This is a genomic window from Pseudomonas sp. H1_G08, assembly GCF_054681355.1.
On record NZ_CP162822.1, the window covers coordinates 1,826,742 to 1,882,976 of the forward strand.

Below are 56,235 nucleotides of genomic sequence, written 5' to 3' on the forward strand. Positions count from 1 at the left end.
AGGCTGATGTCGTTACAGCGCCAAACACTGAAGACGGCGTGGTCCTGGCGATCGAGAAATACATCCTCACGCACTGACCCAACACCAAAACCAATGTGGGAGCGAGCCTGCTCGCGAAGGCGGTGTGTCATTCAACAGATTCGTTGCCTGACACGACCTCTTCGCGAGCAGGCTCGCTCCCACAGGTTTTCGCGGCGCGTGCAAACCCCGGTAACCCACAGGTTTATTCAGTGTTGCTTAGAGCCAATAGCTCACCGCATACCAGCCCAGCAGTCCCATCACCACGGTATACGGCACCGCCATCCACACCATGCGCCCGTATGACAACCGCACCAGCGGTGCAATCGCCGAGGTCAGCAGGAACAGAAACGCTGCCTGACCATTCGGTGTCGCCACACTCGGCAGGTTGGTGCCGGTGTTGATCGCAATCGCCAACGTTTCGAAGTGCTCGCGAGTCATGTGCCCGGCGAGAAAAGCCTGTTTCACCTCAGTGATGTAAATGGTCGCGACAAACACGTTGTCGCTGATCGCCGAGAGCAAGCCGTTGGCGATGAACAACATGCCCGGCTGTTGATCCATCGGCAGCGCCAAGACCCACTCGATCAGTGGGACGAACAGATGCTGATCGTGAATGACCGCCACCACGGCAAAAAACACCACCAGCAGTGCAGTAAACGGCATGGCGTCCTTGAACGCGCTGCCCAGGCGATGCTCGTCGGTGATCCCGGTAAACGCGGTGATCAACACGATTACCATCAATCCGATCAGGCCGACTTCAGCCAAGTGAAACGCCAGGCAACCAATCAGAATCAGTGCCGCCGCACCTTGCACCAGCAGCGCCGCCGTCTGACGAGGCGTGCGTTTGGCGTTGTCCTCGGCAGCGTAGTTGGCCAACACAGCGCGGACGTTGTCCGGCAGCAGCGTGCCGTATCCGAACCAGCGCAGCTTCTCCAGCAGCACGCAAGTAACCAGACCCGCCACCAGTACCGGCAGCGACACCGGGGCAACTTTCTGGAAGAACTCGCCGAAATGCCAGCCCATCTCATGGCCGATCAACAGGTTCTGCGGCTCACCGACCAAAGTGCAAACCCCGCCGAGCGCTGTTCCCACTGCGCCATGCATCAACAGGCTGCGCAGGAATGCGCGGAATTGATTCAAGTCGTCATGGTGTTGCGACGGTAAATGCTGATCGTCAGCGAATTCACTGTCCTTGCGCGGATCATTGCCCGACGCGACGCGGTGATACACCGAGTAAAAGCCGACAGCCGCACTGATGATCACCGCCGTCACGGTCAGCGCATCCAGAAACGCAGAGAGGAACGCTGACAAGAAGCAGAACATCAGCGCCAGAATGGCTTTCGAGCGCACGCCCAGCAGCAGGCGCGAGAAGAGAAACAGCAGCAGATCTTTCATGAAGTAGATGCCGGCGACCATGAACATCAGCAGCAGGATCACCGGAAAGTTGTGCAGCAACTCATCGTAAAGCGCTTGCGGCGTGGTCATCTTCAACAGCAACGCTTCAATCAACAGCAGGCCGCCAGGCATCAACGGATAACACTTGAGGGCCATGGCCAGGGTGAAGATGAATTCGATCACCAGCAACCAGCCTGCGGCGACCGGCCCGACGGTGAACAGCACCACGGCGTTGAGAATGAGAAAACCGACGATGGTCGCCTTGTACCAGCGTGGCGATTGCCCGAGGAAGTTGTGCGCGAACGCCTGGGCGATTGAACCGGACATCGGCTGCTCCTTTTATTTAGAAGCGCGAAAGTTGCCGGATGTTTCAAGGAAGATCAAGTCGCCGATAACCTCGATCCTGTTGAATGCTCTATGGATTCAGATAACGCGCAACCATTGCCCGGTAGTTGCCATCCAGCGAATAGCCACCTACCACAATCGCCCCGTCAGTATGTACGGTCAGTGAATTGGCGGTATCGAGACTTCGCCCCAGTCGCGTGCGCAACCAGCCATGGCCCTCACCGAACGCTGGATCAAGGCTGCCATCGAGTTGATAGCGCGCCACCATGAAGTCAGCTTCGACTCCGCCGATGGTCGCGCCCACGGCGACGATGCGGCCGTCGCTCATTTGCTGGGCGGCGTTCCATTGGCATCCGCTGGGGCCGATGTCCAACACCTGTGGCTGGCCATGATGACAGTGCAGGTCCGGTCGACCGTTGGCGTGCAGGACAAACGTCAAACAGCGGATTGGATCGCGGCTGCTGCCGAAGCAATAAAGCCTGTCGTCGGACTCAATAATCTGGCTGACCTGAGCGCTGTTGCCGTGAGCCTTGAAGGCCATGAAGCCATCGACGGCGAAGCGCTCGTCCAGGCTGCCATCGGGCCGATACACCGCCAACAGGCCTTGCTGAGGAAAGTCGATGGAACCTGCGACGACGATGCGCCCATCTTCCTTCAACAACAGCGTGCTCAGCCAGGTATTGAGCAGCAGGTGGCGGACCACGACGAATCCGCGTCCGTTGAATGATTCGTCGAGGCTTCCATCAGGGCAGAGGCGAATCAGCATCCCGGCGTGGTCGGCAAGGCTGAAATGATGGTTGGCGATCAGCAGAATACGGCCGTCTTCCTCCACCACAAAGTCACAGGCTTCGACGCCAGGCACGCCCGGCGGCAACCAGTTGTCGCGGGTGCCCATGGACAGCTCGCCGGGCAGTCGCACCACCTGGAAACCGTCATCGCCGAAGAATCGGTCTGGCTGGCCGTTGGCATCGAACAGGGCGAGGGCGGGCAGGGTGCGTTGGGTGTCTTCATAATGCAGGCCGGCCAGCAGAATCTTGCCGTCGGCTAACACCTGAACCTTGCCGGCCTTGGCTTCGAAACCCTCGACGAAACTGCCGATCACGCTGCCCTGAAAGCCGAACGACAAATCCGCCGAACCATCGGCCAGCAGCCGCGCGAGGCCAAAACGACTCCCCTTGGATGTACCGACCTTGGCGGCGACCAGAATCCGACCCTGTGCATCGAGCGTGACATGTTGGGTCTGGCTGGACAAACTGCCGGCAAAGTACACCTGCGCAACACCGCCAATGGCGAATGTCGGGTCGAGCGAACCGGGGGCGGTCCATGCAGTAGGCAGCGCGTAAGGGCTCAGGGTGGACATGCACGCGTCTCCTTGTGCCTGAGCCGATACCCAGTGGTTGGGAGGCTGACTGCACGAGCGAAACATTCAATCCCTGAACCGCGAGAAGTACAACTGGACGAATAAACAGACGACGGTCGCACTGTGCCAGAACAGTGTCTTGTTGAACCAGTCGCAAGCGAGCCAAGTACTTTGGATGAAACTGCGCTGCAAGTACGTTGCTTATTTGACTACGCATACAACAAGGGCGGATGACTTTAACGTCATCCGCCCTTGTTCGGTTATCAATGTGGCATCGACCACGATTGCAACTTGTGGCCGTCTTCGCTCAGCTCGGCGCGGGCCTGCTGCAGCAGTTGTTCGAGTTGCGCCGGGTCAGAGTAGGCGCTGCTCGGGATCTGTTTGCGACCGATGTGGGAGTTGGTGCGGTCGACGACGGTCAGGCTCAGTTCGCCATTGCCGTCTTGCGGCGCCCAGGCCACGCATTGAAAAGGCTTGAACGCGTGGTTGGCAATCAAAAGAGCTTCGTTGATACGCAGCGGGGCAGTCATGGGGTCTTCTCTCTATTGGCGCCCAATCAAATGATGTGCCGTCGGTTGGGCTTACCGTGCGGCGGGTTACTTGTACTGATGCACGCAACCGGGGGGCGGGTCACACGTGAAACAAAGAAATTTCAGATTCTTTACATAACGTAAGTTCGTTTCGTTAAACCTGCACATGTCCGAACACTGCGCTGAATTCACCCCTCACCCCAGCCCTCTCCTCGAGGAGAGGGCGCCGAGTTGTGGGCTTTTCAAACTCGAGTTCGGCTCGGTCTTTCAGATCGGCTGACCTCGCGTAAACACCTCGGTCAGTTCCCTCTCCCTCGGGAGAGGGCTAGGGTGAGGGGCCGCTCTTGGATTCACCGCAAATAGTCGATAGCTAACTAACAACCAACTTTCTTATAACTCTTTTAATACCCAGCCTATAAGCAATCGGTACAAGCCCCCGTCAAAATCTTGCTAGTGTTACAACCGGGTCTGCCAAATGACTGTTTTTACGATCATTTATCAAATTTGGCGCCAAGGAACAGTCATGAGCGAAGCGCCTTCATCGAGACGTTTACTGGTGGTCGATCCCTGCGACGACTGTTATCGCCTGTTGCCCGGATTGCGCGCTGTGGGTTGGGATGTCGACAGTTGTAATCTGGAAAACGCCGCATCCCGGGCCTGCGATGTCGGCCTGCTGCGTTTGCAGCCGTTTCACCTGGAACGACCCGAAGCCGTCAAAGAACTGATCAGCCGCAGCGGCACCGAATGGATCGCTGTGCTCAATCAGGAAGTCCTGCGCTTGCAGAACGTCGGCGATTTCGTTTGTGAATGGTTTTTCGATTTCCACACCTTGCCCTTCGACGTTTCCCGCGTACAGGTCACCCTCGGCCGCGCCTTCGGCATGGCACGCCTGCGCGGGCAGGGTACGATTCATGTCGATCAGCCGGAGCACGAACTGCTCGGCGACAGCAAGCCGATCCGCGAACTGCGCAAACTGCTGAGCAAACTGGCCCCGACCGAATCGCCCGTGCTGATTCGCGGCGAAAGCGGCACCGGCAAGGAACTCGTCGCGCGCACCTTGCACCGCCAATCCCAGCGCCACAACAAACCGTTTGTAGCTATCAACTGCGGGGCGATACCAGAGCATTTGATTCAGTCCGAATTGTTTGGCCACGAAAAAGGCGCGTTCACCGGCGCACACCAGCGCAAGGTCGGACGCATCGAAGCGGCCAATGGCGGCACATTGTTCCTGGACGAAATCGGCGACCTGCCGCTGGAATTGCAGGCCAATCTCCTGCGCTTTCTGCAGGAAAAGCATATTGAACGGGTAGGGGGCAGTCAGCCGATACCGGTGGATGTGCGCGTGTTGGCCGCAACCCACGTTGACCTGGAAGCGGCGATTGAGAAGAAGCGCTTTCGTGAAGACCTTTATTACCGGCTGAACGTCCTGCAAGTGGTGACCGCGCCATTGCGCGAGCGCCACGGCGATCTATCGATGCTGGCCAACCACTTTTCGCACTTCTACAGCCATGAAACCGGGCGTCGACCAAGAAGCTTCAGCGAAGACGCGCTGATTGCCATGGGCAAGCACGACTGGCCGGGCAATGTGCGCGAGCTGGCTAACCGGGTCAGGCGTGGGTTGGTGTTGGCGGAGGGGAGGCAAATCGAGGCGCGGGATTTGGGATTGATCAGTCAGCATTCCATCGCCACGCCGATGGGCACGCTGGAAGACTACAAGACCCGGGCGGAACGGCAGGCGTTGTGTGATGTGTTGAACCGGCACAGTGATAATTTAAGTGTGGCCGCGAAAGTTTTAGGGGTTTCGCGGCCTACTTTTTATCGGTTGTTGCATAAGCATCAGATTAGGTGAGTGCAAGAATCAGAATATAAATGCAATTGTTTTTGTTAGGGTGTCACACAAAACATCCAATATAGTGCGTTTGATCTTGCTTCATAATAGGATTGGATTTTAAAATTTCCGCAACCTTATATTTTTGATACGTGTTTGCGCCACAACTCCCCCCACATAAAGGTATAACATTAATGTTTTTGGCGTCTCGTATTTTGCGGCATTAAAACGAAAGTTTTGAGACTGCCAAAGCATAGAGCTGGGTACGTTGAGCTGCGTTTTTTCATTATTCTGCTTGAATATTACAACGCACAGTTCTGTGTTTTTATAATCAAAACTCAACTCATATTGGTCGCCCTCTTCAACTTCTTGGAAACTCTTGACGATCTGAATGGCACTGCGCACCTGTGGGCCAGGTACTGATTCAAGAAAATACTCATTTTCAATAAAGGAAATTCTTGGATGGGAGCCCTCTCCATATTGGACTGCCCAATGGTTCCAATGATAGTTATCAAACGTAGTCAAATCATCCAACCCAGCCTTGACCCCATAACTCCTCACCCGACACGCCACGGCCTCACCCTCAACCGCCCCCGCATGCAATCCCACCTTAAATACAACAGCCAACTTCGAATCAGCCTTACACCCGCGCAACCACTCCACCTCAGCCAAATAATCAAGCCCCCCTCCCTGATCATGCGCCGCCCCGACAAACTGCTCCTTGACGCGCTCTCCACCACTCGTGAACGTCTCCACATACCTTAACCAGATCGGTAATCCCGCCCGCTGAAACGGCCAGGCACTACACAAAACCTTCGTATCATCCTTGAGCATTCCAACATCCAGCACCTCACCATCAAAACCCTCAAGTTTCGGCATCGGCATGCTCGATTGCAGCAACTCGCCAATCACCAACGTCACGCTCTGCACAGGCGTCGGCTGGCCATTGACGATCAAGTTGTATTTCAATTCCACACTGCGCTGCAGATTTGCCCCGGTGATAGAAGAATCGATATCGAATTGCACTTTCGACTGTCCCGCCACCGGCTTGTGCTGGGGAGGCACTGAGCCGGCGCCGGGTCTGCCGGCGATTTCCAGTTGCACTTCGTGATTGGCGCCAAACGTCGAAGTGTCAAACACCACGGTAAATCCGCTTTGATGCAGATTCGGGTTCAGCCTGTAATCGGGCGCCTGCACAACCGTTGGCGGTTTCAACTGACTGACTTCGCCGGTGACCGCAATCACAATGTCACTGGACGGGCGCGCAGGTGCGCCGGCGCGCAGCAGCTGAAAGCCGACCTTGGCCGAACCGTTGACGATCGCTGTGATCTTGTCGTTCGGGATCGGGAAGTCGTGATGGCCGGGCACGCTGTCGACAGTTTTTTCCAGCGGGCCGACGATCACGGGCTGTCCTCCAGACGTCGTACCGGCCCAGGTCAGGACGACCTTGTCACCAGCCTGGTAGTCGGCGCCTGTGAAGTAAACCCGGGCGGCGGCGTCGCTCGTGCCCAGTACCTTCAGGTCGATGGTGGTGACGTTCTGGCCGTTGACCCAGATCGTCGGCGCCGGCAAGCGATTGTTCAGATCCACCGAGACGTAAGTGATTTTCGCCCACCGCGCCTTCGGATCCGGCAGATTACCCACCCGGTCGACGACCTGATAGCTCACTTCGATATTGTTGCCGTTGCCTTGCGCCCTGATGACGTCCTCGGTGAAGGTGGCGAAGATCGGATGGTTGACCGGATCGTCGATCTGCTCTCTGGTGACCGGGTAGTACGTCACCACCTGATCACCCCAACGGCACCGAATGGTGTCGAAGATGGCGATGTTCTCATAGGGTACGATGTTCATGCGGATTCCCCGCCGGGCCAAATCCTCATTCACGCCATTGGACGGATCCGGGCTAAGCGTATAGATCAGGCCGGAGTTGCCTTCTTCGCTGTCGCTATCGGTGCCACCTGGTTGTGTGAGTTGGACCCACACACGCCGTACCGGCTCGGAGCTGACCGGGTCCTGACCCAAGCGCTGTACGGTGTAAACGATCAGTGCTTCGCCATTGGTGACTTGACCCTTGGGGACTTTGAATTCGAGCCGCTTATTCAAGTTGCTTCCATCGACCGGAATTGTCCCAACCTCGACGCCATCAAAATACATTTTGCAGTTGTCATACATCGCCATCCCTACCCACGGATCTACGATGATCAGCAAATCGTTTTCGACGGTCTCGAGCGAAATGCCACCGTCGTAGCCCCCATCCTTCAAAACGGCCTGTTTCAAAACAAAGGGTGGATTCAGGGCGAGAATGCGGTTTTCATCCGGCGTCTGGTTCATGTCGATGCTCCATTACGGCCTGTTGCAAGGTGCCAGGCGCTGGAGTCATGTAAGCGGATTCAGCGGTAGGGCGCACCTGTCAGATCTGACAGGTGCGGACGTATTTCCGATAAGTGGTCGCGAGTTGCACCAGCAGCGAAAAGCCGACAGATCAATCGATCGCAGCCTTCGGCAGCGCCTACACGAACTGTAGGAGCTGCCGAAGGCTGCGATCTTTTGCTTTTAGAAGTAATACGGGAATTTCAGGCTGAACGAAAAGTCCGGCGCATCATCGGTCATGCCGATCGACAAGTTCGGCACGATCGTCAGGTTGTCGGTGGCTGCGATGGTCATGCCGACGTTGAAGTAACCGGCGTTGGCATCACTGGACACCACCGATTCCCAGTCGCCGCCGTCCTGTTTCAGCTTGCTCTTGCGTTGCACCAGGTCGGAGACCGAGAACGACATACTCATCTTCTCGTTGAGCGCGAAGGCGATACCGGCACCGATCTGGAAGCTGTCGCCGATGCGCACTTTGCCCGGGTTTTTCTGATTGACCGTAGAGCTGATGTCGTCGAACGACTCCTCGAGGTTGTGGGTGTAGGAAAGGCTGCCGAACAGCACCGCCGGGTCAAACGTCTTGACCAGCGAGATACCCGGCGTGATCGACCAGACGCCGTTGCCGGTGGGCAGGGTGTCGGGGACGAACAGGTTGGAGTTGGCGTCGGTCTGGCGCAGTTTGATGCCGAACGGGTCTTTGCCGGTCGGCGCCTTGACGCGCAAGGTGACGACGGCGTCCGGGGTGTTGACCGATTCGTCGAGGAACTTGTAGGCGATACCGAAGTTGACGTCGCCAATGGTTGGATCCTTGGTGACGGTTTCTTCTGTTGTTACGCCAGCCGCGCCCTCGTTGCCGCCGCCGGATTGATACGTCGACTCGCGATAGATCACCGGCACGTTCAGGTCGAACTGCCAGCGGTTATCGAAGTTGTAGCGGCCGGTGAGGTCCAGGGTCCAGGTGTCGGCCTTGATCCGGTCGAGGTTGATGTTGCCCAAAAAGATCGAATCCAGCGCAAGGAACCCGTTCAGGATCAACTGGCGGGTGTCGTAGCGCGAATAGGTCAGGCCGGTTTCCACGCTGAACTTGCCGCCGCCAAAGAAACCGCTGGCTTCGTCATACAGGTTGGAAACGCTCTGCGCCGGTTGTGAATCATCGGCCAGCGATTGACCGTAGGAAGCGCCGCTGCCCCCGGCGGCGCCTCCCGATGCAGCGGCCGCACCCGTGCCTGTGGCGGCTCCGGCGGCGACGCGATTGCCTTTCATGTCGGACGGCGATTTCGCCAGCCGTTTTGGCGGTGGGGCAGAGGGTGTCTCTTCTACCTGGCGGACCCGTTGTTCAAGTACCGCCAGCGCTTGTTGTTGTTGTTCGTATCGTTGTCTCAGTTCCAGAAGTTCCCGTTTCAGGGCTTCTACATCGGCGTCGGGTGCTGCTTGCAGCATTGCCGCCGGGAGAAGGGTACTCAAACACACTGCGGCACGCAGTGATACTGATCGATACATGAATAAGCCGTCCCTTTAAGCCCAATGATCGAGACTCAGCGTAGTTCAATATCCGATATTGCGTAGGGCCCCGAGTTGGGTCAGGTTGCAATCCAGTGCACCGGCGCTTCTGCCGTTATTGTTCAGTACGACGTTGAGTTGCGTAAGGTTGTTGACCACGTTGGCGCTGCCCAGCAATCGGGTGTTCTGCAGCAGCCCGCCCTGGGCGACTTGTTGCAGTGCCGTGCCTTGATTGCCGCTGGCCTGAATGGCCATTTGCACGCCACCACCATTGGCCGAAACCGCGACACTGCCGGCGCCGTTGCTGCCAGTAATGGTTTGTCCGGCGATAAGGGCCTGGCCTTGCGATGGCACCAGTGCCGGCGCCTGACTGGCTTCGCTGACGTTGATCGCGACGTTGTTGTTGGCGGTGTTGCCATCGCCGGCGGCGCGTACGCTTTGCGTCACACCCTGGCTGCTGTTGAGGCCGGCGCCACCGATTACGCTGCCGGTGCCTGCGGTGAGGGCGCTGCCGTTGCCCGACTCCTTGATGGTCGAGACGTAGAATTCCGGTTTGACGGTTGCGGCCTGGATCTGCATCGAGGTCGCGGCCCCGATCAAGTCGCCGCTGGCGTTGCGCCAGGTGCTGCTCATGACAATGCCGAAGCTGATGATCCGCCCCGGCATGACGTAACGACCGCGCAGCTCGGCGAGCTCCTGGTCCTTGATTTCGATGGGTTTGAATCCGGCATGGGCTAAACCTGACGCACTCGCTGCCAGGCAGGCGGCGGCCAGCCAGTATGAGCTTTTCATCTGCTGCTCCCGGGACATCCAGTCCCATTCTCTAACTCGGCGATTAAAAGAAGTCGCTCTGAATGAACCCGAAATCCATCAATTCCGCATCTTTGACCGGGTTGAAACTGTCCAGCGAGTTCTTCGCCGTCAGCGGCACGGGAGGGCTGCGCAAGGCGTTGGCCTTGTCGTAACCAGGGCCGACGATGGCAAAGACAATGCCGTTCCAACCTTTGACAAAGTCGTCTTGTTTGTAGCGCTTGTGGCCGAGAACCGGGTCACCGATGTAGACCCAATCCTTGTCCGAGCGCTGCAGGACGACGAAATGCTTGTAGCCACGAATGTCCATCAGAACCACCACCGGAATGGTCACCGCTTCGAGTTTCTCGGGCGGGATCCGGTAGCCACGGGCACGCATGCCGATGCTTTCTACGTAGCGCTTCATGTCGAGCATGGAGAAACCCTGGGTTCGCACCAGGTCCTGGTCAGCGTTGACCAGCATGCCTTTGATGATGTGCTCCTCATCGACGTCGAGCCAATAGGCCTGGCGCAGGACCGTCGCCAGTGCAGCAGCGCCGCAGCTGAAGTCGGTTTTCTGTTCGACGATGTCGGCAAACTTGCGCTCACGAATGCTTTGCACATCCTTGTAGACCAGCACGCCACCCGGCAGGGCAGCGACGGGCATCTGGGCCGCCTGAGTCAGGCCGCACAGACAAAGCAGAGCGAGGAGGGCAGGAGTCCGCATGATCGAATACGCCTTGTGGAACCGAGGAAAAGCCCCGTTGCCGGGGCTTTCGTTTCGATCGCGATTACATGCAGGCTTTGCAACCTGCGGCGATGGACAGCGAGTTGCTTTGTTGGTTGCCCACACCCGCCGAGACGTTGGCTCCGCCGTTGCCGGAGAAGTTGTTCATCGAGTTGGTCATGTTGGCGTTGTTGACGACAGGAGTTTTCCAGCCATCTTTGGTCAACACTTGTTGGGTGGTGACGCCAGCGAGGCCAAAAGTACCCACGGCTTCGAACTTGGCTTTCTGATCATCGTTGCCGCCATGGCCGCCGCCACGGTTACCCCAACCACCATGGTCGTTGTCGTCTTCGATGGTCGCAGTGCCTTTGGCTTTGAACACGCCAGCGGCTGCATAAGTACCGGTAAGGGTGTCGGTTTTGTAAGCCTGCACGCCTTTGTTTTCCACGACCAGGCCAGTCGAGGACTGGTTGGCAGAGGCGGCAGCCTGCGCTACACGACCACCGGAAACGGCGATGGCGAGGTTGTTTTTCTGTTGGTTGAAGTTGCCGGCGGTCACGTTGATGCCGATGTTGCCGGAACCGTTGTTGCCAGTATTGGTGAGGTTGGCGTTGTTGAAGGTGGAAGAGTTTTTCACGTAGTTGTTGTTGTTCACCTGAGTCGCGCTCGAGGCGGCAACAGCATTGCCGAAGATGAAGCTTTCGTCAGCGGTAGCCAGCGCAGCAGCGTTGTCCTGCTGGTTGCCGTCGCCGCCCGCCACGTTGGCACCCATGTTGCCGTTGGAGCCGTTGAGCGAGTCGCTGGCATTGGCGTTGTTCAGGGTGCCCTGGTTTTTCACCACGTTGCCGTCGCTGTTTTGTGCGTCAAGTACAGCGGCGCCGGCGCCTGCGGTGATCTGCAGCAGTTGTTCAAGATTCGGACCTTGTGGCTGGCCGTGACCATTGCCGTGCCCGTTACCATGACCGTCGTTGTCACCACGGCCGCCAGCCTGTGCTGCCATTGCCATCACTGCTGCGAGTGCGAAAACCAGTGGTTTGAGAGCCATTGTAGGTTTCATGGTTGTTTCTCCGTCGTGCTTATTAGTTGGTTAAGTGTTGGGACTTTTCTAATTGCACTGCTTTTTGTTTGGGTCAGTCTGCGACCCGGATGCTCAGGGTGTTAGCCATGCGGTTCCCCACCCCGGCACTCTGGTTCACCTGGATTACCCCGCGGCTGCCGGTGAAGGCCTGATCACTGGTCGTGACCTGGCGACTGCCGATTGAGGTACCAGTTGCTCCTGAGCTCGGTATAAACGCCACGTTCTGTTGTGAAAGGGCGCTGTCGTCAACGCTCTGCGGGCCGGCACTGATGCTGACGCGCGTAACGTTGGCCATTTGGTTGTTGGCACCGGCGCCCTGGTTAACACCGAGGATGCCGTTGCCATTGCTGAAAGAGTTGCCGCCGATGTTGGCGCTCGCGTCGATGGCGCGGCTGGCGGGCGTGTCGATGGTTTGCCTGACGCTGGTGGTGGCATGGGCTTCGGTGCCGATGGCAATCGCCTTGGTGTTGGCTTGTTGCATCTGGTCACCGGCAGCCTGGTTGACATTGAAGTTGCCGCGATACTGAGCGCCGGAATCCTGAATGTTTGCCTTGTTGACTGAAGCCGAATCGGCCATGGCGCTGGTGCAGCCGAGCAGGGCAAGAAGCAGCAGGGTGCGATTCATGTCATTGGCCTCCGGCCATGCGAGTCAGAGGCGCCAGCCCGGTACTCATCGCCCGGTTGACCGTGTTGGAGATCGAGGCGCCAGAACCACCGCCGCTGCCAGTACGCATGCCGGGCAGGCCGTTCTGATTGGTCAGGGTGTTCATGCCGGGCAGGTTGGAACTGGGCGTGGTCATGTTGCCGCGAATCGATGAGCCGCTGGCGACACTGGCGAAATCACCGTCAGTGAGTTCGGTACTGCTGAGGGTCTGGTTGATCCGCGCCGAAGGGTTGGCGTTGACCGTGGTCGGATAGGGGTCTTTGCCGCCATTGCGCCCGATCGCGATGGGTTGAACGTCGCGGTTGAGGACGATCACGCCGTTGCCTTCAGCCTGGGCGCTGACGCTGATCAAAGCGCTGGCGGCTGATCCGATCAGCAGGAGGCAGGTCAGGCCTTTATTGAAATTCCCCACGGCTGCAATTCCTTCTTCAGTGGGCTGGGTTATTCAGCGTTGTGAAGAAGAGAGCGAAAGCTGTGCCGGTTTTGAATTATCTTTTTATTTCAACGGCTTACATGCTTTGGGAAATTCCCTGTTGCGGGCACTGTTTCAGCGCTGAGACACAGGGCGGATCGCTTGCGGGGCAATGGGCGCCGGAAAGCTCTGGAACAGGGGTTTGCGCCGAGGTGTTTCATCGGCGTAACAGATCACGTGACGCAATGATGAATGACGCTTGGGCGGGGCCTTTGCGCGGTCGGGAGTGTTTCAAAAACGGACAGTTTTGCGTTAAAAGCCGCCGGGCGGCTTATCTGGACAGCAAACGCTCGACCGCCGAAAAGGCTTGTGTCTGGCGCTCGGCCCAATTTCCTTCGATCACTTGCAACGGCTGTTGGTGCTGGATCAGCCAAACGCGGGTGGCTTCGTAGAACGCCAAGCGATCCGCAAGATCCGGTTGGCAGCGCTGGCCGTCTTCGGTCCAGTCGATCTGTTGCGGGGACAACAGCAGGTGCAGGTCGTAATGGCGCGCCAGTAACTCGGTTTCCAGCCAGGCCGGGCAGTCGCCAAACAGAGTCTGGCTCCAAAGGATATTACTCAGCAGGTGGGTGTCGAGAATCAGCAGTGGGGGCTGTTTCGCGCGCGCCTGATCTTCCCATTGCAACTGGCCCCGGGCGATATCAGGGATATCCGCAAGGCAAGTGTCGCGTGGGTTGTCTTCGATGAACCGACGAACATATTCATCAACACGCACGCCGCCGAAACGCTGCTCCAACCCTGCCGCCAGCCAACTCTTGCCGGTGGATTCCGGGCCGGTCAGAACGACGACTTTCATGCGCGCAACGCCGGATCGGCACGCCATTCCCGCCAGCCTTGCACCGCGAGCAAGGTAAACAGCGCGTAGAGCGCGGCGGTCAGGTACAGGCCTTTGTAGATGAAAAAGCCGACAAAGATCACATCGAGGACGAACCACAGCGGCCAGCATTGCAGACGTTTTTGCGCCATCCACAGTTGCGCGACCAGACTGAAACCGGTGAGCGCGGCATCGAGCCACGGCTGTGCGGCGTCGGTCCAGTGCGCCATCGCCGCGCCCAGCGACAGGCTGCCGATCGCCCCAACGCCGAGGCCGAGCACCATTGAGCGTGGGTCGAGGCGGGTAACCTGGCGACCGTCATGCATCGTCCCGGCGCGGGTCCATTGCCACCAGCCGTAGATCTGCAGCGCGGCGTAGATCACTTGCAGCAACATGTCCGAATACAGCTTCACCTCAAAGAAGATCCAGCTGTAGAGCAACACCATGACCAGCCCGATCGGCCAGCACCACGGATTCTGCTTGACCGTCAGCCACACGGCGATGACACCGAGGGCAGCGGCAAACAGTTCAAGCCCGGACATGAGTGATCCTTGGGGGAGTTGAGAAGGGGGCGGATTGTACTGCATTAGTCAGGTCAAAAGCCCCTCACCCTAACCCTCTCCCGGAGGGAGAGGGAACTGATCGCGTTGTTTGGTCGAGGTACGCCGACCTGGAATAACGCGTCGAACGCAGATCATGAAAAGCCCAGTGATCTGCGATCAAAAGCCCCTCACCCTAACCCTCTCCCGGAGGGAGAGGGAACTGACCGCGTTGTTTGGTCGAGGTACGCTGACCTGGAATAACGCGTCGAACGCAGATCATGAAAAGCCCAGTGATCTGCGATCAAAAGCCCCTCACTCTGACCCTCTCCCGGAGGGAGAGGGAACTGACCGCGTTGTTTGGTCGAGGTACGCTGACCTGGAATAACGCGTCGAACGCAGAACATTAAACGCCCAGTGATCTGCGATCAAAAGCCCGACCCTAACCCTCTCCCGGAGGGAGAGGGAACTGATCGCGTTGTTTGGTCGAGGTACGCCGACCTGGAATAACGCGTCGAACGCAGATCATGAAACGCCCAGTGATCTGCGATCAAAAGCCCCTCACCCTAACCCTCTCCCGGAGGGAGAGGGAACTGACCGCGTTGTTTGGTCGAAGTACGCTGACCTGGAATATCGCGTCGAACGCAGATCATGAAACGCCCAGTGATCTGCGATCAAAAGCCCCTCACCCTAACCCTCTCCCGGAGGGGAGAGGGAACTGATCGCGTTGTTTGGTCGAGGTACGCCGACCTGGAATAACGCGTCGAACGCAGATCATGAAAAGCCCAGTGATCTGCTCCCTCTCCTCGGGGAGAGGGCTGGGGTGAGGGGTGGGCTCACCTCGGTGACCGGTCAGACCCGGAACTGGCGCAGCAACCCGTTGAGCTGTTCGCTCAGTTGCCCAAGCCGCAGGCTGGCTGCACTGGACTGCTCAGCCGCCAACGCGGTGCTATGGGAAAGCCCGGCCGCCTGGGTGACGTTCTGGTTGATGTCCTCAACCACCTGCGCCTGTTGCAGCGTAGCGCTGGCAATCGACGCATTGAGACCGTTGAGATTACGTAACGCCTGGCCAATCGCATTAAGGCTCGCTCCGGCCAGTCCCGCCTGTTCAATGGTCAGTTGCGAGGCCTTGCTGCTGTCGCCGATCACCTTCACCGCAGCCTCCGAATGATTCTGCAAACGCTCGATCATCGACTGAATCTCCGCCGTCGATTTCTGCGTACGCTGGGCCAGCAAGCGCACCTCATCGGCGACTACGGCGAACCCGCGACCCTGTTCTCCCGCGCGCGCCGCTTCAATCGCCGCGTTCAAGGCCAGCAGGTTGGTCTGTTCGGCAATCGAACGAATCACCTCCAGCACGCTGCCAATCTGCGTACTCTCCGCCGCCAGGGTGCGGATCACTTCCACCGCCTGATCGATCGTGCCCGAGAGCTTGTCGATCTGTTGCAGGCTGCCGTCAATATTGATCTGCCCCTGTTGCGCCTGCGCTTCGGCATCGCGCATTTCTGCGGCGGCGTGTTCGGCGTTTTTCGCCACGTCCTGCACGCCGTAGGTGACTTCGTTGATCGCTGTGGCCACCAGTTCCATCTGCTGCGACTGCTGCTGGCTGCGCTGCTGCGCCTGCGAGGCATCGTTACCCAGCTCGCTGGAAGACTGGCCCAAAGCGCTGGCCGAGACCTGCAGATCACCAATCACTCGGCGCAGCTTGGCCGTGAACGCATTGAAATGATGGGCCAGTTCGGTGACTTCATCCTTGCCATGGGTATCGAGGCTGCGGGTCAGGTCGCTTTCGCCGCTGGCGATGTTGGCCATCGCATTCACGGTTTCCTGCAACGGACGGACGATGCTGCGTGCGATCAGAATCACCAGCAGCGCCATGATCAGCGCAATCGCCAGGCCGATGGCCGACGCCTTGATCATCTGCCCCTGGAATTCGGCTTGCACATCGTCGACATACACGCCGGAGCCGATCACCCAGCCCCACGGCTCAAACAGCTTCACATAAGAGGTCTTGGCAACGGGATCAGTCGCTCCCGGCTTCGGCCAGCGATAATTGACCATGCCCGCGCCTTTGGCCTTGGCGATGGCGACCATTTCGTTGAACACCGCAAAGCCGTCCGGGTCGCGGATCGCCGAAAGGTTCTGGCCTTCGAGTTTGGGGTTGGTCGGGTGCATGACCATCACGGGCGTGAGGTCGTTGATCCAGAAGTAGTCGCTCTGGTCGTAGCGCAGGCCACGGATCGCGGTCAGTGCCTGCTTTTGCGCGGCATCCCTGGTCAGGGTGCCAGCGGTCTCAAGACCTTGGTAATAGGTGAGCAGGCCACTGGCGGTCTGCACCACGTGCTGGGTTTTCTGCGCCTTGGCGTGGTAGAGGTCGTCATGGATCTGCTTGAGCATCAGCACGCCCAAGGTCAGCAACATGACCACCGCCACGATCAAGATGAGCCACAAGCGTCGGCTGATCGACACACTGCGCAAGCTGTTCATAACGCTGTCACTCCGGATTCTTGTTCTTGTAATAAACGATCGCCAGCATCCAGCCACCGCTGTGGGCTCGCGATTGCGCGACTTGAGCCGCCTAACGCGGGGAGCGCTATTAAGGCTTGTCTGTTAGGATTTCGGCCCCGCGCGCGAAAACCTGAATCCGGTTTTGATATTTCACGGAATTTTTACCGTTTCGTGTGGATCCTGTGCGCGCGCAATCGCTACAGCTTTTACCGGCTACGCTGGACGCAGTGAACGAAAAAATACTATCGGGGCATGCCCGCGCGCATCGCTCTCTGGGGGATTGATGGATCTTTGGACCGCCTTGCAGGCACTGATTCTAGGAGTTGTAGAAGGGCTGACGGAGTTTTTGCCCATTTCGAGTACCGGACACCAGATCATCGTCGCCGACTTGCTGAACTTCGGCGGCGAGCGGGCCATGGCGTTCAACATCATCATCCAGCTCGGCGCGATTCTCGCCGTGGTCTGGGAATTTCGCCGCAAGATCCTCGACGTGGTGATCGGCCTGCCGACCCAGCCGAGCGCCAGGCGTTTCGCCGCCAACCTGCTGATCGCCTTTCTCCCGGCGGTGGTACTGGGGGTGATCTTTGCCGATCTGATTCACGAATACCTGTTCAACCCGATCACCGTGGCGGCGGCGCTGGTCATCGGCGGGATCATCATGTTGTGGGCCGAACAGCGCCAGCATGAGGTGCATGCCGAAACCGTCGACGAGATCCGCTGGACCGACGCGTTGAAAATCGGCTTCGCGCAATGCCTGGCGATGATTCCCGGCACCTCGCGTTCTGGCTCGACGATTATTGGCGGCTTGCTGTTCGGTCTGTCGCGTAAGACGGCCACCGAGTTTTCTTTCTTCCTCGCCATGCCAACCATGGTCGGTGCGGCGGTGTATTCGGGTTACAAATACCGCGACCTGTTCGTGCCGGCGGATTTCCCGGTATTCGCCATTGGTTTTGTCACGGCGTTCATCTTCGCCATGATTGCTGTGCGCGGCCTGCTCAAGTTCATTGGCAGCCACAGCTACGCAGCCTTTGCCTGGTACCGGATTGCCTTCGGCCTGTTCATTCTGGCGACCTGGCAGTTCGGCTGGGTGGACTGGTCGGCGGCCAAGGCATGAACGATTCCCGCACGCGCCGCCCTGAGGGGCGACCTTCAGGCGGGCGCGTTCAGCATCTGAAATTGAAGCTTGTTGTGTTGCTGATCGTCTGCGCGCTGCCGCTGTTCGGCTCGCTGTCGATGTGGCTCAGCGGCATCTCGCGGGTGCCGTTGGCGGCGTACGGGATTGTGAGTGTGCTGGCGTTCTTTCTGTACTGGGCCGACAAACGCAAAGCCCGCGCCGACGCCTGGCGCACGCCGGAAAACATCCTGCATGCGGTTGAACTGGCGGGTGGCTGGCCGGGAGCGTTGATTGCGCAACAGGTGTTTCGGCACAAGACGCGCAAGGTGTCGTTTCAGATTCTGTTCTGGGCGATCGTGTTGTTGCATCAGGTGTTCTGGATTGACCAGATTTTTCTCGGTTCCAACCTGTTGTCTTTGATCTAAAGAACACACTTACCCCTGGAGCTGCCGAAGGCTGCGATCTTTTGGGACGCAGAGCGTCCCCGGCTGCATTCCTTTGCTGCGCGTGGGAACGATCAAAGCACAATCAAAAGATCGCAGCCTTCGGCAGCTCCTACACGGGCCGGGTTTACAGCAACAGGCCGATTTGAGTCTTCTTGGGCAACTTGCTCACTACCAGTTGATGGGATCGCTGCAACAAAGCCCGCAATTCCTCGGCACCCAGCGGGTAGGGCGGGTGCATGATGATCCACTGCGCCCGCGCCAGGTACGGCGCCGGATGAATGCCGGGGCGGTCGCAATGGCCGAGAAACAGGTCCTTGTCGACCTTGAACGCCAGCGAATCCCCACGTAATCCCTGCAAGGCAAACATCTTGTTGCCGGCAATCGAGAACACCCGCACGCCGCCCCATTTGTAATCTTCCCGCGCGCCGGGCAGGGCAAGACAAAACTCGGCAACCTCGGCTTCGCTCATTCTTCCTTGTTTCATAGAAATCTATCCCCGCAGGCATTGAACGATTCGACCAAGTGATCGATCCATGCGCGCACCGCCGGCATTACCCCGCGCCGGTGCGGATACACCGCTTGCAACCAGCCGCCGGGCAATGACCATTGCGGCAGCACTTGCACCAGTGTGCCGTTACGCAATTCAGTTTCGCAGAACATCATCGGCAGCACGGTAAAACCCTGACCGGCCAGGACGCAGGCCTTGCGCACCACGAAATCATCAATGCCCAGCCGCGCTTCCATACTCAGATCGACGCTCTTGCCTTGTTGATCGAGCAGACGCACATGAACCATGCGATCGGCTTCCAGCGCGCCCAGTACCGGCAGGGTTTTCAGGTCCTGCGGATGATTGATGGTCTTGCCTTGCATGAACGCCGGGCTGGCGATCACCACCGCTTGGGCCTGACGCAAGCGCCGCGTGACCAGCAACGGGTCTTCATCGCCGTGATCGCGCACGCGCAAAGCGACATCGATGCCTTCGGTGACCAGATCGACCCGGCGGTTGAGCAGTACGACCTCCAGCTGCACCTGCGGAAACTTGCCGAGAAAGTCACTGATCACCGTCGGCAGCATTTCATGGGCAAGGCCGGTAGGGCACGACACCCGCAAGCGTCCACGCGGTTCGCTGGACATGCTCGCCACCGCTTCGTCAGCCATCTCCGCTTCCAGCAACATCGCCTGACAGTGGCGCAAATAGCGTTCACCGACGGCAGTGAGATTGAGTTGGCGGGTGGTGCGTTGCAGCAGACGTGCGCCGAGTCGTTCCTCCAGTTCGGCGATCCTTCTTGAGAGCCGTGACTTGGGAATGCCGAGCAGGCGCCCGGCGGCGGCGAATCCGCCGGCTTCGACCACTTTGGCGAAATAGTAGAGATCGTTAAGGTCCTGCATGCGCGCTTCCAGTCGTTCTATCAATGGGACGAACTATCGCATTGTCGGCGACTAATCAGCTATTGGTTTGTTGCGTAGGATTGTCTCCATTCCGTCGCCGCCGGCGATTCTTTCAGGAGAACCCACATGAAACTGTTGCACATCGATTCGAGCATTCTCGGCGACAACTCGGCTTCCCGTCAGTTGAGCCGTCAAGTCGTCGACGCCTGGCAAGCTGCCGAGCCGAGCGCCGTAGTCACCTACCGCGACCTGGCGGCCGACGCGATCAGCCACTTCTCGTCGACCACGCTGGTTGCCGCCGGCACCACCGCCGAACTGCGCGACGCTGCGCAACAGCACGAAGCCGAGCTGAGCGCTTCGACCCTGGCCGAATTCATCGCTGCCGACGCCGTGGTGATTGCCGCGCCGATGTACAACTTCACCGTTCCAACCCAACTGAAAGCGTGGATCGACCGCGTTGCCGTCGCCGGCCAGACGTTCCGCTACACCGAAGCCGGCCCTGAAGGCCTGTGCGGTGGCAAGAAAGTGGTGATCGTGTCGACTTCCGGTGGCATTCATGCCGGTCAGGCCAGCGGCATCGCTCATGAAGAATATCTGAAGCTGGTACTGGGCTTCCTCGGAATCACCGATATCGAAATCGTCCGCGCTGAAGGTCTGGCCTATGGCGAAGAAGTGCGCAACAACGCCATGAGCGCTGCGCAAGCGAAGATCAGCGAGCAACTGTTCGCCGCGGCGTAAGGCTTGCGTAAAGAACAGCTGATGTTCAGGTAATCCCCCAAAAACTCTGTATTCTGGTTCCGCAAGGGCCGAATACGGAGTTTTTTGTTTCTGGCTGTTACATAATCTGGCCCGGGTTATGCAGTTTCAGCACATCCGACGATGTGGTCCGACAGGGTAGGGCATTCATGAGGCATCTTTGTGCACTGTTGCTGATTTGCCTGCTGGCCAGCCTGAATTCAGTGCAGGCCGCACCGGGGCGCCACCCTGTCTGGAGCGTCGGTTATCACGAGATGACCTTTCTCGACCCGCTCGATCTGCAACCGATGCGCGCCATCGCTTTTTACCCGTCCAGTGACCGCGAGCACATGAGTTTGCTTGAGGGTTACTCGGTCGAGGCAGGAGAAGACACCAAAGTCGCCATCGGCCGCTTTCCCATGTTGATGCTGTCCCACGGCAATACCGGCACGCCGCTGGCCCTGCATGATCTGGCCACTTCACTGGCGCGCAAAGGCTTTGTCGTGGTGGCGGTGATTCATCCCGGCGACAACTGGCGCGACCACAGCCGACTCGGCACGTTGAGCAATCTCTACGGCCGGCCAATCCAGATTTCCCAAGCGATCACCGCGACCCTCGGCGACAGCATGCTGGCGCCGTACGTCAACGCTGAACAGGTCGGTGTGATCGGTTATTCGGCCGGTGGCGAGACCGCATTGATTCTTTCCGGGGCGCAACCGGATCTGGATCGTCTGCGCCGCTATTGCCAGGAACGCCCGGACGATCACGATGCCTGTAACACCCAGGGTGAACTGATTGTTGATCGCGATGACTTGCAGCCAGTGGCCGATCCACGGGTTCACGCGTTATTGCTGATGGCACCGCTGAGCCTGAAGTTCGGCCGCCACACCCTTGCCGATGTGCACGTACCGGTGCTGCTCTACAGCGGCGACGGCGACAAACTGGTGGCCTTCGATAAAAACGCCGCCGCCCTGGCGCGCAAACTGCCCACCGCGCCGGACTTCAAACTGCTCGCCGGAGCAGGGCACTTCGTGTTCATGGCGCCGTGCACCGAAGAGCAGATCCGCGCCATGCCGGCGTTGTGTACCGATGCCGACGGGGTGGATCGCGAGGATATACACCGCAACCTGATCTCCGAGGCCGGACGGTTTTTTGCCCAGGCACTGGGTAAATCGAGCAGGGCGGGGATGCAGACGGCGGATCAATAACTCAAACACCGCATTCCCCTGTGGGAGCGAGCCTGCTCGCGAAAGCGGTGAGTCAGCCAGCGCATCTTTCTCTGACACGACGCCTTCGCGAGCAGGCTCGCTCCCACGGAGATTGAATTGTCTGTTTTCAGGGAAGTGCACGACGCTTGAGCAACAAGGTCAGGCCCAGCCCGGTCACCGACAACAACGCCGCGCTGAAGAAAATCCACGAATAGCCCAGATTCAACGCCACCGCGCCCATCAACGGTCCCGCGATCGCCAGTGCCAGATCGAAGAACACTGCATAAGCCCCCAACCCTGAACCACGGCTGGAACTCGGCACCTGTTTGATCGCTTCCACCCCGAGCGCCGGGTACACCAACGACAGCCCAAATCCCGCCAGTCCTGCGCCAATCAACGCATACGCAGTGGAGGGCGCCAGCCACAACATCACCAGCCCGACAGTTTCAACCGACATGCAAACGATGGCTGAGGCAAACCCGCCAAAGCGGGCGATGGCCGAGATAAACAGCAACCGCGAGAGAATGAAGCACACGCCAAACACGGTCAGGCAGTACGCCGCGCCGGTCCAGCCTCGGTTGAGGTAATAAAGAGTGATGAAGGTGGTCAGGGTGCCGTAGCCGATCGAGGCCAGCGTCAGGCTGGTGCCGTACGGCGCAATCTTGCCGAACACGGCCCAGAACGAAAGGCGCTCGCCACGAATCACCGGCACCGAAGGTTTGTTGCGGATCAACCACAGCGCACCTGCCGCCAACGCCGATAGCGCGAGGCCAAGGCTGACAAAACCATATTCGGCAACCATAACCACGCCCAGAGGCGCACCAATGGCGATCGCGCCGTAAGAGGCGATGCCGTTCCAGCCGATGGATTTTGCCGTGTGCTCGACACCGACCTGGCCCATGCACCAACTGATGGTGCCGACACCGATCAGGCCTTGGGCAATGCCAAGCAGCAGGCGCCCGGCGATCAGGATCAACAGGCTGGTCAGCGGAAAACTTTGCAGCAAGGTCGACAGCAACGTCAGCGCGCCACTGAGAACAATCCCCCACAAGCCATAAATGATCGCCCGCTTGGTGCCGAGGGTGTCCGACATGCGCCCGGCCATTGGCCGGCTGAGCAGGGTGGCCAGATACTGCGAACCGATCACCAGGCCGGCAATGATCGCGCTGAAACCCAGTTGCTCATGGACGTAACCTGGCAATACCGCAATCGGCAGCCCGATACAGAGAAAGGCAATGAAGGTATAGAAAACGATGGAGACGATCTGCAGGGTGATCGCCAGGGAGCTTTGCGGTGGCAGTGGCTGCGCAGACATGAGCACTCGTTCGCGGGCGGCGGTGGGAGAGTTGCCGACATCATGGCGCGGGGCTGGGATAAAAGAAAGCAGGCTAACTACTTTCCCTTGGGATTGATGGGGCTGCTGACGGCCCCTTCGCGAGCAGGCTCGCTCCCACATTTGAAATGCATTCCCCTGTGGGAGCGAGCCTGCTCGCGGATATCTGCGCACCCACAATTCCCAAACGCCGAATGCAAAAAGCCCCGTCACACGGACAGGGCTTTTAACTTGCAGCTTGAAACTAAAAGCTGCTCTTAAAAAACGACACCCTGGCTACGCAGGTAGTCGTCATAGGTGCCGCTGAAGTCGGTCACGCCGTTCGGGCTCAGCTCGATGATGCGCGTGGCCAGGGAGGATACAAACTCACGGTCGTGGCTGACGAAGATCAGCGTGCCCGGGTAGTTTTCCAGCGCCAGGTTCAGTGCTTCGATCGATTCCATGTCCAAGTGGTTGGTCGGTTCGTCCATGATCAGCACGTTGGGCTTTTGCAGGATCAGCTTGCCGAACAGCATGCGACCTTGCTCACCACCGGAGATGACCTTGACCGACTTGAGGATCTCGTCGTTGGAGAACAGCATCCGGCCCAAAGTACCGCGAATCATCTGCTCGCCCTGGGTCCACTGACCCATCCAGTCGAACAGGGTGACGTCGTCTTCGAAGTCGTGAGCGTGGTCCTGAGCGTAGTAGCCCAGTTCAGCGGCGTCAGTCCATTTCACGCTACCGGCATCCGGGGTCAGTTCGTTGACCAGGGTGCGCAGCAGGGTGGTCTTGCCGATACCGTTCGGGCCGATGATCGCAACGCGCTCGCCGGCTTCAACCTGGAAGCTGAAGTCCTTGAACAATGGCTTGCCATCGAAACCCTTGGCCATTTTCTCGACCATGACCGCCTGACGGTGCAGCTTCTTGTTCTGCTCGAAACGAATGAACGGGCTGACGCGGCTGGAAGGCTTGACCTCGGCCAGCTGGATCTTGTCGATCGCCTTGGCGCGGGAGGTGGCCTGCTTGGCTTTCGAGGCGTTGGCCGAGAAGCGGCTGACGAACGATTGCAGCTCGGAGATCTGCGCTTTCTTCTTGGCGTTGTCCGACAGCAGTTGCTCGCGGGACTGGGTCGCCACGGTCATGTATTCGTCGTAGTTGCCCGGGAACAGGCGCAGCTCGCCGTAATCCAGGTCAGCCATGTGCGTGCACACGCTGTTCAGGAAGTGACGGTCGTGGGAGATGATGATCATCAGGCTGTTGCGCTGGGTGAGGATGTTTTCCAGCCAGCGAATGGTGTTGATGTCCAGATGGTTGGTCGGTTCGTCGAGCAACAGCACTTCCGGATCGGAGAACAGTGCCTGCGCCAGCAACACGCGCAGTTTCCAGCCTGGCGAGACTTCGCTCATCGGGCCGAAATGCTGTTCCAGCGGAATGCCCAGACCCAGCAACAATTCGCCGGCACGGGATTCGGCGGTGTAGCCGTCCATCTCGGCGAACTCGGTTTCCAGCTCGGCAACGGCCATGCCGTCTTCTTCGGACATTTCAGCCAGCGAGTAGATGCGATCGCGCTCGGCCTTGACCTTCCACAGCTCTTCGTGACCCATGATCACGGTGTCGATCACGGTGAATTCTTCGTAGGCGAACTGATCCTGGCGCAGCTTACCCAGACGCACGTTCGGCTCGAGCATGACCTGGCCACCGGACGGATCGAGATCGCCGCCGAGGATTTTCATGAAGGTCGACTTGCCGCAACCGTTGGCACCGATCAGACCGTAGCGATTGCCTGCGCCGAATTTGACCGAAACGTTTTCGAACAGCGGCTTGGCGCCAAACTGCATCGTGATGTTAGCTGTGGAGATCAATTACCTTACCTATCAATGGGTTAGAGCTGGTCTGTGGTGCCTGGTACAAACCTGAGTACCAATCTGGAGCTTTTCCAGCTCCCCCCAGTCTGTGCTTGAGTTGAGCCAACGCGCATAAGCCGTCCGCAACTGGGGCCGTTGAAGGCAAGCTGCTGAGCGACGAGTACGGGGTTCTTGTTGGACATTGGCGCGCATTGTCGCATAACTCAGACGGCAGTTATATGGCAGGCAAACGGGCGTACGCATCGGCTCGTCCGAGAAGTCCCCGATATCCGCTGATCAAAATCTCGAAAACCCGAATGAACTCACTCGGCCATTTTCACTTCGGAAAGTGGAGCAGCAGCCATTTTCGTTCAAACGAGTGAGGACCAAGCCATGCGAGCAATGACCTATCACGGCGCCCATGACGTGCGCGTCGAAACCGTACCGGACCCGAAACTTGAAGCCGCCGACGACATCATCCTGCGCGTCACCGCTACCGCCATCTGCGGGTCGGACCTGCACCTGTACCGAGGCAAGATACCCACCGTCGAGCACGGCGATATCTTCGGTCATGAGTTCATGGGGATCGTCGAAGAAAGCGGGCCAGCCGTCACGGCCGTGCAGCGCGGCGACCGCGTGGTGATTCCGTTCGTGATCGCCTGTGGCGATTGCTTCTTCTGCCAGCAAGAGCTTTACGCCGCTTGCGAGACCACCAACGAAGGCCCCGGCGCGGCGCTGAACAAGAAAATGATTCCGCCGCCAGCAGCGCTGTTCGGCTACAGCCGTATGTATGGCGGAATTCCCGGTGGCCAGGCGGAACTGGTGCGCGTGCCGAAAGCCAATACCGGCCCGTTCAAGGTACCGGGCACGCTGTCGGACGAGAAAGTGCTGTTTCTCTCTGACATCCTGCCGACTGCCTGGCAAGCGGTGATCAACGCCGGCGTTAAACAGGGTTCGAGTCTGGCGATCTACGGCGCCGGGCCGGTCGGTTTGCTCACCGCAGCCTGCGCGAGAATGCTCGGTGCTGAGCTGATTTTCATGGTCGACCATCACCAGTACCGCCTCGATTATGCCCAGCGCACCTACGGCGTGATTCCGATCAACTTCGATGAAGACGATGACCCGGCCGACACTATTACCAGCCAGACTCCCGGCCATCGCGGCGTCGATGCCGTGATCGATGCCGTCGGCCTTGAAGCCAAGGGCAGCACCACCGAAACGGTCATGGCTACACTCAAGCTTGAAGGCAGCAGCGGCAAGGCTTTGCGCCAGTGCATCGCCGCCGTCCGCCGTGGCGGTGTGGTCAGCGTTCCGGGGGTGTATGCCGGGTTTATCCATGGCTTCATGTTCGGCGATGCTTTTGACAAGGGCCTGACCTTCAAAATGGGCCAGACTCACGTACAGCGTTTTCTCCCGGAGCTGCTTGGCTATATCGAAACCGGCAAGTTGCAGCCTGAAGCGATCATCACTCACAGGCTGTCGCTGGAGCAGGCGGCCGAGGGTTACAAGATCTTCAATAAAAAGCAGGAAGAATGCCGCAAGGTGATTCTGACCCCGGGTGGCAGCGATGTTCCGCTGGCGCAGCTGGATGAAACCACGCCGTTCGTACCGGCCACCTGAAACCGAGGACTTTTCATGGCGCTACCGTCATCTTCGTTCGCCGCCCCCGTGCGCGCATGGTTCGTCAGCCTGACGCGTACGGGCTGGGGAGGGCGGATTTTCTGGCTGACCCTGGTCGGTGTAACCGTGTTGCTGTTGATCAGTGGCTACACCGGTTTGGTCAGTACGGGCCGCGACACCTTGCGCCTCGCCACACTTGGCGGACTGTCGGGTTTTGCCGCTACGGCAGTCGGTGCGTTATTGGCCCTGGCGCTGCGGGCGATTACTTCGCGAACTCAAGACACCATGCTCGGGTTTGCGGCAGGGATGATGTTGGCTGCCAGTTCCTTTTCACTGATCCTGCCGGGGATTGCGGCGGCGAAGGAAGCGGTGAGCAGTCCCATGCTCGCCGCTGCCGTCGTAGTTGCCGGCATGGCTTTGGGCGTAGCGTTGATGGTCGGCCTCGACCGCTTCGTCCCCCACGAACACGAAAAGAGCGGCCGGCGCGGCCCCGAAGCCAAGCGCTTCAATCGAGTCTGGCTGTTCGTGCTGGCGATCACCCTGCACAACCTGCCGGAAGGCATGGCGATCGGCGTCAGCTTCGCCACCGGCGACATGAAAATCGGCTTGCCGCTAACCACCGCCATTGCCATTCAGGACATCCCCGAAGGTCTGGCTGTGGCGTTGGCGCTGCGGGTGACCGGCATTTCCGCAGGACGTGCAGCGTTGATTGCCGCCGCTTCAGGATTGATGGAACCGTTGGGCGCGATCATCGGGTTGGGCATCACCAATAGTTTTGCGTTGGGTTTTCCGGTGGCGATGGGCCTGGCGGCGGGCGCGATGATCTTTGTGGTGTCGCATGAAGTGATTCCGGAAACTCACCGCAACGGCCACGAGACGCCTGCCACGCTCGGGCTGATGCTTGGGTTCGGCGTGATGATGTTTCTCGATACCGCTTTGGGTTAAAAAACCGACGTGCACCACTGAGCGTATCGTCTCGCACAAAAAGGGAATTTTTTTCAGCGCCAATCACTCTTTCGTTTATAGGCAATGCCAATAATGCAGGGGAATGAGTCATGTCGCTGATCGAAATCCCGACCAGGAAGTCTTCGGGTAAAACATCCACGCCGGCGGATACCGAGCGCCGGCTCTATGACCGATTGCTGGCGGAAGACTCCACGGTTGATCGTGCGGCACTGGACTTCCTGCGCCGGCAGCTGAGCAAGGCGGCTGCGCTGTCTGACGATTTGCCGGCCAGCGCCGAAGAGCTGCTGCAATGGTCGGAAACCCGCTGCGCCAGCGTGGCGGCCGAGTACGCCGATTACCTCGAACAACGTCAGCAGGGCGCGCCGCGCCGCTATTTCCGCAACAAATCCCACGCGTTGTATTTCATCTTGCATGTGGCACCGACCAAAGAGGTCGATGGCGCTTGGCTGGCTGGGCTGTTGCCGCAGTGGCAGGACCCGCGTTTCGACGATTTGCTCGATACCTATCTGGAAGAGCTGGGCGAGGGCGTGCCACGGCAGAATCATGTGGTGATCTATCGCAAGCTGCTCGCTGAGCATGACTGCTCCGATCTGAGCGGTCTTGCCGACGAGTATTTTCTGCAAGGCGCGGTGCAGTTGGCACTGGGACGTTTCGGCGGGCAGTTTTTGCCTGAAGTTATCGGTTTCAATCTCGGCTACGAACAACTACCTCTGCATCTGCTGATCAGTGCTTATGAATTGGCAGAGCTGGGCATCGATCCGCACTATTTCCGCCTGCATGTGACCATCGACAACGCCAGTACCGGGCACGCGCGCAAGGCTGTGCAATCGATGCTCGAACTGATGCCGCTGGGTGAAGAGCGCGATGAGTTCTACCGGCGCATGGCTGTTGGTTATCGCCTCAATGATGTCGGCAAGGGCACAACCGCGGTGATCACAGAGTTCGATCTGGACCACGAAGTCATCGCCATGCTTGAGCGCAAGGCGGTCTTTGGCCGGCACATGCATTCCGACTACTGCCGTATCGAAAACCGCACCATCAATCAGTGGCTGGCCACGCCGGGACAGATGGGCGAGTTTCTTTCGGCGCTGGAGCGCAAAAGCTGGATCAAACGCGGTGAGGCGGTGGAAGAAAGTCGTTTCTGGCGTTTGATCGACGGCAGCGATGCGGCGATGTTCGGGGTGTTCAATGGCTATGAGAAACAGCTGTTGCGCGACTGGATCACTCAGGATTGCCCGGCCTCCCGGCCTCGGCCTTACGTACGCCGCGAAGCTGCCGTCGAAGAAACCTTTGACGATGACGCCGATCTGCTCAACCTGGAAGCGGCACTGGCCGACAAGCCTGCCGCCGAACAGATGTCATTGTTGATGCCATGGCTGCAACCTCAGCGGCACTGGCGTCCGGCCGGACTTTTCGCGACGCGTCGCTTCATGCAACTGCGCGCCCGCTTGCGTTGAAACAAGGAGGCTTCATGTCGGCACAAGAAACATCCGATAGAGCCCTGTTCGAGCTGGGCAAGCGCCTGCTCGACAGTGGTTATCACTTCATTACTCCAACGCCATTGACCCACGAACGTTATCTCCAACGCTTTGCCACGCCGCTGGCCAAGGATCTGCGCGATGTGTTTGGTTGGTCGATGCCGTTTCCTTCAGAGCTATTTCGCGCAGAGGAACTGGCCACGCTGGAGCAAGCCGGCGCAGTCGAACGCGATGGCGCGGTTTGGCGCAGCCATGTGCGCTGGTCGACGCTGAATGACCGGCTGTTCGCCCACTCGGCGTTTCCGACGACGGCGAGCGATGCGGTGTTCTTCGGCCCCGACACTTATCGCTTTGCCCAAGCCATCGAAGCGCAATTGCAGCAACGCTTTTCGCCGATCAGACGCGCGGTGGACATCGGCTGCGGAAGCGGCGCCGGCGCGGTCGTCATGGCCAAGGCACGTCCCGATGCCGACGTGCTGGCGGTCGACATCAATCCGCGGGCGCTGCGCATGAGTGCGGTCAACGCCGAGCTGGCGGGCGCAAACAATGTGTCGGTGTATCACAGCGATCTGCTCGCCAGTGTCGAAGGGCAGTTCGATTTGATCATCGCCAATCCGCCGTACATGAACGACGAACAACAGCGCGCCTATCGCCACGGCGGCGGGGCGCTGGGTGAGGGTTTGTCGGTGCGTATCGTGCGTGAGGCGTTGCCACGACTGGAGGTAGGCGGCACGTTGCTGGTGTACACCGGCGTGGCGATCGTCGCCGGGCAGGATCCGTTCCGCGAGGCCGTGGCGCCTTTGCTCAAGGGCGAGCGTTTTGGCTGGACTTATCGTGAGCTTGATCCGGACGTTTTCAGCGAGGAACTGCTCAAGCCTGAATACGAGCGCGCCGAGCGCATCGCCGTGGTCGCACTGACGGTAACCCGCGAGCAGTGACCGATAGTTGGGCCACTGCTCGCGCGGTGGCCTTCAGCGATTTCTGATGCGCGAGATCGTCAGCAGGCAAACCCCTACCAACATCGCAGCCCCGGCTACCAATAGCGGCGAAGGGCGTATCGGCTGCCGCGAAATACGCTCGATGCGCCCGGCGACGGAAGCGCGCACTGGCGCAGCTGGTTCCGCCAGATAAGGCGCTTCTTCGATCTCCAGGCGTAAGCCGTCCGGCATTACCAGCGTCAGCCCTTCGATCGTGCCGGCAATTCTGCCCGGATACACCGGCTCACCGGTCGGGTCGAGCTGGTCGTAGAAGAATATTTGCCCTTCAAGCCAGCCGATGGCCGTCTGCAACTCAGGTCCCAGGTAATACTTCCCATCGAGAAAAAAGCCAGAGAATTGCGGCGCGCGCTCGACGCTTTCAATTCGATAGCGCTGACCTGGTTTCATACCGGTTTCTGGGACGATCATGGGGGTTCCTCCGTTATTGGTAAGCGATAGAGGAGCGCGTGCCAAGCGTGGTTCCATCGAAATGAGCAACGGGCATTTGTATGGATTCAAGTGGGCTAGAGCTTTACACGCAAACGCGCAAGACAGTTTTTCACAGTTGAGGGTTCACTATCGGTTACAAACTGTGGCTAAAATGCCACCCTTTCACCGAGCGCCCGGAAACGGCGCGGGCCATGGACGCGCCCTGTGCATCAAGACCGCTGCATAAGACGCTGGGCCTCAGGTCGCCACGCGCGCAGTTTGTTCACTTTTGACGTGTGACCCTTTTCCGTGAAACTCATCATTGCCGCTGTTTATGTCATCTCCATTGCTTACGTTCACTTGCGTGGACGCGTGCGCCACAAGCTGGGGCGGCAATTGAGTGACCACTCGACGTTCCTCGCGCCGATCAACTGCTTCCTCTATCTGTTTTCCAGGATGCCGAACAAGCCGTATCTGAACCCGGCAGACTTTCCCGATCTGAGCCCGTTGCAGGTGCACTGGGAAGAGATTCGCGAGGAAGGCCAGAATCTGCTGCGTGCCGGCGAGATCAAGCGCTCGAATCAGTATGACGATGTCGGCTTCAATTCTTTCTTCAAGACCGGCTGGAAGCGCTTCTACCTCAAGTGGTACGGCGACAGCCATCCATCGGCGATGAAGCTGTGCCCACGCACCACCGAACTGGTGCAGAGCATCGGCTCGATCAAAGCGGCGATGTTTGCCGAGCTGCCACCGGGCTCGAAACTGGTGCGCCATCGCGATCCGTACGCGGGTTCCTACCGTTATCACCTGGGCCTGGATACGCCGAACGATCCTGGCTGCTACATCAACGTCGACGGCGAGAACTATCACTGGCGCGATGGCGAAGCGGTGATGTTCGACGAGACGTTTATTCACTACGCCGAAAACACCACGGATCAGAATCGCATCATTCTGTTCTGTGATATTGAGCGGCCGTTGAAGTACCGCTGGGCGGCGGCGTTCAACCGCTGGTTCAGCCGCACGGTGATGTCAGCGGCGGGCGCGCCGAATGATGCGGGGGACAAGACCGGTGGTATCAACCGCTTGTTTACCAAGATCTACAAGATCCGTTTGCGCGGCAAAGAGTTGAAGAAACGCAACCGTACGCGGTATTACTTGGAGAAGTGGGCGATTTTTGCGGCGTTGTTGGCGATCTTTATTCTGATCTGAGACTTGCGGTGTCAGTACCGGCCTCTTCGCGAGCAGGCTCGCTCCCACATTTTGAAATGCGTTTCCCTGTGGGAGCGAGCCTGCTCGCGAAGGCGGCTTCACTTCAAACATACCTCTAGCTGGCCCAACGCTTACTCCCCGGACGCCTTCCGGGTCTTCTTCGCCGGCGCCGCCTTACTGGTTGATTTCGCCTTGGGCTTGGCCGGTGCCTTGCCGCCGAGGCTGCGTTTAAGCAGCTCGGTCAAATCGATAACGTCGGCAGTCTTGCGCTCTTCCTCGCCAGTGGCGGTCTCGACGTCCTCGATCTTGCCTTCGTGGGCTTTCTTCTCGACCAGCGCCATGATCTTGTCTTCAAACTCGTCCTTGTATTCCTCAGGCGACCACTCCGAGGTCATGTCCTCAACCAGACGTTTGGCCATGTCCAGCTCGCCCTTGGCCAGTTGCGGCTTGGTCACTTCGCTGCCCAGCGCCAGCTCATCGAGGCTGCGCACTTCCTGGGGCCAGCGCAGTTTCACCAGAACCAGCGCCGACTCCAGCGGCATCAACGCGGCCAGGTATTGACGGGTATGCAGGACAACGCGGGCGAGGGCGACCTTGTTGGTTTTGCTCAGGGTTTCGCGCAGCAACGCGTAGACCTTGCCGCCGCGCTTGTCTGGCGCCAGGTAATAGGGCGTGTCGATGTTCTGCAGCGGAATCTGCTCGGCGTCGACGAACGAGAAAATGTCGATGGTCTGTGTCGAGACGGGGTGCGCCGAGCGGATTTCTTCCTCGCTGAGCACCACGTAGCGGCCCTTTTCGTAGGCCACGCCTTTGACGATGTTCTCTTTGGTGACTTCCTTGCCGGTGACCTTGTTGATGCGTTTGTAGCCCACCGGGTCCATGCTGCGGCTGTCGAGCCAATCGAAGTCCACGCCTTGGGACGACGTCGCTGAAACCAGCGCCACGGGGATGTGTACCAGTCCAAAACTGATTGCGCCTTTCCAGATTGCCCGAGCCATGACTTGTCCTCCGAGTGATGATCAGGTGACCCGTGGCGCGGCGAGAAAGTTTCCAGTGATTGCGCGGCTTCCAGCGGTACGGTCAAGCCGTGTTACATGTTGTTTAAGGCACGAGGGTTAACAAATCCGAACCCACGGCGTAGCGTGGGCTCCAAGGCTCTAGTCCACGCACATCGAGAGGTATTCCCATGAACCGGTTTCTGATTGGCATCGCCGTCCTCGTCTTAAGTGGTGGCCTGGTTCATGCCGATGTCGTGCTCGCACAAAGCCCCACCGGGAACAGCAACAATCCCTACAACAGCCCGATCCGCCGGGCCAATCCCAACAGCATGCAGGGCACCCAGCCCAGCGCTCCGCCGCTTCGCGGGCCGAACACCGTTCCCGTGCCACGTCAGCCGACCGTTGAAAATCGCGGCATCGGCAATGGTCAACCGATTCGTTCGGTGCCGAGCAATCCGCCAACCTTCATTCCCAACCCGCCCTCACGGGGCACCGGCAGCAACCGTTGAACGGCAGGACTGATGTTCTGTCAGCCTTTCACACGAACAAAAGGAATCGTGCATGTTGCGTAAAACCCTCCTAGCCACCTGCTGCGCCGCCGCGCTGATCAGTGCCCCGGCGTTCGCCGCCGCGCCCAAAGAGCTGAAAAGCGAACAGGGCATTCTTGAAGTCACCACCATTGCCCAAGGCCTGGAACATCCCTGGGCACTGGCGTTTCTGCCTGATCAGAAGGGCATGCTGGTGACCGAACGTCCGGGTCATCTGCGCGTTGTGAGCAAGGACGGCAAACTGTCGGAGCCGATCAGTGGCGTGCCGCAAGTCTGGGCCAAAGGGCAGGGCGGTTTGCTTGATGTGGCGCTGTCGCCAGACTTCAAGCAGGACCGCATGGTCTATCTGTCGTATGCCGAAGGCGGTGGTGAGGGCGGCAAGGCTGGTACGGCGGTAGGGCGCGGACGGCTTTCCGATGACCTGAAGACGCTGAAGGACTTCAATGTGATCTTCCGTCAGGAACCGAAGCTGTCGGTGAGCAACCACTTCGGTTCACGGCTGGTGTTCGATCGCGACGGGTATCTGTTCATCACCCTCGGCGAAAACAACGATCGGCCGACTGCGCAGGACCTCGACAAGTTGCAAGGCAAAGTCGTACGCATCTTCCCGGATGGCAAGGTGCCGGACGATAACCCTTTTGTTGGCCAATCCGGTGTCCGGCCTGAAATCTGGTCCTATGGCCTGCGCAACCCGCAAGGCGCGGCGCTCAATCCGTGGACCGGCACGCTGTGGGAGAACGAGCACGGGCCACGTGGCGGCGATGAAGTGAACATCATCGAACGTGGCAAGAATTATGGCTGGCCGTTGGCGACCCATGGCATCAACTATTCGATGCAACCGATTCCTGAGGCGAAGGGCAAAACCGCTGAAGGCACCGTGGCGCCGCATCATGTCTGGGAAAAATCCCCCGGGGTTACCGGCATGGCCTTCTATGACGCGGATCGCTTCACGCCGTGGCAGCACAACGCGTTTATCGGCGCACTGGTGTCCCAGGAACTCATTCGCCTGCAATTCGATGGTGACAAGGTAGTCCATGAGGAGCGTTTGCTGGGTGAGTTGAATCAGCGTATCCGTGACGTGCGTCAAGGGCCGGATGGCTATCTGTATGTGCTGACAGATGAAGAGAATGGCTCGCTTTACAGGCTGGGGCTGAAATAAGCCAATCGATCGTTCCCACGCTCTGCGTGGGAATGCAGCCCGGGACGCTCTGCGTCCCAAAAGATCGCAGCCTTCGGCTGCTCCCCAAATGAGCCGCGCCAGTCAGTCCCGCATTTGGCCGAACCGCCGCCCCGTTGCCTTGTTATAGTTCGGGGCTTATTTCCCAGCCCGGTAAAGGATCACTGCCATGACTCAATACTCCGCCTTCAGCGTCGAACTGGCCGACAACATCGCCCATGTGAAGATAAATCGCCCGGAAAAGATCAACGCAATGAACGCGGCGTTCTGGAGCGAAATCGTCGAAATCTTTCAATGGGTTGACGATACCGACGAAGTCCGCGTGGTGGTGCTAAGCGGTAACGGCAAGCATTTTTCATCGGGCATCGACCTGATGATGCTCGCCGGTGTCGCCAATGAACTGGGCAAGGACGTGGGCCGCAATGCGCGCCTGCTGCGGCGCAAGATCCTCAATCTGCAAGCCTCGTTCAACGCCGTCGACAATTGCCGCAAACCGGTGCTTGCTGCCATTCAGGGCTATTGCCTGGGCGGGGCAATCGATCTGATCTCGGCTTGTGACATGCGTTATGCCGCCGAGGACGCGCAATTTTCCATCAAGGAAATTGACATCGGCATGGCCGCTGACGTCGGTACGCTGCAACGGTTGCCGCGAATCATCGGAGACGGCATGCTGCGTGAACTGGCTTACACCGGTCGCACCTTTGGCGCCGAGGAAGCACGCAGCATGGGCCTGGTCAATCGCGTCTACGGCGATAAGGACACGCTGCTCGAAGGCGTGTTCGACATTGCCCGTGACATCGCTGCGAAGTCGCCGATCGCCGTGACCGGTACCAAGGAAATGATCAGCTACATGCGCGACCATCGCATCGACGATGGTCTTGAATACGTTGCCACCTGGAACGCCGCCATGTTGCAATCCACCGATCTGCGCGTGGCCATGGCCGCCCACATGAGCAAACAGAAACCCGAATTTCTGGATTGAGTTAACCATGATCTCTCGCTGGACCACTGCAGTACTCGACACCGATCAACCCGGCGGCTGGGCCGTAGCGCGCAGCCCCGAAGGCTTCCTGTTCGATGGCAACGGCGCACTGTTCCCGCGCGAGTGGCTCAAGCGCCAGGACCTTTCAGTCCTCGCTGAGCACGGGATTGGTCATCTCGACGGCGAACCGGTCTATCTGCTTGAGTTGCACAGCGCCAGCGATGTGCCCGGTTGCGGCTGGAAGGGGCTGCGAGCGTTCATGCTCGAAGGCGATCACACGCTGTACAAAGTGCTCGGTTATGCCGCTCAGATCGGCACTTGGGCACGAGAGCATCGCTTCTGCGGCAACTGCGGCCAGCCAATGACGCAAGTCCCGCGCGAACGAGCGATGTATTGCCAGCCGTGCGATCTGCGCAGTTATCCGCGCATTTCACCAAGCATGATCGTGCTGATCACCCGTGGCGACGAAATCCTCCTGGCGCGCTCGCCGCGTTTCGTCACCGGGGTTTACAGCACACTGGCCGGTTTCGCCGAGCCGGGGGAATCGGCCGAGGATTGCCTGATTCGCGAAGTGCGTGAAGAAGTGCAGATCGAAGTGAAGAACATCCAGTACATCGGCAGCCAGTGCTGGCCGTTCCCGCACTCGATGATGCTCGGCTTCCATGCCGAATATGCCGGTGGCGAAATTGTCTGTCAGGAAGACGAGATCGAGGACGCCCAGTGGTTCAACGTGCATGACTTGCCGCCGTTGCCGGCGTCGCGTTCAATTGCCCGTTACCTGATCGACGTCTACGTCGCGCGGCGCTTAGGCCACGCTGAACCAGTGCTGCCAGGCTAGGCGCACAGTCAGGCCAAGCACTACGGTGATGAACACTGGACGAATGAATTTGGCCCCGCCGCTGATTGCGGTGCGCGCGCCAAAGAAAGCCCCGACCATCACCGACAGGCCCATGCATAGGCCAATGATCCAGTCGACCTGTCCGGAGAAGATGAACACCGACAGCGCCGCGATGTTGCTGACAAAGTTCATGCTGCGCGCCACGCCGCTGGCCTTGACCAGGTCGATCGGGTACAGCAGCAGACTGCTCACGGTCCAGAATGCGCCCGTGCCGGGACCGGCCACGCCATCGTAGAAGCCGAGGCTGAAGCCTTGGGTCGATTGCCATTTCTTTTTGATCGGCGCGTCGCTGTCCAGCGGCGCTTTCGGCGTGCCGCCAAACAGCAAATACAGGCCACAGGCGAAAACGATCACCGGCAGCATCTTGTTCAGCCACTCGGCCGGCAGGTAATGCGCAACCACCGCGCCAGTGAGCGCGCCGACCAGGGTGCCGACAATCGCGTGGGTCCACTGGCGTGGATGAAACAGTTTGCGTTTGTAGAAGGTGAAGCTGGCGGTCGCCGAACCGAAGGTCGAGCTCAGCTTGTTGGTGCCCAGCACCAGATGCGGCGGCAGGCCCGCCGTCAGCAGCGCCGGCGTGGTCAACAGACCGCCACCGCCAGCGATGGCATCGATGAAACCGGCAAGGAAAGCAACAGCAGCCAGAATGGCCAGGGTGGTGAGGTCAACGCTGAGTTCGAAAGGCATGGAGTCGGCTTATTCGGCAAGGCGCAGAACGTGGGCTGCGGGGAGGGCGGTTATGTTACCTGTATCGAACTGTTGCGGCGAGCCAGAGCATGCCGTCGTCAATTACAGTCTGGAATACATTCCTGTGTAGGAGCTGCCGAAGGCTGCGATCTTCTCGGGCGCGGAGCGCCCCGGCTGCTGCGCGTGGGAACGATCAAATCAAGATCAAAAGATCGCAGCCTTCGGCAGCTCCTACACATGGGTGGGTTGGCTTTAGAGACCGAGTTCACTCAGCCCCGGATGATCATCCGGCCGGCGGCCCAGCGGCCAATGGAATTTGCGCTCGCTTTCCTTGATCGGCATGTCGTTGATGCAGGCATAGCGCTGGAACATCAGGCCGTTGTCATCGAACTCCCAGTTCTCGTTGCCGTACGAGCGGAACCAGTTGCCGGAATCGTCGTGCCATTCATAGGCATAACGTACCGCGATACGCGTATCGGAGTAGGCCCAGAGTTCTTTGATCAAGCGATAATCCAGTTCCTTCGCCCATTTGCGCGTCAGAAACGCCTTGGCCTCTTCGCGGTTGTTGGCAAACTCGGCGCGATTGCGCCATTTGGTGTCGAGGGTGTAAGCGAGCGAAACCTTTTCCGGATCGCGGCTGTTCCAGCCATCCTCGGCCAGACGCACCTTCTCGATGGCTGACGCATGGTTGAACGGGGGCAATGGCGGACGTACCTGGGCTGCAGTCGACATGTTCAATCTCCTGTTTCATTTAATGTATGAACAACAAGTCCGGCTTATTAAGAGTTACAGGCCCAATAACTTTCGCGCCATGCATTGCGCATTATCGGCGGCACTGTGATCACCCATCACAAGCGCTATGGTAATGGCGCCTTCAATCAGGATCAGCAACTGTCTGGCCAATAGTTGCGGATCCTCGGCACCATATTCGGTACATAGCTCGCACACGTAGTCGAGCAGCTTCTGTTTGTGTTCTTTGGCCACCAGCCGCACTGGATCCTGTGGATCGCCGGTTTCGCCGCTAGTGTTGATAAAGGCGCAGCCGCGAAAGCCTTCCGAGTCGAACCAGCCCTTGAGCACAGTAAACAGGTTGAGCAGACGATCGGCCGGGGTTTCGACCTGATCGACGGCACTTGTGAACCAGTGCATCCAGCGAATATCCCGCCGTTGCAGGGCTGCGACCACCAAGGCGTCCTTATCGGCAAAGTAACGGTAAATGCTTTTTCTGGAGACGCCGGCGGTCTTCACCAGCAGATCCATGCTGGTGGCAGCGATGCCACTTTTGTAGATCAACTTTTCGGTGACATCCAGAATGATGTCGCGTGTGTCATTGCTGATTGATTCGTTCATGTGACGAACAGTAGAACGACTGTTCTCCTTGGTCAAGCGAATTTCTTCGGCGTGTGTGAAAACGCTTTCGCGAGCAGGCTCGCTCCCACAGGGGAATGCATTTTAACGGTGGGAGCGAGCCTGCTCGCGAAGGGGCCATTACTGACACTGACAAGACCCGGCGCAGACGATGGTGTAAGCTCTCAAACTCTTCGGAATCGAACCTTGCGAGCCTTATGCCGTTGCTTTTCAAACGTTCTCTGCTGCCCAAACTGCGCAGCTTCGCGCTGACCGCCGAGGCGGTGAGCATTCTGTCCAGTGCTGCCGAATTCCGACGCTGCCTGCTCGAGCAAATCGCCGCAGCGACGCAGCGCATCTACATCGTCGCGCTGTATCTGCAGCAGGACGAAGCCGGTCAGGAAATCCTCGATGCCCTGCACGCAGCCAAGCTCAAGCGTCCCGAGCTGGAAATCGCCGTGGTGGTCGACTGGTTGCGTGCCCAGCGCGGTCTGATCGGCGCGGGCAAGCAGCCGGGCAACGCCGCCTGGTATCAGGACATGACCCGCACGCACCAGAGCGAAGTGCCGATCTACGGCGTGCCGGTGCAGACCCGCGAGCTGTTCGGCGTGCTGCACCTCAAAGGTTTCGTGATCGACGACAAGGTGGTCTACAGCGGCGCGAGTCTGAACAACGTCTACCTGCACAAACTCGACAAGTACCGCTTCGACCGCTACCACGTGCTGCACAGTCGCGAGCTCGCGGATTCGATGCATCATCTGGTCAAGCACGGACTGATCGAATCGAAAGCCGTGCATCGCCTCGACCTGCCGAACCTGCCGAGCACGCGCAGCCTGCGCAACGACATCGGCGACCTGCGCAGTCGCCTCAAGTATGCGACCTACGACACCGGCGCCGGCAGCACCAGCAGAGATGGGCTGTCGGTCACGCCACTGCTCGGCGTCGGCAAGAACAACCCGCTGAACCGGGCGATTCTCGAACTGATCGCCAGCGCGCAAAAGCAGCTGACCATCTGCACGCCGTACTTCAACCTGCCCCTGGGCGTGATCCGTGAGATCAACCGCGCGCTGGCCCGTGGCGTGAAGATCGACATCGTGGTTGGCGACAAGACCGCCAACGATTTCTACATTCCGCCGAGCGAGCCGTTCAAGGTGATCGCCGCGCTGCCGTATCTATACGAAATCAGCCTGCGCCGCTTCGCCAAACGCCATCAGCACAGCATCGACAGCGGCCAGTTGAACCTGCACTTGTGGCGCGACGGTGACAACACCTATCACCTCAAGGGCATGTGGATCGATCAGCGCTACACCTTGCTGACTGGCAACAACCTCAATCCGCGCGCGTTTCGCCTCGATCTGGAAAACGCGCTGCTGATTGAAGACCCGAAAGGCGAGTGGCTGGAGCCACGGGCGAAAGAGCTGGAAAACATCTTCCGCCATACCACGCGGATCGATAACTTCCAGTCGCTTGAAACGCTGCCGGATTACCCGGCAGGTGTGGCGAAGTTTCTCAAGCGGGTGAGTCGAGTGAGGATTGAGCGGTTGCTCTACAGGATTCTCTAGCGCGTCCGGAATTGCTTTCGCGAGCAGGCTCGCTCCCACAGGGAAATGCATTCCAACTGTGGGAGCGAGCCTGCTCGCGAAGGGGCCAGACCAGAGGCTAAAAAATCAGTTCAGACCCAACTTCCCGCGCATCATCGAAAGATCCTCCGCCAGCGTATTCACCGGCCCGACCAGCGCTTTGCGGTCGTTGTCCTTCACTTTGTCATAGGTCTCAAAGCCGCCATCCGCCGTTTTGTACTTGGCGAGTATCTTGTCGACCGTGGCGAAGTTCTTGTCGACCTTGGCAACAAACGCCTTGTCCTGCTGTTCGATCTGCGGACGGAACAGATCAACGATCTTCTTCGCCCCGTCGATGTTGCCCTGGAAGTCGTACAGGTCGGTGTGGCTGTAGCGGTCTTCCTCGCCGGAAATCTTCGTCGCCGCGACTTCTTCCAACAGCGCAGCAGCGCCGCCGACGACCTTCTCTGGCGGGAAGGTCAGACCGGCCACACGGGTTTGCAGGTCCTGCACGTCTTTGTTCAAACCGTCGGCCAATGCATCCAGACCCTTGGTGGTTTTTTCCGCGAACAACGAATATTCGATGCGATGGAAGCCGGTGAAGTCTTCAGCCTGTACGCCTTTTTCGTGGTCATCGACGCGCGAGTCGATGGACGCATCGAGATCGCTGAACAGCTCGGCGATCGGCTCGATCGACTCGTAATACACCCGCGTCGGCGCGTAGAGCTTCTGCGCGGTGGCGAGATCGCCTTTCTTCACCGCGTCGGTGAACTGCTGGGTGTGGCTGGCCAGCTCATCGAGTTTCTCGGTGACGTAAATCTTGTAGTCCGACACCGGCCCCACCAGATCCAGCGGCGCGGTCGCGGCGAACGCCGCCAGCGGGGTGTTGAGCAAACCAAGGGTCAGCAATAACGCGAGTGGCGTCTTTTTCATGGGGCGGCTCCAGTGTCGGTTGGGTGTCATGCGGTTTTGTTTTGGGAGGTGGCAGCGAGTAACGAGCGACCGATGAAATCGTCATCGCCGGTAGCGCCGGGCAGGGTGAAGAAGTAACCGCCGCCGACCGGTTTGAGGTATTCCTCGAGCGGTTCACCGTTGAGGCGGGTCTGCACGGTGATGAAGCCTTGTTCCAGGTCAGCCTGGTAACAGATGAACAGCAGGCCCATGTCGAGCTGGCCGTTCTTGTTGACGCCGTTGGAGTAGTTGAACGGCCGCCGCAGGATCAGATTGGCCTGGGTCGCGGCGGTGCGCGGGTTGGCCAGACGAATGTGCGCATCGAGCCTGGTCAGCTTGCCGGCGGGGTCTTTGCTGTAATCCGGCACTTCGCTTTCAGTGTGGCCACCGATGGGCGCGCCGCTGCTCTTGACCCGGCCGAGAATGCTTTCCTGCTCCTGCAACGGCGTGCGATCCCAGCGTTCGACGAAGTTGCGGATGATGCGCACCGCTTGATAACTGCCGTGGGCAGCCCAGTCCGGTTCGTCACTGTCCGGTTGTACCCAGACAATCCGCTCCATGGCCTTGGCGTCGTTGGAATCAGGGTTGGCCGAGCCATCGCGAAAACCGAGAAAGTTGCGCGCCGACTGCGCCGGCACACCGGGTTTGGCCGGGGCTTGCGGCGGGACGCTGCCTTCCTGTTTCCAGCGCACCAGCAGCAGGTCGGGCAGGTTTTTGACGATGTCGCGCAGGGCGTGGATGTTGGTGTCGGCGGTGTTGGCGCAGAACTGCAGGCTCAGATCGCCATGGCAGCAATCGGCGTCCAAGGCATCGTTGGGGAAGCCAACCATGCGTTGCAGACGCTTGGGCTTTGCCGCCGCCAGACCGAAGCGCTCGTCGAACAGCGAATCGCCGACGGAAACGGTGATGGTCAGGTTGTCCGGGGTGACCACCGGGCCGAGGATGCCGGAGTCCAGCGGCGGCAGTTTCGGGTCGATCTGCGCGACCGGGCCGCCCTTCATCAAAAACGCGATGCGTTCGTTGAGGGTGCGAAACAGCCGCTCAAGGTCTTCGCGATCACTGGCCAGCACATCGAACGCCACCAGCATCCCGGAGGCCGGGCGCGGGGTGACGATGCCGGCCTGGTGCACACCGTGAAAATCGTGGCGGTCTTCGGTCTTGTCGCTGCTCGGCGCTTCGGTAACTTGCGCAGGCAGCGCGGCCATGGCCGGGCAACTCAGCGCCGATCCGGCAAGGGCGACACCGGCGGCGCCCATGCCCATCAGCACGCGGCGCCGTTGCAGGTTGAGAGGTTCTGAATCGTTCATCTGTCGTGGTCTTCTGCTTACAGGCCGGAAAGGCCGAGGGCGGGGTCGATGCCATCCAGTGCCGTGGCCAGAGCCTTGGCTTTGGCGGCGATCTGCTGGCGTTGCGCGGCGGTCACGGCGTCGTAACTGACGTAGCCATCGGCGGATTTGAAGGCGTTGAGCTGGCTGTCGAAATCGTCCAGCGCCTGGTCGATCTCCGGCAACAGCTCCGCAGCGGATTTGCTCAGCATCGGGCGCAACAGGTCGACGACCTTGCGCGCAGTCTGCGCGTTGGCGGCGAAACCGTTGAGGTCGCTCTGGCTGTAGCGTTCTTCTTCGCCGCTGCCGGCGCGCACATCGGCGAGGCTGTTGAGGTTGCGCACGACGATACTCACCAGTTGCTCCGGCGGCAGCGACTGCGCGAGCAACTGTTGCTTGAGAGTGGTGACATCTGCGAGCAAGCGCTGGGCAATCGGCGCGACATGGTCGAGATTGCGCTGCTGGAACAGCGCGTATTCGAGGCGATGGAAACCGACGAACGCCGGATCCTGCTCGCGCTTTTCGAAATAATCGGCGCGGGCATTGATCTGATTGTCCAGCTCGGCCAGGCGCTGCGCCGCCGGCGCCAGACGCTGATAAGCGGCACGCGCCGGCAGGTACAACGCTTGCGCCTGCGCCAGATCACCACTGGCGATCGCCTGATTCAGCGCCGTCGCCGCTTTGATCAACGCGCTGCCCTGAACGGCCAGATACACGCGAAATTCCGACAGCGGCCCGACGAACGCGACCATCGACGGCTTGGCCTTGGCGGCGGCATCCGAGGCTGCCGTCGCCGTCACGTGCAAGGTGCCGCGCGGGTTGCTGAGCAAGCCGCAGGTGATCGCATAGTCGCCCGGTTGCAGGTTGGCGTTAATCAACTGGCTCAGGCCCGGCGCGATGTTTTCCCGCTCTTCGACCACCAGCACGCCGTCGAGAATTTCCCACTCGACCGCACGCTCGGAGCGGTTGACGATGCGAAAACTGGCGCGGCCGGCGGGCACCGTCAGGGCATTTGGCTCGCAACTGTGCGGATGGATGTTTACGACGATTTCATCGTGGTTGTGCTGACGCTTGGCGGCGGCCATGTTCGAGGCGTACCAGAACAGCCCGCCGGCGGCGACCATCAGCAGCACCGAGCCGGCCAGCGCCCAACGCAGGGCCGGAGGGGTTTGGGTAGTAGACATGAAGGGCCTTACTGGCTGGAAACGGAAGTGGTTGACGGCGCCTGGCGCGGCGGGGGCATGAAGAACATCACCAGCGCCAGCAGCAGATAAATCAGGTACGCGCCAAGAGTGCTGACGGTCGGCGCATCCTGATAGCCGAACATGCCGGCCAGCACCGACCCCAGCGGGCCGTCCATCGGCAGCGTCGCGCTGAAGTCGAACAGCACCGTTTGCAGGTGATTCCACAGCCCGGCTTCATGCAGCGCCTGCACCGAATTGGCGAGGATCCCGGCGGCGACCACGAGGATGAACAATCCGGTCCACTTGAAGAACGCCGAGAGATTGAGGCGCATGCTGCCGCTGTAGATCAGGAAACCGACGATCACCGCCAGGATCAGGCCGATCAGGGCACCGATCGGCGCGCCCGGGCCTTCGCTTTGCTGGAACACGGCGAGCAGGAAGAATACGGTTTCCAGGCCTTCGCGAGCGACGGCGAAGAAAACCATGGCGATCAATGCAATCACTTGATGCCTGGATTGCGTCAGCGCTTGATCCAGCGAGGCTTGCAGCGAGTGCTTGATCGACCGCGCGACCTTGCGCATCCAGAACACCATCGAACTGAGAATGCCCACGGCGACCAGACCGACCACGCCCTCGAACAACTCCTGCTGCTTCTGTGGGAATTCAGCGCTCACCAACTCCAGGCCACCGCCGACCAGCAGCGCAAGGGCGGCAGCGAGGAAAACGCCGATCCACACCGCCGGCATCCATTGACCGCGGCCGGTCTGTTGCAAATAACTGGCGATGATGCCGACGATAAGCGCGGCCTCGATGCCTTCGCGCAACATGATCAAAAAGGGAACGAGCATTGGCGAGCCACAGCGATTTAGATAGGAGGCTAAGTTGTAACATAATGACACTCATTCCCAAATGGCATTCATTGACATTTAGCTGAACCTTAGCTGAACGACTGTGATTCCTGTGGGAGCGAGCCTGCTCGCGAATGCGGTATGCCTGTGACATTTGTTTATCTGACACACCGCGTTCGCGAGCAGGCTCGCTCCCACATTGGCCCTGCGGTGACTTCAGCAGCTGGGTTAAGATGCCCACCACCCAAAAAACAACAAGGTTCACCTCGCTCCATGGCAGAAAAAGACACCATTGCCATTCAACTGGTGCGCGAAGCGTTGCTGCAAAGCTGTGCCCCGGGCGCGGCGACGGATGAGGCGTTGAGCAAGGTCGGCATCGATCCGGCTTTGTTAGCGGCCGATGAGGGCAGGGTGCCGGCCTCGCAATACGCCAGACTCTGGCGCCTGCTGGCGCGACGCGGTGATGACGAGTTCTTCGGCATGGACCCGCGCCCGCTCAAATCCGGCAGCCTGGCGTTTTTGTGTCGCAGCGCCATGGCGCAACCGACGCTGGCGGCGGCGCTGGATACCGGTCTGACGTTCCTGTCGCTGATGCTCGAAAAACTGCCGGCGCAACTGGTGCATCAGCAGAGCCTGGCGGAAATCGTCCTGCTCGAAGACGACGCCGAACCGCGCCGCGCCTTCACCTATTTCACTTACTGGATGATCGTGCACGGCGTCGCGTGCTGGCTGGCCGGGCGGCGGATTCCGATTCTGGCGATTGAACTGCGCTGCGCGGAACCGGACTTCATCGACGATTATCGGGTGATGTTTTCGGAAAACCTGCGCTTCGAACGGCCACGTACGCGGATGATCTTTTCCGCCGATTGCCTCGATCTGCCGATCAAGCGCAGCGCCGAAGAACTCAAGCGCTTTCTCGCCCAGGCGCCGGCCAACATTCTGGTCAAGTACCGCGACCCCGACAGCCTGGCCAGCCGGATCAAACAGGATCTGCGACAGCTGCCCGCCGAGCAATGGCCGGAAACCGAGGCGCTGGCTCAGCAATTTTGTATGTCCGCGTCGACATTACGCCGGCGTCTGGCCGAGGAAGGGCAGACCTATCAGGGCCTCAAGGACAGCGTGCGCAAGGAGCTGGCAATCACTTGGCTGGCGGAGCCTTCGATCAGTTTTGTCGAGATTGCTGCACGGCTGGGCTTTGCTGATGCCAGTTCGTTCTACAAAGCGTTTCGCAAGTGGTCGGGGTCGAACCCAGGGCATTACCGGACGCTGATCCTCAATGAGGTGGTCTGACCCGACGCCTTCGCGAGCAGGCTCGCTCCCACATTTTTGAAATGCGTTCCCCTGTAGGCGCTGCCGAAGGCTGCGATCTTTTGATCTTGTACTTGATGGTAAAAATCAAGATCAAAAGATCGCAGCCTCGTTGCACTCGTCAGCTCCTACAGGGCATGCGGCCGCAACCTCTTGGCCAAACCAGTCAACCACGTTGATAGCTTTGACCATTGCCCCAAGGCCCGCGCGGCGCGACTATCCCTGTGTTGTTTACGGTTCCCAGCCTAATAAAAACACCGAGGGATTCTGGCAATGCGCGATTACTTGTCTGCCACCGAACAGTTCAACTATCAGCACACCGTCGATGCGTCGCTCAGCGGCACGCTGGCGGCACTCAACGCCTGCGTTGAATGTTGCGACCGCCATGCCTTGCCCGGGCGCATTGCGTTGTTCTGGGAAGGTCGCGACGGCTCAAGTGCGACTTACACCTTCACTGATCTGCAAGACAAAGCCGCGCGTTTCGCCAATTTCCTCCTCGCCCAGGGCGTGCAGAAGGGCGATAAAGTCGCTGGCCTGCTGCCACGCAACGTCGAATTGCTCATCACCGTGCTCGCCACCTGGCGCATCGGCGCGGTGTATCAGCCGCTGTTTACCGCATTCGGGCCGAAAGCTCTTGAACATCGCCTGAACAGCTCCGGGGCGAAGGTCGTGGTGACCGATGCGGTCAATCGGCCCAAGCTCAATGAAGTCAGCGCATGCCCGTCCATCGTCACCGTGGCCGGCGCCAAAGGTCAGGGCATTGTTCGCGGTGATTTCAGTTTCTGGGCTGAGCTGGCCAACTATTCCAATGTCTGCGAGCCGGTATTGCTGACCGGCGAAGACCCGTTCCTGCTGATGTTCACCTCGGGCACGACGGGGCCGGCGAAAGCGCTGTCAGTGCCGCTCAAAGCCATCGTCGCTTTCCAGAGCTACACCCGCGATGCGGTGGACCTGCGTCCCGAAGACGCGTTCTGGAACGTCGCCGATCCGGGCTGGGCCTATGGCATCTATTTCGGCGTCACCGGGCCATTGGCGCTGGGGCACCCGATTACCTTCTATGATGGCCCGTTCACCCTCGAAAGCACCTGCCGGGTGATCAACAAATACGGCATTACCAATCTCACCGGCTCGCCCACTGCCTATCGTTTGCTGATTGCCGGTGGCGAGGAGTTCGCCAGATCGATCAAGGGCAAACTGCGCATCGTCAGCAGCGCCGGTGAGCCGCTGAACCCGGAAGTGATCCGCTGGTTCGCCGATAACCTCGGCGTGGTCATCCACGACCACTACGGCCAGACCGAACTGGGCATGGTGCTGTGCAACCACCACGGCCTTGAGCACCCGGTGCATGTCGGCGCCGCTGGTTTCGCGTCGCCGGGCCATCGCATCGTCGTGCTCGATGAGCAGTACAACGAACTCGGCGTCGGTCAACCGGGCATTCTCGCCATCGACCGCCCGCAGTCGCCGATGTGCTGGTTCGGTGGCTACGAAGGCGCGCCGACCAAGGCCTTTGTCGGCAACTACTATCTAAGCGGCGACACCGTGGAGTGGAACCCGGACGGCAGCATCAGCTTCGTCGGCCGCAGTGATGATGTGATCACCACTTCGGGCTACCGCGTCGGCCCGTTCGACGTGGAAAGTGCCCTGATCGAACACCCGGCCGTGGTCGAGGCGGCGGTCGTCGGCAAACCCGACCCGGAACGCACCGAACTGGTCAAAGCCTTTGTCGTGCTGAGCGCGCAGTACCGTGCCGCGCCGGAGTTGGCCGAGGAGCTGCGCCAACACGTGCGCAAGCGTCTGGCCGCGCATTCGTACCCGCGTGAAATCGAATTTGTCAGCGAATTGCCCAAAACCCCGAGTGGCAAATTGCAGCGCTTTATCTTGCGCAACCAGGAAATCGCCAAGGCTCAAGAGGCCGCGGCGCACAGAGTTTCAGCTTGAATCCAAGGGAACACCGTCATGCAGATCGAGAACAAGGTTTTTATCGTCACCGGCGGCGCGTCAGGCCTCGGTGCCGCCAGCGCTGAATTGCTGGTCAGTGCCGGCGCCAAAGTCATGCTGGTCGACATGAACGCCGAAGCCGTCGCCGCTCAGGCGCAGCGCCTGGGTGCGCAAAGCGTGGTTGCCGACATCAGCAATGAAGCCGCCGCCGAAGCCGCTGTGCAGGCGACCGTTGCCGCATTTGGCAGCCTCAATGGCTTGGTCAACTGCGCCGGCATCGTTCGCGGCGAGAAAATTCTCGGCAAGAACGGCCCGCACGCCCTGAGCAGTTTTGCTCAAGTGATCAACGTCAACCTGATCGGCAGTTTCAACATGCTGCGCCTGGCTGCGGCGGCGATCGCCGAGAGCGAAGCCAATGCTGACGGCGAGCGTGGAGTGATCATCAACACCGCCTCGGTCGCAGCGTTCGACGGCCAGATTGGCCAGGCCGCGTACTCGGCCTCGAAAGGTGCGATCGCCAGCCTGACTCTGCCGGCCGCCCGCGAACTGGCGCGCTTCGGCATCCGCGTGATGACCATCGCACCGGGCATTTTCGAAACGCCGATGATGGCCGGCATGACCCCGGAAGTGCGCGATTCGCTGGCCGCGGGTGTGCCATTCCCGCCGCGTCTGGGCAAGCCTGCCGAATACGCCGCGCTCGTGCGCCACATCATCGAAAACAGCATGCTCAACGGCGAGGTGATCCGTCTCGACGGCGCCTTGCGCATGGCCGCCAAGTAAGGAGGATTAGTCATGACTATGTCCAATGATCCGATTGTTATCGTCAGCGCTGTCCGCACACCGATGGGCGGTTTTCAAGGTGAACTGAAAAGCCTCACCGCACCGCAACTCGGCGCGGCGGCGATCAAGGCTGCGGTCGAACGCGCCGGTGTCGCCAGCGACGCGGTTGATGAAGTGCTGTTCGGCTGCGTACTGCCCGCCGGCCTCGGTCAGGCGCCGGCACGTCAGGCTGCGCTGGGCGCCGGGCTGGATAAATCGACGCGCTGCACCACGGTGAACAAGATGTGCGGCTCGGGCATGCAGACCACCATCATGGCTCACGACATGCTGCTTGCCGGCAGTGCCGACGTGGTGATCGCCGGCGGCATGGAAAGCATGTCCAACTCGCCGTACCTGCTCGATCGTGCCCGCGCCGGCTATCGCATGGGCCATGGCCGCGTGCTCGATTCGATGTTCCTCGACGGCCTCGAAGATGCCTACGACAAGGGCCGCCTGATGGGCACCTTCGCCGAGGATTGCGCCGAGGCCAACAGCTTCAGCCGCGAAGCGCAGGATGCCTTCGCCATTACCTCGACTACCCGCGCGCAACAGGCGATCAAGGATGGCAGCTTCACCGACGAAATCGTTCCACTGACGGTGACCGTCGGTAAAGAGCAGGTGGTGATCAGCAACGATGAACAGCCGCCAAAAGCCAAACTCGACAAGGTTGCCTCGCTGAAACCGGCGTTCCGCGAGGGCGGCACGGTCACCGCAGCCAACTCCAGCTCGATTTCCGACGGCGCGGCGGCGCTCGTGCTGATGCGGCAGTCCCATGCGCAGCAACTGGGCCTCAAGCCGCTGGCGGTGATTCATGGGCATGCTGCGTTCGCTGATACCCCTGGGCTGTTTCCCACCGCACCGATTGGCGCGATCAAGAAACTGGTGAAGAAGACCGGTTGGGCGCTGGATCAGGTGGATCTGTTTGAAGTGAACGAAGCGTTTGCCGTGGTCGGCATGGCGGCGATGACGCACCTGGAGATTCCCCACGACAAGCTCAATGTGCATGGCGGCGCCTGCGCGCTGGGCCATCCGATCGGCGCCTCGGGAGCGAGGATTCTGGTGACGTTGCTCGCGGCACTGCGGCAGAAACAACTCAAGCGCGGCATTGCAGCGATCTGCATTGGCGGCGGCGAAGCCACGGCCATGGCTGTGGAATGCGTTTACTGAAGGCATCGCCGATCAACTGTGGGAGCGAGCCTGCTCGCGAAGACGTCGTTTCAGCCGGCACATGCGTGACTGATACACCGCTTTCGCGAGCAGGCTCGCTCCCACAGGGTTCAATGTCGTACTCAGATTTCAAGGAATCACCATGATCCCCAACGAAGACCAGACCCAGATCCGCGACATGGCCCGGCAGTTTGCCGAGGAACGGCTCAAGCCGTTCGCCGCCGAGTGGGATCGCGAGCACCGTTTCCCCAAGGAAGCCATCGCCGAGATGGCCGGGCTGGGCTTCTTCGGCATGCTCGTGCCGGAGCAGTGGGGCGGCTGTGACACCGGCTACCTCGCGTACGCCATGGCTTTGGAAGAAATCGCCGCCGGCGACGGTGCCTGCTCGACGATCATGAGCGTGCACAACTCGGTCGGCTGCGTGCCGATTCTCAAGTTCGGCAATGACGATCAGCGCGAGCGCTTCCTCAAACCGCTGGCCAGCGGCGCGATGCTCGGCGCCTTCGCGCTGACCGAACCGCAGGCCGGTTCCGATGCCAGCAGCCTGAAAACCCGCGCGCGGCTGGACGGCGATCACTACGTGCTCAACGGCTGCAAACAGTTCATCACCTCCGGGCAGAACGCCGGCATCGTTATCGTGTTTGCCGTGACTGACCCGAGCGCCGGCAAGCGCGGGATCAGCGCGTTTATCGTGCCGACCGACTCGCCCGGCTACAAGGTCGCGCGGGTCGAAGACAAACTCGGCCAGCACGCGTCCGACACCTGCCAGATTCTTTTTGAAGATGTGAAAGTGCCGGTGGCCAATCGGCTGGGCGAGGAGGGCGAGGGCTACAAGATTGCCTTGGCCAACCTTGAAGGCGGCCGCGTCGGTATCGCCTCGCAAGCCGTCGGCATGGCCCGCGCCGCGTTCGAAGCCGCTCGTGATTACGCCCGCGAGCGTGACACCTTCGGCAAGCCGATCATCGAGCATCAGGCCGTGGCGTTCCGCCTGGCGGACATGGCCACGCAAATTGCCGTCGCCCGGCAAATGGTGCATTACGCCGCGGCCTTGCGTGACAGCGGCCAACCGGCGCTGGTCGAAGCGTCGATGGCCAAGCTGTTCGCCTCGGAAATGTCCGAGAAGGTCTGTTCCATGGCCTTGCAAACCCTCGGCGGTTACGGTTACCTCAACGACTTCCCGCTGGAACGCATCTACCGCGACGTGCGCGTCTGCCAAATCTACGAAGGCACCAGCGACATTCAGCGCATGGTCATTTCGCGCAATCTCTGACAAGGAATTTTATTCATGACTTACGAAACGATTCTGCTGGAAACCCGCGACCGCGTCGGCCTGATCACCCTCAACCGGCCGCAGGCACTGAACGCGCTGAACGCGCAACTGGTCAGCGAAGTGAACCACGCGCTCGATACGCTGGAAGCCGATGCGCATATTGGCTGCATCGTCCTCACCGGTTCGAAAAAAGCTTTTGCCGCCGGCGCCGACATCAAGGAAATGGCTGAGCTGACCTATCCGCAGATCTACATGGACGATCTGTTCAGCGACAGCGATCGCGTGGCCAACCGGCGCAAGCCGATTATCGCCGCGGTCAATGGTTTTGCCCTCGGCGGCGGTTGTGAACTGGCGCTGATGTGCGACTTCATCCTGGCGGGCGACAACGCCAGATTCGGCCAGCCGGAAATCAACCTCGGCGTGCTGCCGGGCATGGGCGGCACCCAGCGCCTGACCCGCGCGGTGGGCAAAGCCAAGGCCATGGAAATGTGCCTGAGCGGGCGCATGATCGACGCGGTGGAAGCCGAGCGCTGCGGCATCGTCGCGCGGATCGTGCCAAGCGATGAGCTGCTTGATGAAGCGCTGAAAGTCGCCGCGGTGATTGCCAGCAAGTCACTGCCGATTGCGATGATGATCAAGGAGAGCGTCAACCGCGCGTTCGAGGTCAACCTGACCGAGGGCGTGCGTTTCGAGCGGCGGGTGTTTCATGCCGCGTTTGCGACGCAGGATCAGAAGGAAGGGATGGCGGCGTTTATTGCCAAGCGTGAGGCTGCATTCCAAGGCAAATAGTGTGTGAGCTTCAAAAGCCCCTCACCCTAGCCCTCTCCCCAGGGAGAGGGGACTGACCGCGTGATATGGGCGAATTACGCCGACCTGAAATGTTGCCGCTGAATCCGTAACCGACCCGGTCGGCTCCCTCTCCCTGGGGAGAGGGGACTGACCGCGTGATATGGGCGAATTACGCCGACCTGAAAGGTTGCCGCTGAATCCGTAACCGACTCGGTCGGCTCCCTCTCCCTGGGGAGAGGGCTGGGGTGAGGGGAAGGGCCAACGCCATTACAGCTGATAGTTCTTCAAATCCCGCGCAATCACCATCCGCTGTATCTCGCTCGACCCTTCATAGATCTGGGTAATCCGCGCGTCGCGGTAGTACTTCTCGACCGGGTAATCTTCCAGATAGCCATAGCCGCCATGAATCTGGATCGCCGACGAACAGACCTTCTCGGCCATTTCCGAAGCGAACAGCTTGGCCTGCGAAGCCTCGGACAAGCATGGTTTACCCGCCGTCCTCAGCCGCGCTGCATGGAGGATCAGCAACCGTGCGGCGTTGATCTGCATGTGCATGTCAGCCAGCAGATTGGCGATGCTCTGGTGCTCGATGATCGGCTTGTCGAATTGCACCCGGTCTTTCGAGTAGGCCAGCGCCGCTTCAAACGCTGCCCGGGCAATGCCCAATGCCTGCGCGGCGATGCCGATGCGTCCGCCCTCAAGGTTGGACAGGGCAATCGCCAGGCCCTTGCCACGCTCGCCGAGCAGATTGGCCTCGGGGATGCTGCAGTTGTTCAGCGTCACCGCGCAAGTGTCGGAAGCACGGATGCCCATCTTGTGTTCGGTGCGATCGACGATGAAACCCGGCGTGTCGGTCGGCACCAGAAACGCTGACAGGCCTTTCTTGCCCAAGTCCGGATCGGTTACCGCGAAGACGATCGCCAGTTTCGCCCGCTTGCCATTGCTGACAAATTGCTTGGCACCGTTGATCACCCATTGGCCGTCGCGCAGTTCGGCGCGGGTGCGCAGGTTGTGTGCTTCGGAGCCGGCCTGGGGTTCGGTCAGACAGAAGCAACCGATGGTCTGCCCACTGGCCAGGTCGGCCAGCCAGGTCTGTTTCTGTTCGTCGCTGCCGTAGTTGAGCACCGGGCCGCAGCCCACCGAGTTGTGAATGCTCATGAACGCGCCGGTCGCGCCGTCACCGGCAGAGATTTCCTCAACCGCCAGCGCATAGGCGACGTAATCGACGTAGGTGCCACCCCATTCCTCGGGCACGACCATGCCGAGCAGGCCCAGCTCGCCCATCTTAGCCACCAGGGCGTCGTCGATCCAGCCGGCCTTTTCCCAGGCCTGGGCGTGGGGTGCGATTTCGCCACGGGCAAAATCCCGGGCCATGTCGCGGATCATCACTTGTTCTTCAGTCAGTTCGAGATCGTGCATGACTCAGCTCCCGCTCTCATCAAAACCATGGAAGAAGCCCGCAACCTGCGCAGCGTCCAGCTCAGCGACGGTCGGCGGGTTCCAGCGCGGTGACTTGTCCTTGTCGATCAGCAGGGCGCGCACGCCTTCGATCAGGTCGCCACGGGCAAACCACTGGCGGTCCAGATGCAGCTCCAGAGCAAAGCAATTCTCCAGACTCAAATGTCTGCCGCGACGGAGCATTTCCAGGGTCACGGCCATGGCCAGCGGTGAGCGGGTTTCCAGCAGATCCGCCGTGGTGACCGCCCATTCATGGCTGTCAGCGACAGTGACGGCGCGCAATTGCTCGATCATGCTCGGCACGTCGGGCAGGGCAAAGAAATGGTCGATGGCCGGGCGCAACGCTTGGAGGGGCGCATCGGGCAGGGTTTGCACAGCGTGCTTGGCCAGCAGGTTCTGCAGCGACTTGAGCGGCGTGTCCTGCCACTCCATCTGGTCGAGCTTGTCGTCGAGCAGCGCCAGTTTGCTGCTGTCCAGGTACCAGTCGGCGAGGCCGCAGTACAGCGCATCGGCGGCGCGAATCTGCACGCCGCTGACGCCCAGATAAATCCCCAGCTCACCGGGGATGCGCGGCAGGAAGTAACTGCCGCCGACATCAGGGAAATAACCGATGGCCACTTCCGGCATCGCCAAACGGCTCTTTTCGGTGACCACACGCAGATCGGCGCCTTGCACCAGGCCCATGCCGCCGCCGAGGACAAAACCGTCCATCAGGGCCAGCACCGGTTTGCGGTAGTGATGAATGGTCAGGTCGAGGGCGTATTCCTCGACGAAGAAATCTTCGTGCAGCGTGTCGCCGCTTTTGTAGCTGTCGTACAGCGAACGAATATCGCCACCGGCGCAGAAGGCCTTTTCACCAGCGCCGCGCAATACCACGGCGTGAACATCGGCGTCAGACGCCCAGGCATCGAGCTGCTGTTGCAGCAGACGCACCATCTCGAGGGTGATGGCATTGAGGCCCGCAGGGCGGTTGAGGGTCAGGTGGCCGATATGATTGCGCACCTCGGCCAGCACGTCGTTTTGCATGGCATCCATGGACGGGGTCCGCCGGGATGAAGCCTGAGCTGTCATCAGTAACTCCCTGCTTTTATTGTCTTTATTCGAAAAGCCCGCGCGCGGGCGTTAGCGGATCGTAACAGTGCAAATTTGTCGTGTACAACGGGGATATGTGCAGGGGGAATCTGCGTTTTTCTCTTAGCGCCGCTGTCCGTGTAGGAGCTGACGAGTGCAAAGGGATCATCTGAACGTTTCGGTAATGCTGCGGCGCTTGGCGTGCAGTTCGCTGGCGTGAATCAGGCGTTCGAGGTCTTCGGGGGTGACGTCGATGAAGGCTTCCATGTCGGCCAGCGCCAGTTTCAGGTCTTCGGCGGTAATTGCCTGGCGGTCGATCGGGACCACTGGCGGAGCCGGGTCGGCAGCGCGTTTCGGATAGCGGATGCGGGTCAGGTTGTTATAGGCCAGCGCACTAATGAGCATGCACAGGGCGCCGAGCATTACCGGCTCCATGGCTTTCCAGTCCATGGCGATGGTCGCAGGGTCGGCTAGCACCAGCGTCAACGCCAAGGCGCCGGCCGGTGGGTGCAGGCAACGCAGCCAGCACATCAGAATCACCGCCATGCCGGCAGCAAGGCAGGCGCTGCCCAGCGTACGGCCAAGAACATGGGCGACCAGCAAGGCGACCACGCCAGCACACAGGTAGCCGCCAAGAATCGACCATGGCTGGGCGAGGGCGCCCGAGGACACCGCGAACAGCAGCACCGCCGAAGCGCCGAGCGGGCCGACCAGGTGAAACGCAACGTCATGGCCGAACACCTGCGCGCACATCCACACGCTGAACAGCGTGCCCAGGGCCATGCCGATCGCGGCACGGCTCCATTCAGTAGGGCGGGTGTTGATGGCAGCGGGCAACCAGCGAGCGAGCATGTAGAACTGATCCTTTACAAAATCCGGGGCAAAAAAAGGACTTGTCCGGCATATCCGGAAAGCCCTAGAAGCGTTCCAACATTGGGGGAGGAACGCGCGTAGTTTGCCGATCAAAATCGATGCTGACAAATTCATATAAATGCAGTTTTAGTGCACTATTTTTGCATTGAAGCGGTGCGCCGAGCGCTGACGAAGCACAGATAACCGCCCAGCGCCGCCAAGCCGCTCAAGGCGTAGAACATGCTTGGCGCAGGCGTGTGCATCAATAGAAAACCGCACATTACCGGGCTGGCAGCCCCGCCAAGCGCTGACAGGTTCTGCGCGCCGTAGTAGCTGCCGCGCAGTGCCTCCGGGGCGAGGGTGTCAACGAACAGGAAGTCGGCGGGGTAGATGATCATCTCGCCCAGGGTGAAGATGAACATCGCCACGCACCAGCCGAGCAGGCTGTCCGCCAGACTGAAACCGATCAACCCGACGATGAACAGCGCGGTGCCGCCGGCAATCCAGTGACGCAGGTGTTCGCGACTGAGCCAGCGACCCACCTGGTACTGCAGCAGGATCACCGTGATTGCGTTGCAGGCGAGCAGGGCGGCCATGGTGTCGAGCGTTTGTTGCTGGGTGTGGGTGACCAGCAGGTATTGCGACAGGTACAGCGTAAAGCGCCCGTGCACCAATGTGCTGAGCAGGCAACCGAGGGTGAACAGCACCATGGTACGGTCGTTTTTCAGGATCATCAGCGTGTCGAGGAAACTTTGCGGCGCACTGCCGGAACTTATCGGACTGGCATCCCTGGTCGCGCCGAGCAGCAGAAAAATACTGCCAATGGCGATCGCACCGGCAACGATGAACGGCGCGGACGGCTGCACCCCGGCAATCACCGCGCCAATCATCGGGCCGACGGCGTAGCCGATATTGGTCAGCGTGTAATTGAGGGAAAACGCCTTGACCCGCTGGCCCACCGGCAGCTGTTCACTGAGGGTCGCCTTGCTGCCGATCAAGAACAGCGCCGACGCGGTTTCGCTGATGATCAGCACCAGGGTGACCACATACAGATTCTGCGCGAAGGTCAGCAGGATCAGGCCGATACCGCTGGAGAGCATGGCCAGGATCAGCAACTGGCGCTTGTCCAGCTTGTCGATGATGTAACCGCCGTACAGCGACAGCAATGTTGCGCTGAACACGGCGATACCCAGCAGCAAGCCGACATCCTGCGAATTGAGGCCAAGCTTGTTGCTGAGGAACAGCGTCAGCAGCGGGCTGATCAGGGCGCGGCTGATGACCACGGTCAGCGAGCTGAGCATCAGCCGGCGGATGAAAGGCGAATAGATGGCCAAGGGAGGGGAATGTCCTTATTCGGGAAGCCTGGGCGAACGCCATCCTCTCTGGGCAGCC

Annotated in this window: 52 protein-coding genes (1 of these 52 cut by a window edge); 22 read left to right on the forward strand and 30 right to left on the reverse strand. The window is 59.8% G+C overall.

Annotated features, from left to right (window positions below; genetic code table 11):
* Window positions 1–77, forward strand: partial view of an HAD family hydrolase gene (locus tag AB4N85_RS08375; protein WP_252869509.1) — the 3' portion only. 745 nt of this gene lie to the left of the window's left edge; the window shows 77 of its 822 coding nt (coding positions 746–822); the start codon falls outside the window, past its left edge; the stop codon is at window positions 75–77.
* A 160-nt stretch (window positions 78–237) separates the two neighbouring features.
* On the opposite strand, the gene nhaB is transcribed toward AB4N85_RS08375, so the two are convergent.
* The 3 genes from nhaB to AB4N85_RS08390 all read right to left on the reverse strand — a co-directional run bounded on the left by nhaB (window position 238) and on the right by AB4N85_RS08390 (window position 3,648).
* A complete protein-coding gene (gene nhaB / locus AB4N85_RS08380; protein WP_252869510.1) occupies window positions 238–1,740 on the reverse strand; it encodes a sodium/proton antiporter NhaB in 1,503 nt (500 codons plus the stop codon).
* Between the two features lie 88 nt (window positions 1,741–1,828).
* The gene (locus tag AB4N85_RS08385) at window positions 1,829–3,118 is read right to left on the reverse strand and encodes an NHL repeat-containing protein (protein WP_252869511.1); all 1,290 of its coding nucleotides are present in this window, start codon (window positions 3,116–3,118) and stop codon (window positions 1,829–1,831) included.
* Between the two features lie 263 nt (window positions 3,119–3,381).
* Window positions 3,382–3,648 (reverse strand): hypothetical protein, encoded by a 267-nt coding sequence (locus AB4N85_RS08390; protein WP_016774677.1) that lies wholly within the window; start codon window positions 3,646–3,648, stop codon window positions 3,382–3,384.
* Window positions 3,649–4,171: 523 nt separating this feature from the next.
* On the opposite strand from AB4N85_RS08390, the gene AB4N85_RS08395 reads away from it, so the two are divergent.
* Complete coding sequence (locus AB4N85_RS08395; RefSeq protein ID WP_252869512.1) at window positions 4,172–5,497, forward strand: sigma-54 dependent transcriptional regulator; 1,326 nt, start codon at window positions 4,172–4,174, stop codon at window positions 5,495–5,497.
* A 99-nt stretch (window positions 5,498–5,596) separates the two neighbouring features.
* On the opposite strand, the gene AB4N85_RS08400 is transcribed toward AB4N85_RS08395, so the two are convergent.
* From AB4N85_RS08400 to AB4N85_RS08445, 10 genes are all read right to left on the reverse strand, one after another.
* On the reverse strand, window positions 5,597–7,807 hold the full coding sequence (locus tag AB4N85_RS08400) for a hypothetical protein (protein ID WP_460067696.1): 2,211 nt from the start codon (window positions 7,805–7,807) through the stop codon (window positions 5,597–5,599).
* 222 nt (window positions 7,808–8,029) lie between these two features.
* Window positions 8,030–9,346, reverse strand: coding sequence for a hypothetical protein (locus tag AB4N85_RS08405; protein ID WP_110645251.1), 1,317 nt, complete (start codon window positions 9,344–9,346; stop codon window positions 8,030–8,032).
* Window positions 9,347–9,391: 45 nt separating this feature from the next.
* Window positions 9,392–10,138, reverse strand: a complete 747-nt coding sequence (locus AB4N85_RS08410; protein WP_041479693.1) for a hypothetical protein — start codon at window positions 10,136–10,138, stop codon at window positions 9,392–9,394.
* Between the two features lie 43 nt (window positions 10,139–10,181).
* Entirely contained in the window at window positions 10,182–10,862 is a 681-nt protein-coding gene (locus AB4N85_RS08415; protein WP_236168849.1) for a C39 family peptidase, read from the reverse strand.
* A gap of 64 nt (window positions 10,863–10,926) precedes the next feature.
* Complete coding sequence (locus AB4N85_RS08420) at window positions 10,927–11,919, reverse strand: heme utilization protein (protein ID WP_252869514.1); 993 nt, start codon at window positions 11,917–11,919, stop codon at window positions 10,927–10,929.
* A gap of 73 nt (window positions 11,920–11,992) precedes the next feature.
* The gene (locus tag AB4N85_RS08425) at window positions 11,993–12,565 is read right to left on the reverse strand and encodes an adhesin (RefSeq protein ID WP_095179986.1); all 573 of its coding nucleotides are present in this window, start codon (window positions 12,563–12,565) and stop codon (window positions 11,993–11,995) included.
* Between the two features lies 1 nt (window position 12,566).
* Entirely contained in the window at window positions 12,567–13,016 is a 450-nt protein-coding gene (locus AB4N85_RS08430) for a hypothetical protein (protein ID WP_041479690.1), read from the reverse strand.
* 331 nt (window positions 13,017–13,347) lie between these two features.
* Complete coding sequence (locus AB4N85_RS08435) at window positions 13,348–13,872, reverse strand: AAA family ATPase (protein ID WP_252869515.1); 525 nt, start codon at window positions 13,870–13,872, stop codon at window positions 13,348–13,350.
* Complete coding sequence (gene pnuC, locus AB4N85_RS08440) at window positions 13,869–14,432, reverse strand: nicotinamide riboside transporter PnuC (protein WP_460067702.1); 564 nt, start codon at window positions 14,430–14,432, stop codon at window positions 13,869–13,871. Before pnuC ends, AB4N85_RS08435 begins: the two co-directional genes overlap by 4 nt.
* Window positions 14,433–15,281: 849 nt before the next feature.
* A complete protein-coding gene (locus tag AB4N85_RS08445) occupies window positions 15,282–16,916 on the reverse strand; it encodes a methyl-accepting chemotaxis protein (RefSeq protein ID WP_095179989.1) in 1,635 nt (544 codons plus the stop codon).
* Between the two features lie 304 nt (window positions 16,917–17,220).
* Here AB4N85_RS08445 and AB4N85_RS08450 point away from each other — a divergent pair, with 304 nt between their 5' ends.
* A complete protein-coding gene (locus AB4N85_RS08450; RefSeq protein ID WP_460067704.1) occupies window positions 17,221–18,051 on the forward strand; it encodes an undecaprenyl-diphosphate phosphatase in 831 nt (276 codons plus the stop codon).
* Window positions 18,048–18,476 carry a DUF1294 domain-containing protein gene (locus tag AB4N85_RS08455; RefSeq protein WP_071172405.1) on the forward strand — a complete coding sequence of 143 codons (429 nt, stop codon included), beginning with the start codon at window positions 18,048–18,050 and terminating at the stop codon, window positions 18,474–18,476. Before AB4N85_RS08450 ends, AB4N85_RS08455 begins: the two co-directional genes overlap by 4 nt.
* Window positions 18,477–18,621: 145 nt before the next feature.
* On the opposite strand, the gene AB4N85_RS08460 is transcribed toward AB4N85_RS08455, so the two are convergent.
* Window positions 18,622–18,981 carry an MmcQ/YjbR family DNA-binding protein gene (locus AB4N85_RS08460; protein WP_122601751.1) on the reverse strand — a complete coding sequence of 120 codons (360 nt, stop codon included), beginning with the start codon at window positions 18,979–18,981 and terminating at the stop codon, window positions 18,622–18,624.
* Window positions 18,978–19,886: a LysR substrate-binding domain-containing protein gene (locus AB4N85_RS08465; protein WP_122507325.1), complete on the reverse strand. Its 909-nt coding sequence runs from the start codon at window positions 19,884–19,886 to the stop codon at window positions 18,978–18,980. Before AB4N85_RS08465 ends, AB4N85_RS08460 begins: the two co-directional genes overlap by 4 nt.
* Before the next feature lie 126 nt (window positions 19,887–20,012).
* On the opposite strand from AB4N85_RS08465, the gene AB4N85_RS08470 reads away from it, so the two are divergent.
* Complete coding sequence (locus tag AB4N85_RS08470; protein WP_016774691.1) at window positions 20,013–20,624, forward strand: FMN-dependent NADH-azoreductase; 612 nt, start codon at window positions 20,013–20,015, stop codon at window positions 20,622–20,624.
* Window positions 20,625–20,791: 167 nt separating this feature from the next.
* Window positions 20,792–21,829, forward strand: a complete 1,038-nt coding sequence (locus AB4N85_RS08475; protein ID WP_252869517.1) for an alpha/beta hydrolase family protein — start codon at window positions 20,792–20,794, stop codon at window positions 21,827–21,829.
* Window positions 21,830–21,956: 127 nt separating this feature from the next.
* Here the strand turns inward: AB4N85_RS08475 and AB4N85_RS08480 are convergent, their stop codons facing one another.
* A complete protein-coding gene (locus tag AB4N85_RS08480) occupies window positions 21,957–23,144 on the reverse strand; it encodes an MFS transporter (protein WP_252869518.1) in 1,188 nt (395 codons plus the stop codon).
* A gap of 275 nt (window positions 23,145–23,419) precedes the next feature.
* Window positions 23,420–25,006 (reverse strand): ABC-F family ATPase, encoded by a 1,587-nt coding sequence (locus tag AB4N85_RS08485; RefSeq protein WP_016774693.1) that lies wholly within the window; start codon window positions 25,004–25,006, stop codon window positions 23,420–23,422.
* A 375-nt stretch (window positions 25,007–25,381) separates the two neighbouring features.
* On the opposite strand from AB4N85_RS08485, the gene AB4N85_RS08490 reads away from it, so the two are divergent.
* The 4 genes from AB4N85_RS08490 to AB4N85_RS08505 all read left to right on the forward strand — a co-directional run bounded on the left by AB4N85_RS08490 (window position 25,382) and on the right by AB4N85_RS08505 (window position 29,990).
* On the forward strand, window positions 25,382–26,608 hold the full coding sequence (locus tag AB4N85_RS08490; RefSeq protein WP_252869519.1) for a zinc-dependent alcohol dehydrogenase: 1,227 nt from the start codon (window positions 25,382–25,384) through the stop codon (window positions 26,606–26,608).
* Window positions 26,609–26,623: 15 nt separating this feature from the next.
* On the forward strand, window positions 26,624–27,553 hold the full coding sequence (locus tag AB4N85_RS08495; RefSeq protein ID WP_236168844.1) for a ZIP family metal transporter: 930 nt from the start codon (window positions 26,624–26,626) through the stop codon (window positions 27,551–27,553).
* Between the two features lie 110 nt (window positions 27,554–27,663).
* Entirely contained in the window at window positions 27,664–29,031 is a 1,368-nt protein-coding gene (locus tag AB4N85_RS08500) for an iron-containing redox enzyme family protein (protein WP_252869520.1), read from the forward strand.
* Between the two features lie 14 nt (window positions 29,032–29,045).
* The gene (locus AB4N85_RS08505; protein WP_122507330.1) at window positions 29,046–29,990 is read left to right on the forward strand and encodes a methyltransferase; all 945 of its coding nucleotides are present in this window, start codon (window positions 29,046–29,048) and stop codon (window positions 29,988–29,990) included.
* A gap of 33 nt (window positions 29,991–30,023) precedes the next feature.
* Here AB4N85_RS08505 and AB4N85_RS08510 read toward each other — a convergent pair whose 3' ends face one another.
* Window positions 30,024–30,458: a short chain dehydrogenase gene (locus tag AB4N85_RS08510; protein ID WP_252869521.1), complete on the reverse strand. Its 435-nt coding sequence runs from the start codon at window positions 30,456–30,458 to the stop codon at window positions 30,024–30,026.
* Between the two features lie 309 nt (window positions 30,459–30,767).
* On the opposite strand from AB4N85_RS08510, the gene lpxO reads away from it, so the two are divergent.
* Complete coding sequence (gene lpxO / locus AB4N85_RS08515) at window positions 30,768–31,667, forward strand: lipid A hydroxylase LpxO (RefSeq protein WP_223631350.1); 900 nt, start codon at window positions 30,768–30,770, stop codon at window positions 31,665–31,667.
* A gap of 131 nt (window positions 31,668–31,798) precedes the next feature.
* Here lpxO and ku read toward each other — a convergent pair whose 3' ends face one another.
* Entirely contained in the window at window positions 31,799–32,665 is an 867-nt protein-coding gene (ku, locus tag AB4N85_RS08520; RefSeq protein WP_122692604.1) for a non-homologous end joining protein Ku, read from the reverse strand.
* 188 nt (window positions 32,666–32,853) lie between these two features.
* Between ku and AB4N85_RS08525 the strand changes: the two genes are divergently transcribed.
* The 4 genes from AB4N85_RS08525 (at window position 32,854) to nudC (ending at window position 36,210) form a co-directional block, all read left to right on the forward strand.
* Window positions 32,854–33,174, forward strand: coding sequence for a hypothetical protein (locus AB4N85_RS08525; protein ID WP_056785955.1), 321 nt, complete (start codon window positions 32,854–32,856; stop codon window positions 33,172–33,174).
* A 52-nt stretch (window positions 33,175–33,226) separates the two neighbouring features.
* Window positions 33,227–34,372, forward strand: a complete 1,146-nt coding sequence (locus AB4N85_RS08530; protein ID WP_041480394.1) for a PQQ-dependent sugar dehydrogenase — start codon at window positions 33,227–33,229, stop codon at window positions 34,370–34,372.
* Between the two features lie 187 nt (window positions 34,373–34,559).
* Entirely contained in the window at window positions 34,560–35,372 is an 813-nt protein-coding gene (locus tag AB4N85_RS08535) for a crotonase/enoyl-CoA hydratase family protein (protein ID WP_460061309.1), read from the forward strand.
* 7 nt (window positions 35,373–35,379) lie between these two features.
* Window positions 35,380–36,210 carry an NAD(+) diphosphatase gene (gene nudC / locus AB4N85_RS08540; protein WP_460061312.1) on the forward strand — a complete coding sequence of 277 codons (831 nt, stop codon included), beginning with the start codon at window positions 35,380–35,382 and terminating at the stop codon, window positions 36,208–36,210.
* Here nudC and AB4N85_RS08545 read toward each other — a convergent pair.
* The 3 genes from AB4N85_RS08545 to AB4N85_RS08555 all read right to left on the reverse strand — a co-directional run bounded on the left by AB4N85_RS08545 (window position 36,178) and on the right by AB4N85_RS08555 (window position 38,307).
* Window positions 36,178–36,957, reverse strand: coding sequence for a TSUP family transporter (locus tag AB4N85_RS08545; protein WP_016774706.1), 780 nt, complete (start codon window positions 36,955–36,957; stop codon window positions 36,178–36,180). The genes nudC and AB4N85_RS08545 overlap by 33 nt on opposite strands.
* Before the next feature lie 252 nt (window positions 36,958–37,209).
* Entirely contained in the window at window positions 37,210–37,689 is a 480-nt protein-coding gene (locus tag AB4N85_RS08550) for a nuclear transport factor 2 family protein (protein ID WP_016774707.1), read from the reverse strand.
* A gap of 54 nt (window positions 37,690–37,743) precedes the next feature.
* Window positions 37,744–38,307, reverse strand: coding sequence for a TetR/AcrR family transcriptional regulator (locus AB4N85_RS08555; RefSeq protein ID WP_460062419.1), 564 nt, complete (start codon window positions 38,305–38,307; stop codon window positions 37,744–37,746).
* A 215-nt stretch (window positions 38,308–38,522) separates the two neighbouring features.
* Here AB4N85_RS08555 and pssA point away from each other — a divergent pair, with 215 nt between their 5' ends.
* Window positions 38,523–39,866, forward strand: coding sequence for a CDP-diacylglycerol--serine O-phosphatidyltransferase (gene pssA, locus AB4N85_RS08560; RefSeq protein ID WP_150635339.1), 1,344 nt, complete (start codon window positions 38,523–38,525; stop codon window positions 39,864–39,866).
* 105 nt (window positions 39,867–39,971) lie between these two features.
* Here pssA and efeO (AB4N85_RS08565) read toward each other — a convergent pair whose 3' ends face one another.
* The 4 genes from efeO (AB4N85_RS08565) to efeU are packed head-to-tail and all read right to left on the reverse strand — an operon-like array spanning window position 39,972 to window position 44,171.
* Window positions 39,972–40,796, reverse strand: coding sequence for an iron uptake system protein EfeO (gene efeO / locus AB4N85_RS08565; protein ID WP_460067715.1), 825 nt, complete (start codon window positions 40,794–40,796; stop codon window positions 39,972–39,974).
* 26 nt (window positions 40,797–40,822) lie between these two features.
* The gene (efeB, locus tag AB4N85_RS08570) at window positions 40,823–42,121 is read right to left on the reverse strand and encodes an iron uptake transporter deferrochelatase/peroxidase subunit (RefSeq protein ID WP_460067717.1); all 1,299 of its coding nucleotides are present in this window, start codon (window positions 42,119–42,121) and stop codon (window positions 40,823–40,825) included.
* A gap of 17 nt (window positions 42,122–42,138) precedes the next feature.
* On the reverse strand, window positions 42,139–43,323 hold the full coding sequence (gene efeO, locus AB4N85_RS08575; RefSeq protein WP_460067719.1) for an iron uptake system protein EfeO: 1,185 nt from the start codon (window positions 43,321–43,323) through the stop codon (window positions 42,139–42,141).
* 8 nt (window positions 43,324–43,331) lie between these two features.
* The gene (gene efeU, locus AB4N85_RS08580; protein ID WP_460067721.1) at window positions 43,332–44,171 is read right to left on the reverse strand and encodes an iron uptake transporter permease EfeU; all 840 of its coding nucleotides are present in this window, start codon (window positions 44,169–44,171) and stop codon (window positions 43,332–43,334) included.
* Window positions 44,172–44,444: 273 nt separating this feature from the next.
* Between efeU and AB4N85_RS08585 the strand changes: the two genes are divergently transcribed.
* The 6 genes from AB4N85_RS08585 to AB4N85_RS08610 all read left to right on the forward strand — a co-directional run bounded on the left by AB4N85_RS08585 (window position 44,445) and on the right by AB4N85_RS08610 (window position 51,462).
* On the forward strand, window positions 44,445–45,461 hold the full coding sequence (locus tag AB4N85_RS08585) for an AraC family transcriptional regulator (RefSeq protein ID WP_252867595.1): 1,017 nt from the start codon (window positions 44,445–44,447) through the stop codon (window positions 45,459–45,461).
* A 291-nt stretch (window positions 45,462–45,752) separates the two neighbouring features.
* Window positions 45,753–47,417, forward strand: coding sequence for an AMP-binding protein (locus AB4N85_RS08590; RefSeq protein ID WP_252867596.1), 1,665 nt, complete (start codon window positions 45,753–45,755; stop codon window positions 47,415–47,417).
* Window positions 47,418–47,435: 18 nt separating this feature from the next.
* Window positions 47,436–48,197 carry an SDR family NAD(P)-dependent oxidoreductase gene (locus AB4N85_RS08595; protein WP_236168831.1) on the forward strand — a complete coding sequence of 254 codons (762 nt, stop codon included), beginning with the start codon at window positions 47,436–47,438 and terminating at the stop codon, window positions 48,195–48,197.
* Between the two features lie 12 nt (window positions 48,198–48,209).
* Complete coding sequence (locus AB4N85_RS08600) at window positions 48,210–49,403, forward strand: acetyl-CoA C-acyltransferase (protein ID WP_236168830.1); 1,194 nt, start codon at window positions 48,210–48,212, stop codon at window positions 49,401–49,403.
* Window positions 49,404–49,545: 142 nt separating this feature from the next.
* Window positions 49,546–50,673 (forward strand): acyl-CoA dehydrogenase, encoded by a 1,128-nt coding sequence (locus AB4N85_RS08605; protein ID WP_252867597.1) that lies wholly within the window; start codon window positions 49,546–49,548, stop codon window positions 50,671–50,673.
* 15 nt (window positions 50,674–50,688) lie between these two features.
* Window positions 50,689–51,462 carry an enoyl-CoA hydratase gene (locus AB4N85_RS08610; protein WP_252867598.1) on the forward strand — a complete coding sequence of 258 codons (774 nt, stop codon included), beginning with the start codon at window positions 50,689–50,691 and terminating at the stop codon, window positions 51,460–51,462.
* Between the two features lie 267 nt (window positions 51,463–51,729).
* Here AB4N85_RS08610 and AB4N85_RS08615 read toward each other — a convergent pair whose 3' ends face one another.
* From AB4N85_RS08615 to AB4N85_RS08630, 4 genes are all read right to left on the reverse strand, one after another.
* Window positions 51,730–52,881, reverse strand: a complete 1,152-nt coding sequence (locus AB4N85_RS08615; RefSeq protein ID WP_041480377.1) for an acyl-CoA dehydrogenase family protein — start codon at window positions 52,879–52,881, stop codon at window positions 51,730–51,732.
* Between the two features lie 3 nt (window positions 52,882–52,884).
* Entirely contained in the window at window positions 52,885–53,991 is a 1,107-nt protein-coding gene (locus AB4N85_RS08620) for an enoyl-CoA hydratase/isomerase family protein (RefSeq protein WP_252867599.1), read from the reverse strand.
* A 165-nt stretch (window positions 53,992–54,156) separates the two neighbouring features.
* Window positions 54,157–54,843 carry an HPP family protein gene (locus AB4N85_RS08625; RefSeq protein WP_252867600.1) on the reverse strand — a complete coding sequence of 229 codons (687 nt, stop codon included), beginning with the start codon at window positions 54,841–54,843 and terminating at the stop codon, window positions 54,157–54,159.
* A gap of 155 nt (window positions 54,844–54,998) precedes the next feature.
* Window positions 54,999–56,177 (reverse strand): MFS transporter, encoded by a 1,179-nt coding sequence (locus AB4N85_RS08630; protein WP_252867601.1) that lies wholly within the window; start codon window positions 56,175–56,177, stop codon window positions 54,999–55,001.
* Between the last annotated feature and the right edge of the window lie 58 nt (window positions 56,178–56,235).

What these genes read in the sequence shown, in the direction of transcription:
- nhaB (WP_252869510.1), bottom strand. Translation starts at nt 1,740, where the DNA reads ATGTCCGGTTCAATCGCCCAGGCGTTCGCGCACAACTTCCTCGGGCAA.
- AB4N85_RS08385 (WP_252869511.1), bottom strand. Translation starts at nt 3,118, where the DNA reads ATGTCCACCCTGAGCCCTTACGCGCTGCCTACTGCATGGACCGCCCCC.
- AB4N85_RS08390 (WP_016774677.1), bottom strand. Translation starts at nt 3,648, where the DNA reads ATGACTGCCCCGCTGCGTATCAACGAAGCTCTTTTGATTGCCAACCAC.
- AB4N85_RS08395 (WP_252869512.1), top strand. Translation starts at nt 4,172, where the DNA reads ATGAGCGAAGCGCCTTCATCGAGACGTTTACTGGTGGTCGATCCCTGC.
- AB4N85_RS08400 (WP_460067696.1), bottom strand. Translation starts at nt 7,807, where the DNA reads ATGAACCAGACGCCGGATGAAAACCGCATTCTCGCCCTGAATCCACCC.
- AB4N85_RS08405 (WP_110645251.1), bottom strand. Translation starts at nt 9,346, where the DNA reads ATGTATCGATCAGTATCACTGCGTGCCGCAGTGTGTTTGAGTACCCTT.
- AB4N85_RS08410 (WP_041479693.1), bottom strand. Translation starts at nt 10,138, where the DNA reads ATGAAAAGCTCATACTGGCTGGCCGCCGCCTGCCTGGCAGCGAGTGCG.
- AB4N85_RS08415 (WP_236168849.1), bottom strand. Translation starts at nt 10,862, where the DNA reads ATGCGGACTCCTGCCCTCCTCGCTCTGCTTTGTCTGTGCGGCCTGACT.
- AB4N85_RS08420 (WP_252869514.1), bottom strand. Translation starts at nt 11,919, where the DNA reads ATGAAACCTACAATGGCTCTCAAACCACTGGTTTTCGCACTCGCAGCA.
- AB4N85_RS08425 (WP_095179986.1), bottom strand. Translation starts at nt 12,565, where the DNA reads ATGAATCGCACCCTGCTGCTTCTTGCCCTGCTCGGCTGCACCAGCGCC.
- AB4N85_RS08435 (WP_252869515.1), bottom strand. Translation starts at nt 13,872, where the DNA reads ATGAAAGTCGTCGTTCTGACCGGCCCGGAATCCACCGGCAAGAGTTGG.
- pnuC (WP_460067702.1), bottom strand. Translation starts at nt 14,432, where the DNA reads ATGTCCGGGCTTGAACTGTTTGCCGCTGCCCTCGGTGTCATCGCCGTG.
- AB4N85_RS08445 (WP_095179989.1), bottom strand. Translation starts at nt 16,916, where the DNA reads ATGAACAGCTTGCGCAGTGTGTCGATCAGCCGACGCTTGTGGCTCATC.
- AB4N85_RS08450 (WP_460067704.1), top strand. Translation starts at nt 17,221, where the DNA reads ATGGATCTTTGGACCGCCTTGCAGGCACTGATTCTAGGAGTTGTAGAA.
- AB4N85_RS08455 (WP_071172405.1), top strand. Translation starts at nt 18,048, where the DNA reads ATGAACGATTCCCGCACGCGCCGCCCTGAGGGGCGACCTTCAGGCGGG.
- AB4N85_RS08460 (WP_122601751.1), bottom strand. Translation starts at nt 18,981, where the DNA reads ATGAAACAAGGAAGAATGAGCGAAGCCGAGGTTGCCGAGTTTTGTCTT.
- AB4N85_RS08465 (WP_122507325.1), bottom strand. Translation starts at nt 19,886, where the DNA reads ATGCAGGACCTTAACGATCTCTACTATTTCGCCAAAGTGGTCGAAGCC.
- AB4N85_RS08470 (WP_016774691.1), top strand. Translation starts at nt 20,013, where the DNA reads ATGAAACTGTTGCACATCGATTCGAGCATTCTCGGCGACAACTCGGCT.
- AB4N85_RS08475 (WP_252869517.1), top strand. Translation starts at nt 20,792, where the DNA reads ATGAGGCATCTTTGTGCACTGTTGCTGATTTGCCTGCTGGCCAGCCTG.
- AB4N85_RS08480 (WP_252869518.1), bottom strand. Translation starts at nt 23,144, where the DNA reads ATGTCTGCGCAGCCACTGCCACCGCAAAGCTCCCTGGCGATCACCCTG.
- AB4N85_RS08490 (WP_252869519.1), top strand. Translation starts at nt 25,382, where the DNA reads ATGCGAGCAATGACCTATCACGGCGCCCATGACGTGCGCGTCGAAACC.
- AB4N85_RS08495 (WP_236168844.1), top strand. Translation starts at nt 26,624, where the DNA reads ATGGCGCTACCGTCATCTTCGTTCGCCGCCCCCGTGCGCGCATGGTTC.
- AB4N85_RS08500 (WP_252869520.1), top strand. Translation starts at nt 27,664, where the DNA reads ATGTCGCTGATCGAAATCCCGACCAGGAAGTCTTCGGGTAAAACATCC.
- AB4N85_RS08505 (WP_122507330.1), top strand. Translation starts at nt 29,046, where the DNA reads ATGTCGGCACAAGAAACATCCGATAGAGCCCTGTTCGAGCTGGGCAAG.
- AB4N85_RS08510 (WP_252869521.1), bottom strand. Translation starts at nt 30,458, where the DNA reads ATGATCGTCCCAGAAACCGGTATGAAACCAGGTCAGCGCTATCGAATT.
- ku (WP_122692604.1), bottom strand. Translation starts at nt 32,665, where the DNA reads ATGGCTCGGGCAATCTGGAAAGGCGCAATCAGTTTTGGACTGGTACAC.
- AB4N85_RS08525 (WP_056785955.1), top strand. Translation starts at nt 32,854, where the DNA reads ATGAACCGGTTTCTGATTGGCATCGCCGTCCTCGTCTTAAGTGGTGGC.
- AB4N85_RS08530 (WP_041480394.1), top strand. Translation starts at nt 33,227, where the DNA reads ATGTTGCGTAAAACCCTCCTAGCCACCTGCTGCGCCGCCGCGCTGATC.
- AB4N85_RS08535 (WP_460061309.1), top strand. Translation starts at nt 34,560, where the DNA reads ATGACTCAATACTCCGCCTTCAGCGTCGAACTGGCCGACAACATCGCC.
- nudC (WP_460061312.1), top strand. Translation starts at nt 35,380, where the DNA reads ATGATCTCTCGCTGGACCACTGCAGTACTCGACACCGATCAACCCGGC.
- AB4N85_RS08545 (WP_016774706.1), bottom strand. Translation starts at nt 36,957, where the DNA reads ATGCCTTTCGAACTCAGCGTTGACCTCACCACCCTGGCCATTCTGGCT.
- AB4N85_RS08550 (WP_016774707.1), bottom strand. Translation starts at nt 37,689, where the DNA reads ATGTCGACTGCAGCCCAGGTACGTCCGCCATTGCCCCCGTTCAACCAT.
- AB4N85_RS08555 (WP_460062419.1), bottom strand. Translation starts at nt 38,307, where the DNA reads ATGAACGAATCAATCAGCAATGACACACGCGACATCATTCTGGATGTC.
- pssA (WP_150635339.1), top strand. Translation starts at nt 38,523, where the DNA reads ATGCCGTTGCTTTTCAAACGTTCTCTGCTGCCCAAACTGCGCAGCTTC.
- efeO (WP_460067715.1), bottom strand. Translation starts at nt 40,796, where the DNA reads ATGAAAAAGACGCCACTCGCGTTATTGCTGACCCTTGGTTTGCTCAAC.
- efeB (WP_460067717.1), bottom strand. Translation starts at nt 42,121, where the DNA reads ATGAACGATTCAGAACCTCTCAACCTGCAACGGCGCCGCGTGCTGATG.
- efeO (WP_460067719.1), bottom strand. Translation starts at nt 43,323, where the DNA reads ATGTCTACTACCCAAACCCCTCCGGCCCTGCGTTGGGCGCTGGCCGGC.
- efeU (WP_460067721.1), bottom strand. Translation starts at nt 44,171, where the DNA reads ATGCTCGTTCCCTTTTTGATCATGTTGCGCGAAGGCATCGAGGCCGCG.
- AB4N85_RS08585 (WP_252867595.1), top strand. Translation starts at nt 44,445, where the DNA reads ATGGCAGAAAAAGACACCATTGCCATTCAACTGGTGCGCGAAGCGTTG.
- AB4N85_RS08590 (WP_252867596.1), top strand. Translation starts at nt 45,753, where the DNA reads ATGCGCGATTACTTGTCTGCCACCGAACAGTTCAACTATCAGCACACC.
- AB4N85_RS08595 (WP_236168831.1), top strand. Translation starts at nt 47,436, where the DNA reads ATGCAGATCGAGAACAAGGTTTTTATCGTCACCGGCGGCGCGTCAGGC.
- AB4N85_RS08600 (WP_236168830.1), top strand. Translation starts at nt 48,210, where the DNA reads ATGACTATGTCCAATGATCCGATTGTTATCGTCAGCGCTGTCCGCACA.
- AB4N85_RS08605 (WP_252867597.1), top strand. Translation starts at nt 49,546, where the DNA reads ATGATCCCCAACGAAGACCAGACCCAGATCCGCGACATGGCCCGGCAG.
- AB4N85_RS08610 (WP_252867598.1), top strand. Translation starts at nt 50,689, where the DNA reads ATGACTTACGAAACGATTCTGCTGGAAACCCGCGACCGCGTCGGCCTG.
- AB4N85_RS08615 (WP_041480377.1), bottom strand. Translation starts at nt 52,881, where the DNA reads ATGCACGATCTCGAACTGACTGAAGAACAAGTGATGATCCGCGACATG.
- AB4N85_RS08620 (WP_252867599.1), bottom strand. Translation starts at nt 53,991, where the DNA reads ATGACAGCTCAGGCTTCATCCCGGCGGACCCCGTCCATGGATGCCATG.
- AB4N85_RS08625 (WP_252867600.1), bottom strand. Translation starts at nt 54,843, where the DNA reads ATGCTCGCTCGCTGGTTGCCCGCTGCCATCAACACCCGCCCTACTGAA.